We start from the raw sequence: 56,694 nt of genomic DNA on the forward strand, positions 1-56,694 counted from the left end.
GGGTGGTGCTACAATTGAACAAATTATTCGATAATTGCATTATAATTTATATGATACAACGGGAGTTAAAATGGCTGCTATTGATATATCCCCTACTGCCAGCAACATCCACTTCTCTGTTAGTGCAGCAGATAAAGTGGCAGAGCTAATAAAAGAAGAAGATAATTTAAACTTGAATCTCCGCGTCTCAATTACAGGTGGAGGCTGTTCTGGGTTCCAGTATGGATTTAGTTTTGATGAAGAAATCAACGAAGATGATACTGTAGTTGTTCAGCAATGTTCAGATGGTGTCTCCTCAGTAAAACTTCTAGTTGACTCAATGAGTTATCAATATTTGCATGATGCTGAAATTGATTATGTCCAAGGCATTCAAGGTGAGCAGTTTGTCATTCGTAATCCAAACGCAAAAACTACTTGCGGATGCGGTTCATCATTTAGTATTGATGATGAGGATGATTATTAATTAATAATACTCAGTATCATTTTGGCGTAACGAAGCAAAATATATTTTGCCTCGTTACCTGCGCTTGCAGAATCAGTAAGGTTTAACAACAACCTTAGTTCCTATTTTAATAAAATTTTTGCTTAGCCATTTAGCATCAGCTGGATGTACCCGAATACAGCCATGGCTCGCATTATAATTAGGGACTTCATAAGAACCGTGTACTGCATAATATTTAGTAAAGAACATACAATATGGCATTGGCGAGCCACCGCGTCCTACAGGATAACGACTCGAAACACATCCAGGTCCTCCCTTACTCCATACTGTAAAAACACCACTTGGTGTTTTACATCCCCTATGGATGTCCGGGCAATATTTTTTACCACCAGATCCTTTTCCTATACGCACAACTTTGCCATTTGAATCTATAGCCTTCCATGTCAAGGTATTGGGATTGAAAACAAAGGTGTTTGCTAAAGCAGCGGAAGAACAAAAAAGAAAAGCAAATAGAGGAATAAATAAAAAATAAACTAATGATAATAAAATAGAACTTTGTTTTTCCATAATATTTCCTAATGATTTATCCATCTTCACCTTAATTCTAGTTCATTATTTAATCAATACAAATTATTTTTAAGCAAAGTAGAATTATTTGTTCTACTATTTAATGGAGGGATATTAATAGGTATTCAATCATGAATAAAAATTTGCTTACAGGATTGTACATTTTGTTAGGTAGTACATTTATTTCTTTCACAATAAATGCTGAAGATACATCCAGTAGTACTAGTGCCGGAGATGTCTCTTCCAATAATAATACATCTAATAATCCAATTGATATATCAAAAGACAGTTGGTTAAAATCAGTTACCCCATTATTGCCTGATCTCATCTGCAAAGGATTTGAAAATGATCCTCAGCTAAAAAAGCGGCTTGATGAAATCAAAATGACTTATGAACAATGTGCTGCAAAGATTCCAGATAGCGTCAGTAAATGTCAGCAAGAACTTTATAGTACTATTCCTGATAAAATCAACAGTGATAATGCTGGGATTTGGGGAAAAGCGCTTGGAGAATGTATTGGTAAAGATTTTGCGATAAAATACCTAATTCCCAAAAGCCAATAGAAATTAAAATAAATAAAGAATGATGGATACCTGGTCCTAATTGGACCTAGTATCTGTCAGTTTATTATATTTATCAGTTTTGATCCCAATGATTAACTCCTGATTTCTTACTCAGAAACTCAACAAAAGCTTTATGAAGTTCAAGTTCCTCTGGTTCTGCAGGTAAAACAACAGGATTTTCTAATTGAAGTACAGCAATTTCTTGAGTTTTGACTTTGGCATGAATGGAAGATTCTTCAACTTCTGCAAATAAACTGGTTTGACCGCCAGTCATTGCCAGATAAACATATGCCAGGATCTCCGCATCCAGCAAAGCACCATGAAGTTCACGGTTAAAGTGATCTATGCCGAATCGTTTGCATAAAGCATCTAAACTATTTCGCTGTCCAGGATATTTTTCACGTGCCAAAACTAATGTATCAACAATATTACAATAATCCTCAAGTTTTTTGTTCCATTTAATCAGCTTTAGCTCTGAATTTAAAAATCCAACATCGAAAGGGGCATTATGAATTATTAATTCAGCCCCAACAATAAACTGCCAAAACTCTTCAGCTTTTTCTTCAAATAGTGGTTTGTCTTGCAAAAACTCATCACTTATTCCATGAACACGAAAAGCACCCTCATCAACCTGTCGCTGAGGATTGAGATAAACATGGAAATGTTTCCCAGTTAATTTTCTTTCAACTAACTCCACACAGCCTATCTCGATGACACGATGTCCGTGCTCTGGCCCTATACCAGTAGTTTCTGTATCTAAAATAATCTGACGCATCTTTTACTCGCTTAATTCTTCAATCGCCTGATTTGCCAAAGCATCTACCAAATCATTTTCTACATGACCAGAATGCCCTTTTACCCAATGCCATTTTATTTGGTGACGAGAAGCTAATATATCTAATATTTTCCAAAGATCTGCATTCTTGACAGGCTCCTTTTTGGAGTTTCGCCAACCCTTTATTTTCCAGTTAGGCAGCCACTCAGTCATTCCTTGTCTTAGATATTGCGAATCGGTATACAGATCAACTGAACAGGGGCGCTTTAAGGCTTCCAAGCCTTTAATTGCGGCCATAAGCTCCATGCGATTATTTGTAGTATGCGCTTCCCCACCATATAAGGTTTTTTCTTGTCCTTTATAACGAAGCAAAACACCCCAACCACCCGGCCCTGGGTTTCCTTTACATGCTCCATCGGTATAAATTTCAATAGTCACTTTTATTCCTAATCTTTATTCCATAAATGGAAAAATGGAGTAACAAATTTATCATTTAGGATTTGCTGCTTGATTATAGCAATGTCAGGCGCGAAATATCGATCGGTATCATAAGCGGCTACATGGGAACGAATCTGCTGATAAATTTCTTCTAATAATACTGATGATTTTAATGGTTTATGAAATTCAAATCCCTGTGCCGCCGCTAATAATTCAATAGCTAAAATCGTTGCAGTATTATCATTCATTTCATGTAAACGACGTGCAGCACTGGTTGCCATGGATACATGATCTTCTTGATTTGCGGAAGTTGGAAGACTATCTACTGAGTGTGGGTGAGCTAGTGCTTTATTTTCACTTGCACAGGCAGCTGCCGTAACATGGGCAATCATAAATCCCGAATTTAAACCACTTTCTTTAGTTAAAAATGCAGGTAATCTGCTGAAATTTTTATCAATTAGTAATGCAATACGTCGTTCAGCACTCGCTCCTATCTCAGCTATAGCCAAAGCAAGATTATCAGCCGCCATAGCAACTATTTCCCCGTGGAAATTACCTCCTGAAATTATTTGCTCTTGCTCGCTAAACACAAGCGGATTATCAGAAATCGCATTAACTTCAACCTCTAACGTCTCTCTTACAAATCGTATTTGATGCATTATTGCTCCCATAATTTGGGGTTGGCATCTTAACGAATAAGGATCTTGAACACGAGAGCAATGGCGATGGGCCTCGCGAATCTCGCTTCCAGCTAATAACTCCCTATAATATGCTGCAACATTTCTCTGTGCCTCATGTCCTCGTACTTTTTGAATGCGATCGTCAAATGGCACATCACTACCATTAGCCGCATCAACGGATAAAGCCCCAGCAATAAGTGCCGTTTCAAATAACTTTTCTGTCGTAAATAAAGCATTTAAAGCAATTGCAGTAGAGGTTTGCAGTCCATTAAGCAAAGCAAGACCCTCTTTAGCCTCTAATTCAATTGGTTTTAAACCCGCAATGTTTAATCCTTCAAGTGCGCTGATGACTATTCCTTGATATCGCACATCCCCCACACCCAGTAAAGGTAAAGATAAATGGGCTAAAGGAGCCAAATCGCCAGAAGCACCTACTGATCCTTTTGCTGGAATGCAAGGATATACTTTATGATTAAATAAAGAGATTAATGCTTCAATCAGCTCTAGACGAACTCCGGAATATCCTTGAGCTAGATTATTTATTTTAAGCAATAATATTAAAGCAACAATTTCATCTGATAATAGTTTCCCTGTGCCACAAGCATGAGAAAGTACGATATTTCGTTGCAATTGTTTCAGATTTTCTTCTGAAATTGTCTGATTTGCTAAAGACCCAAAACCAGTATTGATGCCATATACCGTTTTTTTGTCGAGAATTACTTTTTTAACTGTTTGATGTGATGCATGAATCCGCTCAAATGCCTCTTTAGCAAGAACACAAGTTAATTGTTTTGCTAAAATCTCTTTGATTGAATGCAAGTTCAATTCACCTGGTTGAAGAATAAAAGACTCTTGCATTAATTTACCTCCTTAAAAATAGGTTGGGTTTTTGCCCCATCCAGAGTACACAACTCAAACTAAGATCTTTTATTGGGACAAAACCCAACTACGAATCTATTCTAGGATTCCATAGGTAACCAAAGTGAGTTTTCCTTAGCGCATTTTTTTGCAAGCTCATACCCGGCATCTGCATGCCGCATCACTCCGGTTGCAGGATCATTATGAAGTACTCTTGCAAGGCGTTGTGCGGCTTTTTCAGTGCCATCAGCAACAATCACAACACCTGCATGTTGTGAAAATCCCATACCTACTCCACCACCATGATGGATGCTAACCCAGGTAGCACCACTTGCACAATTTAATAACGCATTAAGTAATGGCCAGTCAGAAACGGCATCACTTCCATCCATCATACCCTCAGTTTCGCGATTAGGGCTTGCTACTGAACCTGAGTCCAAATGATCCCGCCCGATTACAATAGGAGCTTTGACGTCACCATTGCGAACCATTTCATTAAAAGCTAAAGCTAAACGGGCTCGGTCTTTTAATCCAACCCAGCATATCCGTGCAGGTAAACCCTGAAATGCAATTTTCTTCTTCGCCATATCCAGCCAATTATGCAGATGTTTATTGTCTGGAATTAATTTTTTAACCATTTCATCGGTGGCATAAATATCTTCAGGATCTCCTGATAAAGCAACCCACCTAAACGGTCCAATACCTTCACAAAATAAAGGTCGAATGTACGCAGGAACAAAACCTTCAAATTTAAAGGCGTCTTTTTCTCCTGCTTCAAAAGCCATTTGCCTTATATTATTGCCATAATCAAAAACAGGAATTCCTCTTTTTTGAAATTCAAGCATTGCATGAACCTGTAGGGCCATGGATTTTTTCGCTGCAGCAACAACCTCTTCAGGTGCAGTCTTACGCATTTTTGTTGCTTGCTCTAATGTCCATCCCGCAGGAAGATATCCGTTTAAAGGATCATGAGCGCTGGTTTGGTCGGTGACTAAGGCGGGAGAAGCTCCTCGTTGAATCAACTGTGGAAAAATTTCAGCAGCATTTCCTAAAACAGCAACTGATAGAGGACTTTTCTTTTGACAGGATTCATTTATCCAGGCTAAAGCTTCATCTAAATCTGTTGTATAACAATCCAAGTATTTTGTATTAATGCGTTTTTCTATTCGTGACATATCACATTCAACGGCTAAAACACTCGCGCCTGCCATCGTACCCGCTAAAGTTTGCGCTCCTCCCATTCCTCCTAAGCCACCAGTTAATATCCAACGTCCTTCCAAACTCCCCTCGTAGTGTTTTTGAGCTGCAGACACAAAAGTTTCATAAGTCCCTTGAACAATACCTTGTGAACCTATATAAATCCAGCTTCCGGCAGTCATCTGGCCATACATCATCAAACCTTTTTTATCTAATTCATTAAAATGTTCCCAAGTAGCCCAGCGCGGAACCAGATTAGAATTAGCAATAAGGACACGAGGAGCATCCTCATGAGTGGTAAAAACACCAACAGGTTTTCCTGATTGAATTAATAGCGTCTGCTGATCATTTAATGTTTTTAGTACTTCTACAATTTTATTAAAGCATTCCCAATTGCGGGCAGCCTTCCCCAAACCACCATAAACGATTAGAGAATCTGGATCTTCTGCTACATTTGGATCAAGATTATTGCACAACATACGAAGTGCTGCTTCAGTAAGCCAACTTTTAGCTTGTTTTTCGCTGCCTTGACTTGCTCTAATTACACGCTTTGTCTTAAATTCTTCCATTAAAAATTCTCCATAGCGAACTAAAAATAGAAGCATCATACACCAGAGCTTTTTCAGAGCATAGATATCAATTTTGATAACTGGATGTAAGCGATATATCCTTTTGACTCTTTTATGAATATTCTATAATAATCGTGCAACCTGATCTCAGTAACGACAATTTTAACTCAACATGTCCTATAAGAAAACAGATTGTCTATGCTAGACTACATTACTATGTTATAATTGGTCCATGTTTACTTATCGATTTAAATAAAGTGCATACCAACTCTGAAAAACACCCAAAGTCACTCCGTATTTTTTTCGCAACTGAAATGTGGGAACGATATGGTTTTTATGTAGTGCAATCACTTTTAGCACTTTATTTAGCCTTACATTTCAAATGGCCAGACAAACAAGTGTATGCTTTGGTTGGGTCATTCACTGCATTGACTTATCTTTCACCGGTAGTAGGCGGGTGGATTGCGGATAAATTAATAGGTCAAAAACGCGCTGTTTTACTCGGTGCAGTTGTGCTCTTTGCAAGCTACTGTGTTCTATCACTAGTAGATAGCACAACTGTACTTACAGCAGCTCTTGCTGCAATTGCCGTAGGAACAGGGCTTTTAAAGCCCAATATTTCATCTCTTTTAGGAAATGAATATCTTATGGGTTCTGCACGTCGTGAAAGTGGCTTTACAATTTTTTATATGGGAATTACTACAGGTATCATTTTAGGAACCACGCTACCTAGTATTTTAAATGAGCACCTGGGTTGGATTGCCTCATTCACAAGCGCTGCAATCGGCATGATCGTCGCTTTTGGCGTTTTTTTATATGGCATCAAAAAATACAATATCAAAGACTATAATCCTTTTGTTTTTCAATATAAAAAGATTTTTGTGGCCATGTTCCTAATGATATTTTTATGGTCCTTATCGTTCTATATTTTAAACTCCCCTCAATTAGCGAATCTTATATTTGGACTTGTTGTATTGTTTTCAGCTGGATACATTTTATATTCTGTCAGTAGAGAAAATGCCAATCAATCGCGAAAAACTCTAGTAATTGGCTTGTTATGTATCATTTCAGTAGTATTTTGGTCTTTTTACTTTCAAATGTTTATGTCACTGACCCTGTTTATTTCACGCGTTGTTGAACCAACTTTTTGCGGCATTCAATTTCCAGCACCTTATTATGTAACTATTCAAAGCGTGGGCATGTTACTTATCGGTTACTTTCTAGCAAAGAAAAACCCCAAACTTAACATCGTTGAGCGCGGATTAAGTATTGGGAAAAAATTTCTACTCGCAATATTTATTACAACTGCAGCATATGCTGTTATTGCTTTTGTCAGTAATTTTACTGATAAAGGCACCCTGCTCTCGCCCCTTTTAATCATTCCAGCTTATTTAATGTTTTCATTAGCTGAGCTGCTTTTATCTCCAGTTGGATTATCTGCAATTACACTTCTTGCAGATAAAAACAAAGTAAGCACCTTAATGGGTATCTTTTTTGTTTCTCTTGGAATTGGGGGATTTTTATCAGGCAAACTGGCTTCACTAACAGCGATTCCTTCAGGCGAAACCAATATTGCTGTATTGAAAACGCTTTATGCCGCGGCATTTACTCAACAATTAGGAATACTATTTATTGCAGCTCTATGCTGTCTGATTTTATTTGCTGTGATTAAATTTTTATTAACTCATGTTCGTTTAAATGATTATCCAGACTCAGTCTTGGAGCCCATGTTCTCTATGCAAACCGATAAAAATATATCTTATTGATTTTTTGATATATTTTTTATCAAACCAGTATTTTGCCATTAAATGAATTGAGTGTATTCATTATAGCTCTTTTTATATAGGCAAAATACTGTTATTATTCAGCGCCTTTTATAATTGTTAGCTTATTTATGTCAGATAAAAACCCAATGTTAACGAAACTCTTACAGCTGCTTGATGATAATCAGGCAATCGACGTTAAAGTAATTGATGTTAAAAAACAAACAACAATTACAGACTATATGATTATTGCTTCAGGACGCTCCTCTAGACATGTTAAAGCAATTGCACAAAAAGTCATGGAAGATATGAAAGCTGCGGGTTCGCCAGCGATCAATTGCACTGGTCTAGAAACCGGTGATTGGGTGCTTATTGATTTTAATGACTTTATCATTCATGTTATGCAACCTGAATATAGACAATACTATAATCTAGAAGGTCTGTGGGAAGAACATCCCGAAAATTAAATATTTTACTCAATCGTTATGTTAAAAATCACCATCATTACTTTAGGCAATAAAATGCCAGACTGGGTTACCCAAGGCTCAAATGAATATGCCAAACGATTAAATGATGGTGTTCAACTTAAAATAATAGAAATACCTTTAATTCGACGCAGTAAATCATCGGACCTATCTCGGATATTAGAAAAAGAATCTGCGCTTATTAAAGAGGCCCTACCCAATAATGCACGAATTATCGCCCTCGAAATTGAAGGTAAGGCATTTAGCAGTGAAGAGTTAGCAATTAAGATATCTCAATTGCAACAGACAAGTAGCCATCTCTGCTTTATAATCGGTGGTCCTGAAGGACTCACTCAAGAAATACTTAAATTATGTGATGAACGTTGGTCTTTATCAAAACTTACTCTTCCCCATCCCTTAGTTCGTATTATTTTACTAGAAACCTTATATAGAGCTTGGTCTATTATTAATAATCATCCTTATCATAAGTAGCATTTATCACATTATAGTAGCTGTAACCTAAATATAGGTCCGAGGGGTCAAAACCCACGTTACACTGCATTTCATCCAGTCTGCAAGCACCAGAAATCTATAGTAAACCATTCCATTTTAAGTTACTATTCACGTCTTTAAGTCCAGCTTAACTGACTGTGCGTCAATGAGTCGAAATCAATCGTTCAAAAATTATAGGATAGAATCCCAGCATCAACTTTTTAGAATTAATTTGCTGGTTGCTTTTCTTATTATTTTATCTTTAATCCTTGTTCTAAGACTGGCATTTTTGCAAATTTCCGAATTCAAAAAATATCAAACCTTGTCGCTAAAAAATCAAATGAGTATTATTCCCATCGCGCCGCCACGAGGAGTAATCCTTGATAGGAATGGAGTCTTGCTTGCTGAAAACATTCCCGTTTATGTTCTGGAGATAATTCCCGAACATGTTAAAAACATGGATCAAACATTAGCTGAATTACAAAAATTGATTCCTTCAATTACAGAAGACGACATACAAAATTTCAAACGAATCCGAAAGCAAAACCGTTCTTTTGTCCCCATACCTGTTAAATTAAAATTAACGCAAGAAGAAGTAGCAATTTTTGCTATCAATCAATATCATTTTCCTGGCGTTAGCATTAAAGCGCGATTGATGCGCCACTACCCCTTAGGCGAAGTTACGGCCCATGTTTTGGGTTATGTTGGCAGAATCAATGTTGAAGAATTAAGATCCGTTGATCCAGCTAATTATCGTGCTACAAACTTTATTGGTAAAGCAGGTGTGGAAAAATATTATGAAGATGTGCTCCATGGTAAGGTTGGATACCAAATGGTTGAAACTGACGTAAGTGGGCGTACATTAAGAGTTGTTAACAAAATTAATCCTCATTCAGGCTCAAAACTCTACTTGAGTATTGATGTCCGACTTCAACAAGCGGCTTACGAAGCACTCAAAGATAAAAGAGGTGCTGTTGTTATGATTAATTCTAAAAATGGCGAAGTTCTAGCCATGGTGAGCTCGCCCAGTTTTGACCCTAATATTTTTGTTGGTGGCGTAAGTTCTAAAGAATACAAAAAACTATCAAATACATTACAAAGACCTTTATTTAATAGAGCTGTACGGGGAGTTTATCCACCCGCATCAACTATTAAACCATTTGTCGGTTTGGCAGGCCTGGATAAAGGGTTTATTACTACAGCGACAACAATTTATGATCCTGGTAAATATAAACTCCCTACTGCAAGTCATATTTATAGGGACTGGAAAAAAACAGGACATGGAATGATTAATTTTAAAAGAGCGATCACCGTTTCTTGCGACACCTATTTTTATCAGCTAGGCAATAAGATGGGCATTTCTAATATTGAAGATATGCTCGTAAAATTTGGTCTGGGTCATTTAAGTCATATTGATCTTTATGAAGAAGCCTCAGGTATCGTTCCAAGCCTACGATGGAAAAAGCAAACCAAAGGAGTCCCCTGGTATCCCGGAGATACCTTAATTACATCGATTGGCCAGGGCTTTATGCTCGCAACACCTCTACAAATGGCAAATGCCACCGCTTCGTTGAGTCAACATGGGCAACGATTCAGACCTCATTTATTAACAAAAACTGTAAATAGTGACAGTGGTGAGACAGAGCGATATAAACCTATCGAAGAATATCCAATTTACCTTAAAGATGAAGCAAATTGGGATATCGTTGCTGATGCAATGCACAACGTTTTAATCAGCAATGAAGGTACAGGTTATCGATTTGGACGCAACCCACCTTACCCTGTCGCTGGAAAAACCGGAACAGCCCAGGTATTTAGCGGCAGACAATATGAAAAAGCAAAATATGAGGATATTCCAGAAGCATTACGCGACAATTCATTGTTTATTGCATTTACTCCAGTTGAAAAACCTGAAATTGCACTTGCAGTGGTTGTAGAGAATGATGTTGCTGCTTCAATGGTTGCACGCAAAGTACTTGATGCTTACTATCAACTTTATCCGATGAAAACTTATGAACAGACGACACACTAAACCCGTTTATCGCTTCACTGCAAAATCACTCCATTTGGATTTTCCTTTATTAGGGCTATTGCTTTTATTAATCAGCTTTGGTCTTTTAATTTTGTATAGTGCATCTAATGCCAATTCAGGAATGATTTTACGACAATCAATGAGACTTGTTTTTGCATCACTCATTATGGTTGTGCTTGGTTTTATCCCCCCTCATAAGTATAAGATATGGACTCCATGGATCTATAGTATCGGATTAACCTTATTAATTGCCGTAATGCTTATGGGAAAAATAGGGAAAGGAGCTCAGCGTTGGCTTGAATTGGGTTTATTTCGCTTTCAACCTTCTGAAATAATGAAACTAGCTGTCCCTATGATGGCTGCATGGTACTTTGATCGACAAACACGACCCAGTAGTTTTAAATCTCTTGCTATCGCTGGACTTATTATCTGTGTCCCTGCACTTCTTATTGCAAAACAACCCGATTTAGGTACTGCGATTATGGTTGCAGCTGCAGGGCTTTGTGTTGTGTTTTTAGCTGGAATTCGGTTTAAAGTTATTTTGTTACTGATACTCCTGGTAGGTTCTGCTATTCCAGTAGCCTGGCATGTAATGCATGATTATCAAAAGCAACGAGTTTATACACTTCTTGATCCGGAACAAGATCCACTTGGAGCAGGCTATCACATTATTCAGTCCAAAATTGCTATTGGCTCAGGTGGCCTTGCTGGTAAAGGTTGGTTACAAGGAAGCCAGTCTCATCTTAATTTCTTACCCGAACATGCTACAGATTTCATCTTTGCAGTAACAAGTGAAGAATTCGGCTTTGCAGGAGGATTTGCAATTATTACACTCATTGTTTTAATTTCACTGAGAAGCCTGAATATCGCATCGAATGCACAAACGACATATACCCGCCTCTTAGCCGCAAGTCTTGCAATGTCTTTCTTTATGTCTGGATTTGTTAATATTGGTATGGTTATGGGGATTATTCCTGTTGTGGGCATTCCCTTGCCTCTAGTCAGCTATGGGGGTACGGCAATGGTTACCTTTTTAGCAAGCTTTGGGATATTAATGTCGATCAGCTCACATAAAATTTTATTCAACAGTTTAAGATAACTGTCAAAAGGACGTGCAGCCTAAGTGCATCGAATAAGCGCTCACTATTATAGGTCATTGCTAACGTAGTGAGGGATCTCCTGCCTATATGCCCTTTTTATATATAACGCTAAAAATCAGAAGATCTTTCGTCATAACCCCCTAAGGGTGACGTGAAATTCCGCTGCACTACCCTCAAGCAATACAAATTAAAGCAATGCGGCTACTTGTGCGTAACTTCGACGATGAATCATGCAAGGGCCAAGTCGATTTAATGCTTCCCGATGAGCAACTGTTCCATATCCTTTATGCTCTGAAAATCCATATCCAGGATAAATCGCATCAAGCGCTACCATTTCTGCATCTCGGAGCACCTTGGCAAGAATTGAAGCGGCACTAATTTCGGGGATCAAATCGTCTCCTTGCACAATTGCCTTACAAGGAATACTTAACTTGGGTATATGTATACCGTCAACCAGTACTTGATCTGGTTTGATTGGTAACGCTTCTACTGCTCTTTGCATTGCCAGCAAAGTTGCATGATGAATATTCAATGTATCGATTTCATCTACCTCTGCCCTGCCATAAGCATAAGCAAGGGCCTGTTCCTTTATTTTCACAGATAATAACTCGCGCTTTTTTGCGCTTAATTTTTTTGAATCTGCAAGCCCCTCTATCGGCTCTTTTAAAATAACTGCTGCTGTTACAACTGCACCAGCTAAAGGACCACGCCCTACTTCATCAACTCCAGCTATAAGCATAATATTCTTATTCCCTGTATCAAAATCAGTGTATTCATAGACATTAATGTTGGCCAATAATACTCTTTTAAAATTGATTTATCATCCAGGAAATGCGATCATTCGCACAAATAATTAACATATCTGAATTATAAATGAATAAGACTCGTTGTGCTGTGATTGGTGTAGGGTATCTAGGTAGGTTTCATGCACAAAAATATCAACTTCTTCCAAATGCAGAATTAATTGGGGTTTGTGATCTGAATCCAAAAGCGGTAGAAACTGTATCACAAGAACTGAATGTTGCTGGTTATAATGATTATTACGACTTATTTGACAAAGTTGATGCGGTAAGTATTGCGTCAACAACGAACAAGCATTTTGAAATCGCCAAAGCTTTTTTGGAACATGGCATACATGTTTTAATAGAAAAACCAATTACTGAAACTGTTGCTCAAGCAAATGAGTTAATTCAACTTGCTAAAAAACACCAGGTAAAACTTCAAGTTGGGCATCTTGAGCGTTTTAATTCTGCACGATTGGCTTTAGATGAATATTTAGAAACACCTTTATTTATCGAATCAGAACGATTAGCTCCGTTTAAACCTCGCGGAGCGGATGTTAATGTAATTCTTGATCTGATGATTCATGACATTGATATAATTCAAAATATAGTTAAGAGTCCTATAGTATCAATCTTGGCTCAAGGCACACCCATACTAACAACAGCAATTGATATAGCTAATGCCCGTATTACGTTTGCCAATCAGTGCGTAGCTAATCTTACCGCCAGTCGTGTAAGTTTTAAAACGGAACGGAAGACAAGAATATTCCAAAAAAACTCCTATCTCTCAATTGATTATCAAAGCAAAAAACTAGCAGTATTCAAAAAAGGTACAGGCGAAATGTTCCCTGGAATCCCTGATATTGTTCGCGAAGAAACAGAGTACGAGCAAGGAGATGCATTATTTGAAGAAATAAAATCATTCATCAAATGCATCCAAGAAGATAGTACGCCATTTGTGACTGGTGAAGATGGTCTACAAGCACTGAAGGTTGCAGAAACAATTACTTCGCTTATACACAATAACTTAATTGAACGTCATGCAAAAATTTAAGCGCATTGTTATTATTGCTGGTGAAGAATCTGGAGATGTTCACGCATCAGTTTTAATTCGCCAATTAAAAGCCACCTACCCCAATCTTGAAATTAGTGGAATTGGCGGTAGACACATGCAAGAAGCTGGAGCACATTTGATTTCAGATTTGGCTCATCTTGGTGTGACAGGACTTACAGCCGTTATCCGTAACCTTCATGTAATTCGCAAGGCATTTCTGGCAATTAAAAAACATTTAAATCAGCAAAAGCCGGATCTACTGATTCTAGTAGATTATCCAGGCTTTAATTTGAGACTGGCAAAATATGCAAAGCTTAAATTAGGTATTAAGATTCTCTATTACATCAGTCCTCAAATTTGGGCATGGAAAGCCAATCGTATTCACCTTATAAAGAAATGCATTGATCGAATGGCGGTTATTTTGCCTTTTGAAAAAATTTTATATGAAAAGGCTCAAGTTCCAGTAAATTTTGTCGGCCATCCTCTAGTAGAAAAAATAGCATCTGTTGATGAAAGTAAATCTCAGCGTACCGCATTAGGACTTCCTCAAGAGGCAAACATTTTTGCTCTTCTTCCGGGTAGTCGAGCTAATGAAATTAAGTATCATATGCCAGTTCTACGTGATACAGCCCTAATTTTGCAGCAGCGATATCCAAATTTACATTTTGTAATTCCTATTGCTGATACAATTAACCCAGAAAAAATCAAACACTATTTTTCTAATGTGAATTTACCTATTAGCTTTGTACAAGGTAAAGCACTAAACTGCATGGCTGCTGCAGATTTCATTATTGTTGCTTCAGGTACTGCATCCCTTGAGTGTGCTTTATTAGAAAAACCTATGTGTATTATTTATAAGTCTTCGTTCCTTTCCTATGTATTAGCCATGAGATTTATAAAAGTTAAATTTTTTGGTTTGTGCAATCTTTTAGCGAACAGAATGATCGTCCCTGAATTTTTACAATATGATTGCAACGCTCATGAACTAACTCGTTATGTTGATTATTTTTATAATGATCCAAGTCAACCGGAAAAAATGGTTGCCAATTTAAATAAAGTAAAAACCTCATTGTCTTCAGAAAAATCCGATCGCACATTATTTAATCTTGTGGTGAATGAATTGCTCGAAAAAAATGCATAGTTTTCTCTTAAAAATATAGAATATCAATTATGCTTCATGTACAATTAATTTTGCTTTCATTTTAAATGTTAGCAATTGGAATGTGTGATTTAATTAATAATAAGGAAGTTAAGATGACTGTCATTGAAACACCTGAAGCTACTTTAAGCATAACTAAACAAGACCAAGGTCTCCAAGATCTAGTCTACAATTTAGTCTCTCGTTTTCTCACTGAAAACAAAAGCAAAAACATTGACGATCTTTACGATATGATATTATCTGAAGTTGAGCCTCCACTACTGCAAGCAGTAATGGAAAAACGTCGTGGCAATCAACTGCAAGCTGCTAAGATGCTAGGCATAAGCCGCGGCACAATCAGAAAGAAACTCCAAAGATATTTTGGAACTAAATACTTCCGTTTAACTGACGAATAATAAATTTTAAATCAGAATTTACTTGTGTCTCTCAAAAAGGGCTCGTTTTTCGAGCCTTTTTTTTGCAATAAGCATTTCATCGTTTTAAGGATTATATGTAATGAAAAAAATAATGTATCTACCCCCCTTACTAAGCCTTCTAATTGCCTCCTGTGTGACTGACAAGCCCGATGTGATTGCAGATGATGCAGGTAATTTACATTACACTACCCCCTATCAAGATGATACAAGAGGACGCAATATTTTTCCCATGAAGAAAGACGTCCATGGTAAGAAACTCTTTATTTTTGACCCTAAAGCCTATGCATGGGCGGCATATGATGCACAGGGAAACAGAGTCATGACCGGTAGCGCTTCTGGTGGAATGGATTATTGTGATGATATTCATGAATCATGTCGCACAGTAACAGGAACCTATCATGTGTTCAATAAAAAAGGCGCTGACTGCAAATCCAATGAATACCCTATTGCCCGTGACGGTCATGTAGTTGGTGGAGCTAAAATGCCTTATTGCATGCATTTCCATGATGGCTATGCGATTCACGCAGCTTATGAAGTACCAAAATCCAATAGCAGTCATGGCTGTATCCGTGTCCTTCCTGGTGCGGCTAAATGGCTAAACGAGAATTTTATCGATGTAGGAACCACTGTATTAGTACTGCCGTACGCATAAAAAAATATCGGCGTTCAATAATCCTGGAAAATATTAAAGTCATTTTCCAGGATTTCTTTATCTTATTAAAAAATAACACTTATTGACACTTTAATGCACTTGTATAAAATGTGAAAAAAATATTTACAAGGAACCTTTAAGTATGTCTCTATCAAAATTAAATATTAATCTTTTAGTTGAAAAAATAACAGATCAATACATTAACCTCCATAGCTCGAACTATTCTGCCCTGCGCAACCCATGTATTCTCCCATCACCAGTCTCGGCTGTTACTCAAGAAGTTAACAAAGAGCTAACTGGTATTCTTAAGATTGATCAACAAGAATCAGCATCTCAATTAATATCAGATGCAAGTAAAAATCAACTACAATGCGATTTAGAAGAGAAAGAACGTGATCATCTCGAAGAGCAACAAGATTTACTTAAATCATCTCTATTAAAAAGTCATTTGCAACACATTAATGAGCAAAAAATCATAGCGGAACTAGAGATAAAAAAAGCTCAAGAGCATATTCAAAGACTTCAACTTCATTTAAAACGGATTAAAGAACAAAATATTATAAATAATCAAAAGAAAGAGGAAGTAACGCAGCATCATTCCCATCCATCAACTGAGGCATCGCCCCATAACCATACTCATCCAGAAGCAATAGAGCAGCATGTTAGAACCGAACATTCGCATCCAGAAGCAACAAAGCAAGACACAGCAACTACCCATGTTCACTCAGAAACTGCCCCTGATTCACAAACAACTCATAGTCATCCAAATACAACACAGCATGGACATCAAACAGCGGATCTTGAGTCTCAAAAAATAGAGCTTATTCAAAAAATACATTCACTCGAAATTAATTTATTAAGAGTCCAACAATTAAATCTTGAAACACGGCTTGAACAGTTCAAAAAAATAAGCCAAGAGCAAGTTGAGCTGACCAAGAGAACGGATCAAAGACGTGAGCGTGCTCACGCACGAGCTGCAAGAGAAAAAGCTCGTTCGACTGATGATCCAAATTTATTGCAACTTTCGCAACAAAACCGTAATGCACTGAAAGAAGCGATAAGAGAAGAACATAAAAGATTAAATCAAACAAAAGAAGAATTGATACAGAAAGCTAATGAGATAAGCTATCAAATTTACCTCAACCGGCTTGAGAATCTTTTATCCTCCGTAATAAAGGTAAGTTACCCAGAGCATCAGGCGCTAAAACAAATAATTCAACTCATGCAAGCCTATCTTGTAACAACAGCAGAGGAGAACAATAAAAAAGCCATCCTGGATAAAGAGTATCGTGCTAAGACCCGATTAATGCAACAAATGCGCGATAGTGAAAAAAGGATCGAACAATGCAAAACATCTAATCCGCAGTTGACATCCGCAAATTTAAATTTAGCAGAACAAAATAAACAATTAGAAATCACCATCGAAAACGCTCGCAACCATAGAAAGAATCTTTCTATAGCAGGATTACTTTTTCTTCTTTTTACAGGAGGGGCAACCGGAACTGGGATAGCTATTGAAGGTGGATTAGTCGCTCTAACCTCTTTAATTTTTGCTCCTGCTGCAGTACTTGCTTTTGTTACACTCAGTCTTTTCATTGCAGCATTAGTCTATGCAATCAAAACAAATATCGATGAAAATCAATTAAGCAAAAACAAATTAACCATGGAAGATAATCATGCAAAGATTGAGCAACAAAATAAGGACATAATTTCTTTAGAAAACACGATAATTCCCGATCTAAAAAGTGAAATCGACGCAACAGAACAAGAAATTAGTAAAGTAGCTAAAGACTATATGAACCTGCATCAACAAGCTGAATTACAATTGGGCCAGGCAAGAAAAGTAATGGTTATATATCCAAGCAGTCAGCTATTCACCAATGATCCCCTGCCTGAAGTTACTAATATTGAAGCATATCCATTTTTAATACAACCAACAGCTCCATTCATGGAGGAGCCAATTGGGCAAGCCAGTACTTATAATTGACCATAACCGAAGTGAAGTATCGGTATACTTTTATTAGGTTAATGACACATACTTTAGCCTATATCCCACGAAAAAACCGCGGGATATAGGCTAAAACTATTTTACGCCACAGATGAAACCAATAATCGATTCACACGATTTACAAAATCTGCAGGATTATCTAATTGACCACCCTCAGCTAAAACAGCTTGTTCAAACAACATGGTGACCCATAATTCAAATAAATCATCATCTTGAACATCATGTAAACGCTTAATAATTTGATGATCGGGGTTTATCTCAAAAACGGGTTTGCTCATAGGAACCTGTTGGCCAGCAGCCTGCAAAATACGTTGCATTTCTAATCCCATATCTTGCTCATCAGCAACAACACACGCTGGAGAATCAGTAAGCCTATTTGTCACCAGAACATCCTTAACTCGGGTATCTAAAACCTTCTTAATATGGTTTAACAAAGGTTCCAATGTCTTTTCCTGTTCTTTGATTTGTTCAGGTGACTCATCCCCTAACTCTACTTTACCCTTGGAAATAGAATGCAGTTTTTTCCCAGCATATTCACTCAGATAACCAACTAACCACTCATCGATTTTGTCGCTAAGGAGCAATACTTCAATTCCTTTTTTCTTAAAGATTTCCAAATGAGGACTATTTTTAGCCGCGTTATAACTGGAGGCGGTGATATAATAAATTTTATCCTGCCCTTCTTTCATACGACTCAGGTACTCATCCAATGTTGCTTCTTGCTTCTCAGAAGTTGCAGTTGTTGCAAAACGCAGCAATTTAGCAATTGTCTCTTTATTGGTAAAATCTTCAATCGGCCCTTCTTTTAAGACCAAACCAAATTCATTCCAAAATTTTTGATAGGTTTCTTTATCCTGGGTACTCATTTTTTCAAGCATGGATAAAACACGCTTTGTACATGCAGAACGAATGCTCTCTACTTGTTTGTTATCTTGTAAAATTTCTCGTGACACATTGAGTGGTAAATCACTTGCATCAACAATACCTTTTACAAAACGTAAGTAGCGTGGTAAAAATTGGGTGGCATCATCCATAATAAAAACGCGTTTAACATAAAGCTTTAAGCCATGTTTCGTTTCATGCTGCCATAAATCAAATGGTGCATGCGATGGAATATAGAGCAAAGAAATGTAATCATTCTTTCCTTCAACGTGGTTATGCGACCAAGTCAATGGATCCTGGAAATCATGAGAAATATGTTTATAGAGTTGTTTGTACTCTTCGTCAGTAATATCTGATTTTTGCATTGTCCATAAAGCAGTTGCCTTATTTACTGTTTCATATTCTTTTGACTCTTTATCATCCTCAGATATTTTTTTCATAGCGATGGGCCAACAAATGTGATCTGAGTATTTGCTAATAATGCTGCGTATACGCCAATTACTCAGGAACTCATCATTATCATCTTTAATATGTAAGGTGATTTCAGTACCTCGAGTTACTTTATTTTCAGAATCAATGGTAAACTCGCCTTCCCCCTTCGATTCCCAAATAATTCCCTCTTCAGGTTTCAAGCCCGCACGTCGGCTTTTAACGGTTACTTTATCAGCAACAATAAATGCCGAATAGAAACCCACACCAAACTGCCCAATTAACTGAGAGTCTTTTGCACTTTCTCCGGTTAAATGGCTCATGAATTCTTTAGTACCAGATTTCGCGATTGTACCTAGATTTTCAACAGCCTCATCCCAACTTAAGCCAATACCATTGTCTTTAATGGTTATAGTTTTTAGCTTTTCATTAACATCAACAGTAATTTTTAAATCAGAATCGCTTTCATACAGTGAGCCATTTGATAAAGCCAAAAATCTTAATTTATCTAATGCATCCGAAGCATTAGAAATTAACTCACGTAAAAATATCTCCTTGTTGCTATAAAGCGAATGTACTACCAAATGCAACATTTGCTTTACTTCTGTTTGAAAGCCCATGGTTTGTTGCTTACTCGACATTTACCTACTCTCCTATGACTAACACATTTTCTTATGATTTATTGTCATATAGGGTTTCAGTCGATAAATTTCAAGGGGAAACGAATGAAATTAATGTCACAAATTATTTATAATCAAATCCAGGCATGGTTAAGGTACCGCCGGAGTGAATAATTAATACATTACCTTTCAATTGTTGGGTTTTAATATAGTTCCTGGATGCGTAAAATAATTTGGCTGCATAGATGGGATCAGCCAAAATACCCTCCTCTCGCGCTAAACGTTTAACTTCATTTATAATGGTTTGATTCACAGAGCCAAAGGCTTTAGCAGTAGTAGGATAAAAGCAAAGAAAATTTTGAGGAATTAATTCAAGCCATAGTTTCAATTTTCCCCTAAATGTTGCCTCATTATCAGCTAATAGCAATACATGAATCTGTGCTGAATGATTTAATCGAGCCATCCCTTGGATGAGGGCCGCAGCAGAAAAACCTGTTCCTGCATCAATAAAAATATGTTGAAACGTCACCCCTAAAGTATGCTCATTTACACCAATATCATCAGCAAGAGTTGATGCGCCGCTCATTGCTTGTGGAACACTCGCACCTTCTTGCAATACAAATCCAGGTTCATTTAGAGTCTGTAAATAATCAGATGCCAATTCATTAACATTTGGCCAATCATCACGCTCAATCCAGACAATTTCCTGTTCCTCAAGGAATAAGCGGCTTAATTTATAATTTCCTCGTAATTCCAATTTCCACGGCTGAATCAAAAATGCAGTCACTTTCAGCTTGAATTCTCGGGCTAATTGTAACGCAGCAAGTAAATTATTAGATTGAGGTCCGGCAATAATAATTAAATGCTGAACCCCCTGATCAATTAAATAAGGAAAAAGGCTGGCATATTTACGTAATTTTGAACCACTAATTCCACAACCTAATTCATCATCTCTTTTAACATAGCAACTCACCTTGTCATCAGGAAATTGATTTAAACGATGTACTCGACTGGATAAATTCCACATAGATTAAACAAATTTTGAGACCTGGATGGAGCGCAGCAAAACCCGGGTTATATATAAAAATTTACGTTCCTGGGTTTCGTGGCGCTCCACCCAGGCTATAAATCATTTTGTCACATTAATGAGTATCTCTTACAAAATCGAGATGGCTAACAGTTGAAGTTGATTGATGAAACTTATAACCCAACTCATTAAATTGTTTAAGCTGCTCCAGATCATCAAATTGATTTTGCATGAGAAACTTAGCCATTGTTCCCCGTGCTTTTTTAGCATGAATACCAATCATTTTCAGCTGATCATTCTTTTTTTCATAAAAATTGATCGTAATAATCGGATAATTTAATCCCTTTGTATCTACAGCCTTAAAGTATTCATTAGACGCTAAATTAATCAATACTGGATTTTTTTGAGCTGCTAACTCTTGATTTAGTGCATCCGTTATTGTTTTTTGCCAAAAATCGTACAAACTCTTCCCAGCTGGATTCTGCAAATGAACCCCCATTTCAAGCCGGTAAGGTTGGATATTATCCAGAGGTTTTAATACGCCATAAAGCCCAGACAAGATGCGCAAATGATTTTGCGAATAGTCAATCGTCGTTTGTTCCCAGCTTGCAGCTTTTAAACCTTGGTACACATCTCCCTGAAAAAGAAGTAATGCAGGATATGCATGTGATGAGCCTGTATTGTCCAAACAAAAATCTTGATAACGTTTATAATTTAATTCGGCCAAATCCTTGGATAAATCCATCAAAGCAGCTATATCAGCTACTGATTTAGATTTCATCAGTTTAACTAGACTATTGGTTTTATCAACAAACATAGGATTGGATGTCGTTCCAGAATAAGGCTTGGAACTATTTAATAATTTTTTAGCTGGTGATAATAAAATTAGCATAATCAGTCCGTAGAAACTTAACGTGGTGCAGTACCAGGAACCATACCTACCCGTGGTCTAAAAACATAAATTGTTATAGGTTCACTCTTATCAATCACATTTCCCTCAGCATCCATTACTTGCACTGCCAAGGAATGAGAGCCCCGGTACATCCCTTTTATTTCAAAGGTTAGATTTGTTTGCGGTTCACCAAGAGCAACATCATCATAAAGCAGTTGTAACTTATCTCCAGGAAGCAAGTCAGGCTCAATTTGAGCAGTGACCATGACAAAACCTTGATTGTTACGAACCGTTGCACCACTTGCAGGTTCAGCAATTGCAATTTTGGTATAAGAATGCTTTAACTTCACTATATCAGGATGGTCAGTTTGTTCCGGTTCTTGCGTTGAAGCTTGAGAGGTTGAGGAGGCTGGTGATGAAAAACTTTGTGAATCAGGAATAGTCACAGTTTCAGCTCCCGGATGGGGAGTATCACTGAAATGAACATTGCCCTGACTGTCAGTCCATCTGAAAATTTGCGTAGCATAAGATACGCAAATTACCATCATCAATGACAGAGAAACAAAAAATTTACTCATCACCACTTATTCCTAGAGGCTGTAATATAATTCAAACTCATAAGGATGGGTCAGGCTTCTTATTTTACTTATTTCCTCTTCTTTCATGCTGATGTAGTTATTAATAAAATCTTGACTAAATACATCACCTTGTAATAAGAAATCATGATCCATTTGTAAATTTTCCATAGATTGTTCGAGAGAAGCACAAACTGTAGGTACATCAACAAGTTCTTCTGGCGGTAAATCATAAAGATCTTTATCCATAGCCTGACCTGGATGAATTTTTCTTTGGATACCATCCAACCCAGCCATCATCATAGCGGCAAATGCCAGATATGGATTTGCTGTAGGATCAGGGAAACGTACTTCGATACGACGCGCTTTAGGATTATTCACATGAGGAATACGAATCGCAGCAGAGCGGTTTCTTGCTGAATATGCCAATAGAACTGGAGCCTCGAAACCAGGAACCAGTCGTTTGTAACTATTGGTTGATGGGTTAGTAAATGCATTTAAAGCACGCGCGTGCTTGATTATTCCACCTATGTAATAAAGAGCAGTTTCTGAAAGACCACCATATTGATCGCCAGAAAACAGGTTCACACCATCTTTAACTAGTGATTGGTGACAATGCATACCACTTCCGTTATCACCCACTAATGGTTTTGGCATGAAAGTAGCTGTTTTTCCATAATTATGAGCTACGTTATGAACTACATATTTTAAAATCTGTAATTCATCTGCTTTCTTGGTTAATGTATTAAATCGAGTCGCAATTTCACATTGGTTTGCTGTAGCCACTTCATGATGATGTGCTTCGACAACGATTCCTAAAGATTCAAGAGTTAAGCTCATCGCAGAACGCATATCGTGGGAGGAGTCTACTGGTGGAACCGGGAAATAACCGCCTTTTATCGATGGACGATGTCCTATATTACCCCCTTCTAACTCTTTTCCTGAAAACCATTGTGCTTCTTCTGAGTCAATTTTATAAAAAGAGCCACCAATGGTTGTTTCCCATTGTACGCTGTCAAAAACGAAGAATTCGGGCTCAGGTCCAAAAAGGGCGGTGTCTGCAATACCAGTAGATTGCAAATAAGCTTCAGCACGTAAAGCCAATGATCTGGGACAACGTTCATATCCCATCATTGTTTTGGGATCAACTACATTGCATCGAATAAATAAAGTGTTGTCTTGGAAGAAAGGATCCGGTTTGATTGTTTGCAGATCAGGCATCAAAGCCAAGTCGGATTGGTGGATTTTTTGCCAACCTTTAAAGGAAGAGCCATCAATCATTTTTCCATTTTCAACAAAATCATTATCAACTGCTGAAACTGGCATTGTTATATGCTGCTCTTTACCACGAATGTCCGTAAATCGCAGGTCTATTAATTTGGCATCATGTTCCTTAATTGCCTCTAGTACCGTATTTTTGCTCATTATTGCTCTCCAGGATAGTCTGGTTGTATAGTGTACCTTAAGTGACTTATTAAACCCAATAGATTACACTCTATGTTTTAACATAAACCATAAAAAACTATGGGTGCTTACCAATATCAGGCGCTTCAAAAAAATGGCAACACAGCAAAAGGCGTCCTAGAAGCAGATTCTGAGCGTCATGCACGCCAACTATTGCGTGATCAAGGATTAATTCCAACTCAAATCCGTGTGTTGACTCAACAACGTTCAGGTAGTCAAACTAAAAGCAAAATTTCTGCCGCGGATCTCGCTCTGTTTACACGACAGTTGGCTACATTGCTTGCTGCCGGTATTCCAGTTGAAGAATCATTACGTGGAGTGAGTGAGCAAACAGAAAAAGATAAAGTCAGGGAACTGATTATAGGTGTGCGCGCAAAAGTGCTTGAAGGTTATGGGCTAGCACAGGCGATGGCCCAGTTTCCTCACGCCTTTCCTGAGTTATATCGTGCTACTGTGGGTTCTGGCGAACAAACGGGCCACCTAGATGTGGTTTTAGAAAAATTAGCGGACTATACTGAAAATCAACAGATAACAAAGCAGAAAGTTCAGCAAGCATTGATTTATCCGCTTATCATGATCATTGTTTCCATTGCGATTATTTCATTTTTGCTAAGTTTTGTAGTACCAAAAATCATTGAAGTGTTCACCAGCGGCGGACAAACCCTGCCTGAAATGACCCTATTGTTAATTAATATAAGTCACTTCATTAGAGATTATGGTCTTTATACTTTAATTGCTCTTATTCTTATGTTTATTGCCTTTAAAAAAAGTCTCGCTAATGAAAAAATCAAAACATCCTGGCATCGTCTATTGTTGAAGCTGCCTATAGTGTCGTATTTGGTAAAAACAGTTAATGTTTCGCGTTATATACATACTTTTGGTATACTTTTTGCTGCAGGAGTGAGTGTTCTAGAGACAATGCGTGTTGCAGCAAGTCTTGTAACCAATGTCGTTATGCGGCAGGCTTTTGACTCTGCTACTCTAAAAGTTAGAGAAGGATGTGGTATTAACGAAGCGTTAAAAGATACGGGTTATATTAGTCCGATGGCAATCCATTTAATTGCTAGCGGTGAAAAAAGTGGCCAATTGTCAAATATGATGGAACGCGCAGCTGTTCATCTTGATAATGAAGTCAAACGGTTAATTGATACCTCATTAACGTTATTGGAGCCGATGGTGATTCTTTTGATGGGTGCGATCGTTTTATTTATTGTTTTAGCCACTTTATTACCTATTTTTTCAATGGAGCAGTTAATTACTTAAATTTTAAAACTTGTAGTCTGGTGAAGTTCAGGTTGTGCACTTCACTCATCCAATCTATGTTTAAATCGGAGTAAAAATGAATAAACAAAAAGGATTCTCGTTAATTGAAATTATGGTAGTGGTTGTCATATTAGGCATTCTCGCCTCCATAGTAGTACCTAAAATTATGGGACGCCCTGATGAGGCACGAAGAGTTAAAGCCAAACAAGACGTGCTTGCCATACAAAATGCCCTGGATTTATATAAACTGGATAATGGTAATTATCCTACTACAGATCAAGGTTTGATGGCCCTTGTTGAAAAACCCACATCAAATCCAGTACCTAATAATTGGAAACAATACCTCAAATCACTCCCTAAAGATCCATGGGGTAGAGACTACCTTTATTTAAATCCAGGACAACATGGCGATATAGATGTATTTACCTACGGTGCTGAAGGACAACCTGGAGGTACAGGTATTAATGCCGAAATTGGTAACTGGGATGAACCCAAATAATAAACTTCTTTGGATATTCACTACAGAGAGTGAAGTGCGAGGAAAGACAGAGCATGGAACTGATGTATGCAGGCAAGGATATGGAACTGCATCAATGAAACTATCCCCGTCTGCAGTAGCAGTTTCCAAGAGGTCTAATCAAGGTTTTACTCTCATTGAGATCTTGATTGTTTTGGTAATTATAGGCATTACCTTCGGTTTTGCCTTAATTGCTTTTGGTGACTTTGGTGAGAGCCGACGTATCTTGTTTTCAGCGGAACAACTCATGAACACGCTTCGTTTGGCCCAGCACCAAGCTATTTTGGAAACCAGCACGCTTGGTCTGCGTATTAACAATACAGGCTATCAAGTACTTCAACTGAATAACAACACTCAATGGAAAGCTATTTCCGATAAAGGAGTGTTTAAAATGACTTACTTTCCCAAAGACACACATATTACCTTAAAAACAATTAACCCAACTCCAGTGGGAGCTCCTGCCATTATTATTTCTTCCTCTGGCGAGCTAACTCCTTTTACATTAAATTTTGGTAGCAAAAAGGACAATAATTTGGCGTTACTGATTGGCAAACGAAATGGAGAGTTAAAATTTAATGTGGTACACACTAAATGAGACCTTATCATAATAAATCAGGATTCACCCTAATTGAGGTATTATTAGCACTTTCCATAATTGCTATTGCCTTAACTGCTTTGCTTAAAGCGATATCACAAAATGTCGAAACGACACGCCGAGTAAAAGAAAAATCAGTAAGTCACTGGGTTGCTATGCAAGGCGTGGCAATGATTCAGCTTAATTTATTACAAATTAATCAAAGTCAGGAAACAACCCAAGATTCAATGATGTTGAATGAGCATTGGTACTGGAGAGCAAAAGTAAGTTCGACACCACAAAAAAATATTCAAAAAATAGTTATTTCAGTCAGCACGGATAAAGCAGGTCCATTTAGAGAGGAACTGCAAGCATTCAGGTATGTACCATGAAAAAAAACATAACTTCCAAAAAAGTAAACGGTTTTACTCTGATTGAAATCTTAATTGCACTTGCAGTATTTGCCATTCTAGCAACCATCACCTCTTCCGTATTGTATAACGCATTTACCACACGCTCCCGCGTTAATGAACAAAGTGAACGTCTCAATGAGTTACAACTTGCAATAAGTCTCATTCAACAAGATATCAGTCAAACTGTAGAGCGCCCTATTCGCAGTAACGAGATGCGATTATTACCTGCATTTATAGGACAAACAAATTATCTTGAATTCACACGTGATGGTAATGTAAATCCTGGCAGCATTGAAAAGCGCAGCACCCTAAAACGAGTTGCGTATCTTTGCCAGCATGGAACGCTGATCCGTAGAACTTGGAATAGTCTCGACATAATTGATCAAAAAATCTATGAAGATAAGCCCTTGCTAAATCAGCTTAATAACTGTCATTTTGGTTATTTAAATCAAAACTTACAGATACTTCCTGAATGGAGAGAACAAGCAGTAGGCTTAAATCAACGTAAAGAGCCTTTTCCTAAAGCAGTACAAATTAATATGACTCTTCGGAATCAGGGCGAAATAAATTTACTTTTTATTCTACCGGGTGCACTTTATGTTTCAAGTTAAAACCATAAAAGGAAGTGCCTTACTCACCGCGCTTTTTATTATGACACTGGTCGCGATTGTCGCCACAGCCATGAGCACCAAAGTTCAATTAGATATTTATCGTACACGACTTATGATCACTCACGATAAAGTCTATCTCGCCTCACAAACAGTTGCTTTTTGGGCATTGGGTGAATTAAGTAATAAAAAAAATGAATTTACCAAAGCTAATGTCCAAGGAGTGGTAAGTTTATTCCCACATGATATGGAACATATCGACAGCGCAGTTACCTTAAAAGGTGCTCTTTATGATTTGCAATCTCGATATAATATTAATAATTTGGAACACAAAAAATCAATGATAGGATTCATAAATCTCATAAGTACAGCCGTGCCACAATATGCAGAAGCAGAAAAAGTCAAATTAACACTAGCAATTATTGATTGGCTTTCCTCCTATGATTTGGCGCGCGGTAATGACAATTACTTATCATATTATATGAGCCAAAAACCACCCTATTATCCTAGCCACCAATTTATGAGCAGCAAATCAGAACTACGTCTGGTAAAGGATGTGAACGCATCTCTTTATTTGGTCCTGGAACCTTTAATTACTGCATTACCTGAATTTACACCCATTAATATTAATACAGCACCGATAAAAGTACTCAAATCGCTAAGCGGCACAACCAATGAAACACAACTTAATGAATTAATTAAAGCGAGAAAAGAAAATGGAATTAAAGAATTAAGCAAAATCTCTGAAATACTCAAAAAACTTAATATAGCAAACGATCAAATAACCCTGGAGAGTAATTATTTTCTCAGTATCGCTTCGGCAACGAGTGATAACCTCAATTTAACTGTATATACCTTATTTAAACGAAATCGTGATAAAAAAGGAAAAATTTCTGTCAATATCCTCAGAGAAAGCGTTAATGTTTTCTAATCTCAAATACTACTGAGTTAATCTTCATCTTTAGTCGGTTGAATGGTGTTCTGATGGAGTATTTCGTCAGCTAACTCGTTACCGGCCTTAATATCTGATTCAGATAGCTTATTTTTTAGCAGCTTAAGTTCTCTAATCGCTTCTTCATTTTTATTTTTTGCAGCAATCTTAAACATGGCATATGCCTTAATCCAATCTTTATCTACACCCAATCCAGCAAGATACATATAACCTAATTTGGCTTGACCAATAGGGTTTCCTTGTGCTGCAGATTTAGTAAACCAATATACCGCCTGTTCGTAATCTCTAGGAATACCGGTGCCTGTAAGAAGTAACTGCCCGATTTCAGCTTGCGCCTCAGGCTGACCGCTTTGTGCAGCAGCCTGATACCAATAAGCTGCTTTTTCTGGATTTGCCTCAACGCCATAGCCTTTTAGGTAGTAATAAGCCAAATAAGTTTGTGCTTTAACATGGCCTTGATTCGCTGCTTGCGAAAACCAATAAAACGCTAATTTATCATCTTGGGCAATACCTTGTTGTTGTCCGGTATATAACAGACCTAAACTATATTGAGCCCTCACATCTCCCTGATCCGCTGCCTGTTGATACCAATAAAATGCCTGATTAACATCTTTTTTTGTTCCTTCCCCCATTATGTAATCATAGGCGAGATTTACTTGTGCCTTGCTGTATCCTTTTTTTGCAGATTTTTCAAACCATTCAAATGCAGTCTTTTTATTGGCTTGAACACCATCACCAGATACATACATTAAACCAACATTTCTTTGAGCAATTGCATTACCTTGCTTTGCTGATTTCATATACCACTTAAAGGCTTCAGGAAAATTTTGTTTTACCCCTTGTCCCAAATCATACATAAAGCCCAAACTAAGTTGTGCTAAGGGATTATTTTTATCCGCTGATTTTTGATACCAACTTATTGCTTGAGTGTAATCTTTAGCAACACCTTCACCGTATTGGTACATACGGCCAAGCAAATACATTGCCTCAACATTTCCATCCCGGGCAGATTGCATTAAATGAGGGTAAGCAGTGGTATAATCTCCGTTCTCATATGCAGCGAAACCAACAATTTCATCTGCAAAAGCAGTATTCATTACCAGCAATGCTGCTAAAATCACCCTACGCATGCTGACTCCAATTCAATCCTCTTATCTAAAGCGTAGAATAAAGAATCAACAAAGCAAGTCTGATGAGCGAATTAAACTCAGTATGTTCATTGAATATTATCTAAAAAATCAAACAATACTCAATATCCACTTGAATTTTATCCGTCTACTTTGGTTCATATCTTATTGGGGAGATTGGGATGCTGACACGATTTCCATATGGAGTCATCATTACTTTAGACGATGTAATTTAACCTTAAAAAATTAAATCCCTGCCATAACGCAGGGATTCTTATATTCTTTTTACTTCCCGGCCACCATCATTTTTTCAATGAGTACCGAACCACATCGTGTCGCAATATTTGGATTAATATCATTACCAACAGCAAGAATGGATTTAAATATATCCTTTAAATTTCCTGCAATCGTAATTTCATCAACAGGATATTGAATTACACCATTTTCAACCCAAAAGCCTCCGGCACCCCGCGAATAATCACCTGTTACAATATTTATTCCTTGCCCCATTAATTCAGTGACTAATAATCCTTTACCCATTATTTTCAATAAATCATCCAGATCACCTGCTGTCGGGTCAATTGTTAAATTATGGACTCCATCTGAATTTGCTGTTGTTTTTAAACCCATTCTACGCGCAGAATAGCTGCCCAATACATATTGCATCACACGACCTTTATCAACAATTATATTAGGGCGCGTTGGAACCCCTTCGCTGTCAAATGCTGAACTTCCTAAAGCACCTAGTAAATGAGGCTGTTCATAAATACGAATAAACTCTGGAAAAATTTGTTGTCCTATGGAATCCAACAAAAAGGTATTTTTTCTGTAAAGATTTGAACCGCTAATTGCATTAATAAAACTTGAAAATAAACCACTGGAAATTCGTGATGAAAAAATAACGGGGATTGCTTGTGTTTCAATCTGTTGTGCCCCCAAACGATTCACAGCGCGGTTAACAGCATTTTTAGCAATTACATGAAAATCAATCAAATCTTGAGGATTACGGACCGTTGTATAGTCGTAATCACGTTGCATTTCCTCTCCGTCCTTCGCAATTAAAGAGCAACTTAAACTATGGCGTGTACTGTGAATAAATCCAGATCCACCATATGTATTTGCAAAACCATGGTGCGATTCATAAGAGGATACATTCACTCCATCTGAATTCGCTATTCGCTTATCCAGTGATAAAGCATGACGCTCACATTTTAAAGCCATATCAATTGCTTGTTGTGGACTTATATCCCAAGGATGAAATAAATCAAGCTCGGGATGATTTTTAGTCATTAGCTCTTTATCCGCCAATCCAAAGCATGGATCTTCTGCGCTTACTCTTGCTATATCACAGGCCGCTTTAACCATCGCTTCCAACGCAGCAGGTGACGTATCTGTGCTACTTGCTCCACCCTTACGTTGACCAATATAAACAGTCAAACCAACGCCTTTATCCTCACTAAATGCTACGGTTTCAACCTCTCCCATGCGCACATCAACTGAGAATCCTTTATCATTATTCACTGCGACCATCGCATCGGTTGCACCTTCTTTTTTTGCGAGTTCAAGTACATCATTCATCAAACGAGTTAAATCTGTTGTTGACTTATGTACTTCACTATTGTTATGTTGCGTTCTAATTTGCATAAGAGATTCCGTGGTGTTGAATGATGTACATAAGGATACAATAACATGTCTTCACAAACCAATGTTTATCCTGCAAACAAATCATATTTGTTCCATTTATTATTTGTTCTTTGCTTCCTATTCGCCCCACTTTATTCCTATGCTGAGGGATATTGGCGGAAATTAAGCTCTGGTATTGAATATCAAGATCTTGCTGGAGGAATACTTTCGCCCTGGGCACATATTTATGCATTTCGTATCGATCTCAATAAAAATAAATTGGCATTAGTTAATGCAAAAAAATTATCCTTAAAAAATGCCTCTGCAGATCAATTTGCCGAACACAGCAAAGCCCTTTTAAGTATTAATGGAGGCTTTTTTGATCATCAATTTCATCCACTTGGACTCAGAATTAATAATAAAAAATTGATCAACCCTTTAAAACGAATTAGCTGGTGGGGAATTTTTTATATAAAAAATAATAAGGCCTATATTTCAAGTCTGAAACATTTTAACCATGATAGTGATATTGATTTTGCTATTCAAAGTGGCCCTCGATTATTAGTTAAACGGAAAATACCTTCTCTAAAACCAGGTATTGCCGATCGTTCTGCTCTGGGAATTACGGGTGATGGGAAAGTCATTATCCTTGTTTCAACTAATGCAGCAATGACTACCAGCAAGCTTGCTCAATTGCTCAGATCACCACCTTTGTCCTGCATCGATGCGATCAATTTGGATGGAGGAAGCTCGAGTCAATTGTATGCACACATTGGTTCGTTTCTATTAAATGTTCACGGATTTTCCAATGTCAGTGATGCTGTTATCGTAAAAAAAAGATAAAATGAGATACCGTGTAACCTAATAATCTGGGCGCAGTGTAGCACCCCGGATAATGGACTTCATAAAAAATAAAGATTCAGGGCTATCCCCCCATAACTACTAGCAATTTGTGCATAAACACACAACTTATCCACAAAATACTCCCATATTATTCTCTTGACCATCATCCAAAAACACATTATCTTGTTGTTAGTAGCCACACAAGACCCTATATATTGGGTTTTCTGCTATAATCTAATCAATAGTGAATAAATTTAACTCGACTATTCATAACAATAAAAACTGCGTGGAGGAAAAATGTCCGCAATTCTTGATCCGGTAAATGATGTACCGCAAACCAGTCAACTGGAATTGACCGCTAATGCCCCTGGTTTATTAAAAACTATTAAGCGCAATGGTAAAGTAGTAAATTATGATGATACGAAAATTAAAGTCGCAATTACTAAAGCATTCATTGCTGATGAAGGCGGTACAGCCTCTACCTCAGATCGTATTCATCAACAGATCGAAGATCTTACCCGTCAGATAACCCAGGTATTCAAACGTCGCTTACCCAGTGGTGGTGCAGTTCATATTGAAGACATTCAGGATCAAGTCGAATTAGCGCTCATGCGCAGTGGTCACTACAAAGTTGCTCGCGCTTATGTATTGTATCGAGAAGAACATCGTAAAGCCCGCGAAAACGAATTAAAACAACAGGCTATTGATAGCAAAGTCTTATTAATTACCATGCCCGATGGTGAGTTAAAGCCATTAGACACAGAGCGAATGAATACAATTGTTGCTGAAGCATGCCGTGATTTAGAACATGTCCAAGCAGAACCTGTTATTAAAGATGCGATGCGCAATCTTTACAATCAAGCAAAATTTGAAGACGTGCACAAAGCCCTGATCATGGCTGCTCGCACCCTGGTCGAAAAAGAGCCAAACTACACTTATGTTAGCGCTCGTTTGTTATTAGACAGTTTGCGTATGGAAGCCCTGAGTAAATTAGAAATTCACTCAGACGCTACTTTTGATGAAATGAGCAAACTTTATCCTGCTTACTTCAAAGAATATATCGCTCATGGCATCAAACAAGGAATTTTAGACGTAAAAATGGCCGATTTTGATTTGGAAAAACTCGGCAAGGCGCTATTACCCGAGCGTGACATGAAGTTTAGTTATTTAAGTTTGCAAACATTATATGATCGTTATTTCATTCATGATCACGGGGTACGGTATGAGCTTCCTCAAGCATTTTTCATGCGTGTTGCGATGGGGTTGGCGTTACGTGAACAAGATAAAAATGAAAAAGCCATAGAGTTTTATCAATTACTGTCTTCATTTGATTATATGTCATCAACACCTACCCTGTTTAATTCAGGTACCATTAGACCTCAATTATCCAGTTGCTATTTGACCACTGTTCCCGATCATTTAGATGGAATTTACAGTGCAATCAAAGATAATGCCCTGCTTTCAAAATATGCCGGAGGTTTGGGTAATGACTGGACTCCAGTTCGCGCGATGGGCTCACATATCAAAGGCACCAATGGAAAATCACAAGGTGTAGTTCCCTTCTTAAATGTTGCTGATGCTACCGCAGTCGCAGTAAACCAAGGCGGTAAACGCAAAGGTGCTGTTTGCGCTTATCTGGAATGTTGGCATAAAGACGTCGAAGAGTTTCTGGAGCTAAGAAAAAATACCGGGGACGATCGACGTCGTACACACGATATGAATACTGCATTATGGATACCCGATTTATTTATGATGCGTGTACGTGAAAATGGGGATTGGACTTTATTCTCTCCTGATGAAGTACCTAATTTGCATGATCAGTATGGTAAAGCGTTTGAAACACTCTATTGTGAGTATGAAGAAAAAGCGCGCCAAGGCCTCATCAAAAACACAAAAACACTATCTGCCGTCAAACTGTGGCGCAAGATGTTATCCATGCTGTTTGAAACCGGCCACCCATGGATGACCTTTAAAGATCCTTGTAACTTACGCTCGCCACAGCAACATGCTGGTGTAGTTCATAGTTCTAACCTGTGTACTGAAATTACACTCAACACTTCAGAAGAAGAAATTGCCGTATGTAATCTGGGTAGTATTAATCTTCCCGCTCACATCAAAAATGGCAAATTGGACGCTGAAAAATTAAAACGTACCATTAGAACTGCAATCCGTATGCTGGATAATGTGGTTGATATTAACTATTATTCTGTACCTCAAGCACGTAACTCCAACTTGAAACACAGACCTATTGGTTTAGGCTTAATGGGTTTCCAAGATGCATTATATGAATTAAAAATTGATTATGCTTCTCAAGAAGCGGTTGAGTTTGCTGATTCATCTATGGAGTTAATCAGCTACTATGCAATCGAAGCATCTTGTGATTTGGCTAAAGAACGGGGTAGTTATTCCAGTTATGAAGGTTCTTTATGGAGTAAAGGTATATTGCCAATTGATTCAATTAATCTATTGCAGCAAGCTCGCAATAAATACTTAGAACAGGATCGTTCACAACGTCTGGATTGGGAAAACTTACGCATTAAAGTTCGCACACAAGGAATGCGCAACTCCAATGTGATGGCGATCGCACCAACAGCAACTATTTCAAATATTTGTGGTGTTTCACAATCCATTGAGCCTACATACCAAAATTTATATGTAAAATCCAATTTGTCAGGTGAATTCACTGTGGTTAATCCCTATTTGATTGCTGATTTGAAAGCATTGAATCTTTGGGATGAAGTGATGGTCAATGATTTGAAATATTTTAATGGTAGCGTCCAACCAATCAGCCGTATTCCTGCTGAATTGAAAAAGCGTTATGCGACTTCTTTTGAAATTGACCCCATGTGGTTAGTTGATGCGGCTTCTCGTCGTCAAAAATGGATCGATCAAGCACAATCACTGAATATCTACATGGCTCAACCATCAGGTAAGAAATTGGATCAACTCTATATGCATGCATGGACACGCGGATTAAAAACCACATATTACTTACGCAGTTTAGGCGCATCCAATGCTGAGAAATCTACTGTAACTGATGGTGCACTCAATGCAGTTAAAATAATAGCTGAGGAACCTAAGGTATGTTCCATACTCGATCCAGACTGTGAAGCGTGCCAATAATCAGGAGAATTTAAATGTCAGAAAACATAATACAACACCAAGATATAATTCATACTGGTGCAACTGGATACGAACCACTCGAAATGGGGGCCGCGCGCATTCATGTTGATGATAAACGCATCATTAACTGCCGTGCAGACTTAAATCAGCTCGTTCCGTTTAAATATAAATGGGCATGGGACAAGTATTTAACCGCTTGTGCTAACCACTGGATGCCTAATGAAATCAATATGAGCGCTGACGTAGCGCTCTGGAAAGATCCTAACGGCCTTACAGAAGCGGAACGTTTGATAATCAAGCGTAACTTGGGATTTTTCTCAACAGCAGATTCGCTAGTTGCCAATAATCTGGTACTCGCTGTTTACAGACATATTACGAATCCTGAATGCAGACAATACTTGTTACGCCAGGCCTTCGAAGAAGCACTGCATACTCATGCGTATCAATACGTTATTGAGAGCTTAGGCCTTGATGAAGCGGAAGTTTTTAATATGTACCGTGAAATTCCATCTGTAGCGACTAAAGCAGCCTGGGCACTACCCTTTACTCAAAGCTTGGGTGATGAAACATTCCACACTGGTACTGTAGCAAATGATCAGCGTTTGTTACGCGACTTAATTGCCTTCTATGTAATCTTTGAAGGAATCTTTTTCTATGTTGGTTTCACACAAATTCTCTCCATGGGTCGTCGTAATAAAATGGTAGGAACTTCAGAGCAATTTCAATACATTCTACGTGATGAGTCCATGCACATGAATTTTGGTATTGATGTCATCAACCAAATTAAGATTGAGAACCCACACTTGTGGACACCTGAATTTAAAGAAGAAATGATTCAACTAATTCGCCAAGGTGTAGCATTGGAATATCAATATGCTAAGGACACTATGCCTCAAGGCATCCTGGGAATGAACGCCGAAATGTTTGAAGAGTACTTGCACTTCATTGCTAACCGTCGTTTAAACCAAATTGGCTTGCCAGAGCAATATCCTGGAGCTACAAACCCATTCCCATGGATGAGTGAAATGATGGACTTGAAAAAAGAGAAAAATTTCTTTGAAACTCGTGTCATTGAATATCAAGCGGGCGGCACACTAAGCTGGGATGATGAATAGCGGTAATTTAAAATTAGTTGGATAATCTCCTATACCTGTGTAAGGGTTTTAACCCTTACCAGGTAATAAATCATATAAATTCCATCAAACAAACTATCCTTGTTTTCTTTCATCCTTAAATAATTGTACAAAAAACTTATTCTGTTTTATAAGAAAATCTATAAGAAAAAAATAAAGATGACATTTTTCTTCCCTATAGTAGAATCTTAAATCAGTCGAAAATGCAATTTCGACAATTACTCAAAAAATACATTTCAATTCAAATTCATTTTAATTTGGTACAACACATGAGGTGACGAAATGGCCAAGAAGAATAAACAACAGGAAGATGATACTAATTATAGCTTTTTGCTCAAATGCATGGCGGCGTTCTCTGCTGCTGCAATAGCCACAGCAGGAGTTATTGCTGCAGTATCACTAAAATCAGCTGCAGTAGCAACAACTGCGCTAGCAGCGAAAACATTACTCGCATCAGCTTTTATTTTTACACCAGTATTACCCATTGCCCTTTTTGCAATTGGACTTATGCTCGTGGTACCTTTTTTATTTGGTTGTAACAATAATACTTATACTACAGTAAGAACGACTACTCCCGGATACAGGAGTTATGGAAGTTATAGTTTTTACACTCCTTCTTCTGTTTATAATGGCTTTCCTTATTCTGATTATGGTACAGGGACCGTTTATGCAAGTACCGCTCACTCACATGGACATCCTACTAGCGGAACAGTTCATGGACATAGCAGCAGTCATGTGCATGGACATGGTGACAGTCATGTGCACGGACATGGTGGTAGTCATGTACATGGCCACTTTTAATCAGCCTTTCCCTCATTTTTGAGGGAAAATTAAAACAGTTAATCTCATTGATTTTGTTCACTACTTATATGAAACCCAAGTGCAAAGATTGAGTTTTGCTCATTTTGAACTCCTGGGTTCCACTTTACTGCACTCAGGGTACAACACTCAGAACTTAGTTTACTGAGTCAATGATATTAATTTCTGTTTCGCTATTTCTCTTGCACGCTTCCCCGTTGAATAATCAGGCGTAGCATCATCTTCTATGTATTGAGCAAACGAAATAGTATGTGAATCCTTCTCTATCCAGCCAACAAACCATCCTAGTTGCTTGTCCTGATTACGTGAACCATCTTTCTTGAAGGGATTCCCTGCCCCAGTTTTACCATACAACTTCCAGCCTCCTGGCAAATTCTCAATAAATAGAAGGTCACGAGTCATTTGCATGGAAAAACGACTTACAGGCAACTTGTTTTGAGTTAAGGCAGATAAAAACTCAACTTGTTCCTGTGGTGAGATTTGCAATGAACTTGACAGCCAAGCGCGAACCAATCCATTATTCATACCCTTATCACCAGAAACATCCTGATTTCCATAATTAAGAACCTGCATATAATGTTTAAATTGCTCCATTCCTAATTTTTGCGTAATAAGCTGACTGTACCAAACGCAACTGTGCTGTATCCAAGTGGTTGGATTATGTGGCTGTTTCCAAACATCCAGCCAATCATTGTATCCTTGTTTGAAAGGCCATTCAGGATGAGTTTTATCGATTAATATGCCCTTATCAAACCCCATTAAACTGATTGCAATTTTAAAAGTTGAGCAAGGTGAATGGCGCTCCGTACATAGCCCTTCTTGTTTTAGCGTGACGTTGTTCTCTTTTGCTATAAAGCAGTTATTATTGGCAAAAACCACTGAATTAATTGCAAGAGAAGCAATAAAAAAAACAATACATTTTTTCATTTTATAAAACCATCCCATTAACTTGACTATCCCAAAGCATTTTGAAGTAACTCTCTTCATTATTTACCAATTCGGTAAAAGTACCTTCTTCGATAATAACTCCCCCTTCCATCACTACAATTCGATCCATATGGCGAATGGTAGAAAGACGATGGGCGATTGCTATGACTGTAGCATTATTTTGCTCCAGCATGGCATTAATCGATCGTTGAATTTCGTGTTCTGAAAGTGTATCTAGACTTGAGGTCGCCTCATCAAGAACTACAATGGATGCATTTTTTAAAAATGCTCGTGCAATCGCAATGCGTTGACGCTGGCCACCTGAAAGTTTTACCCCGCGCTCACCAACCAACGTATCATATTTCTCCGGTAGAGATTCGATAAAATCATCAATATTAGCCATTTCAGCTGCTCGTTTTATCTCTGCTTGCGTTGCATTCTCTTTTGCATAACCAATATTTTCACCAATAGAGCGGTGAAAAAGCATAATATCTTGGGGTATAAGAGCAATTTGTTGGCGCAAAGAATCTGAAGTAATCTCTGAAATCGGCTTATCATCAATCAAAATTTGTCCATCAGTAGGTCTGAAGTTTTTTAACAATAACGAAATTAATGTTGATTTACCTGCACCAGAGTGCCCTACCAAACCAATCTTCTCACCGGGTTTGATGAGTAAATTAAGATTTTTAAATACAAAAGAAGCTCCCTCGCGATATGCAAAAGAAAGTTGTTTAAACTCAATTTCCCCTTGATTTATCTGATATGCTTGTGCAGGAGGCACATCTACTTCATCATGAGGCATAGCTAAAATACCAAATGACGATTTGAAATCTCCTATTTCTTTTAAAAAGGTACAAAGACTACTCATCAGCGACCATAAATCGAACGAAATGGTAATGGCAGTGAGCATAACAAATAAAAAATCTCCTGTAGAAATCTCACCATGAATACGCAGATAAATCATAAAAATAAAAACCGCAATCAGCATGAACCAATACAGCACTGATCCGACTATATTGAATTTAAAATCATACTGATAAAGTTCAATTTGCCGAGGCACAAAATCAGCCGACATCAGCTCATTAACACGTCGATGTTCAGCTCGTCGTTTTGCGAAATAAAACAAAGAGAAAATATTGGTAATATTATCTGAGAAAGCACCTATAACCTGATGTTTGCTCTCAGCCATATTATTAGAAAGCTGATTCAGTTTAAGCGCCATAGGCAGCATAATTGCCATAACTAATACACACCAGGCCAGCATAAAACAAAACACACTAAAATTAACTACCAATAAAACAAAAACAGAAACAACAACTACACAAAAATGTTTTCCAACAACATGATGGAGATTAGCGAAAACACTATCATATCCATCCAAAAGGCCTTTTAACTTACTAATGACCGTACCACTGGGCGTATTTTGAAAATAATTATAGGAATGATGTTGGACATAATCATAAGCAGATGACAATAATCTTTGCCGAGCATAAGGCTCAGCTTTCCACTCCGCAAAATCACTAATTCGCCAAACTACATCCAGTACAATTTGCGCTGTAATAAATAGTACAATAGGAAACACCAATTGATGATATGAAGTAATCGTCTCGCTGGAAAACGCGTCCACCAGAAGCTTAAACGAATAGTTATTAGCAAAAATATAAATTGCAGTGAGCACCGGCGCCTGAAACATTAACACATACCACCAACGATAAGGCTTAATGACCTGCCATAAAAAATTCCAGGCTGAATGAAATGGATATTTTATATCTGAAGTGTCCATCATGCATGCTCAAAGTAAAAGGTCGACGAGTATATCACATTGAGCCTACAAAATGCTCATAATTAACTCATTCTTAATGATAAATTTCAAAATGAAAATTTAATTTTCCGCAGTGGAAGTTGAGATTTTTTAATGATAACGGTAGACTTATGACGTTAATTAAAGTCCCGGTGGCACAGCTGGATAGCGCAGCCCCCTCCTAAGGGGCAGGTCGGAGGTTCAAATCCTCTCCGGGACGCCAATGAAATCAAAGAGTTAATGATTTATAGTTTAAATAATTAAGATGTTATATTTTGCAGGTGCCTAGATGGGTACCTTAAAATTAAATATTACTTTCTGAAGCCCATATGATCATATTAAAAGTATTATCCAGCCCAGTAACTAGTAATCTTTTATCTGCAACAACAATTATTCTAGTAATTTATGGTTACACTCAATGGAAAAAAATTTACATAGCAGAAAGACAATCAAATAATTTTCTTAACATTGCTATGGATATTAATAGACTATACTTTTCTATCCTGGAACAGAGGCAGCCTGAATTCAGACCAAGCCATAATGATGATTTTATTAAGTATATTGATGATTATAAAATTCCCCCTCTTATGGAAATAGCGAAACAAGCGTATGTCATATCAAAAGAGATAAGTATTTTAGAAAAGACCCTAACCCTTCCCAAGAAAAATGATCAGAGCCTAACTTTATCAAGTTTATATTATCAGTATATTATCAAAGAGATAATAAAAAAAATCACTCTTAACATACATCTGTATTATGCTGATAAAAAGAGGAAACAAGAACAATTAGATCCAACACAAACCGAGCTATACAAATTTTTATATCCATCCTCATTTGCAGTTGATCCCAATCAATATGAGTTTGACGATAAAACAGGATTGAATATCATAAAAGACGATTTTTATGAGGTAATCATTACAGGATTTAATAGTGTATTATCAGCATTAGATAACCTATTGATTAAATAAATGATTCGTAATCAAAAGGTCGTGTGTTCGATTCACATCAGCGGCACAAAAAAAAGCTTAATAATCAATGAAATAATGAAATTTTTAAATATTATGTTTTTGTGCTACCTCGGTACTACCTTTTGAAAATTTTTAATAGTTCCTCTGAATTGGTATTGAGTCTAGATGTGACTTAAATAATGGGCATATGGCATTCATGCATATATAATGAGTGATTATGAATGCTCAAAGGAAATAAGTTGAGAACTGCCTTTATAGAAACCTCTGCAATTAACTGGTTTTATAAAAATCAATTTAATGCTGTCAGTGCTAATAAGCTACTTGCATCAAAAAACTTGATACCGGTCGTTGGTATGGATACCATTTATGAATTGGCACGTTGCTTTACAGTTGAATATGAGAAAGCTGTCAATCTTTTTAATTTTCTAAAACAACTAAAACCTGTATATAGCTGCCAAAGAAAAGTTTTATATGAACAAGAACTTAATAATCTAATGCAGGGTAGTAGTGTTGATCCTCTCTTGGGATATTATACCGAAGAAATATTAACTGATCGGATCAAACACTATTCAATGGGTATTTTTGATAAAACTCATGAGGAATTTATCATTGGAAGACAATTTTTTTGGGACGACTGCAGAGAAAAATTATGGAGTCCAGAAAATATTAAACGAAATAAAGGATTAACATTACAAGCTTATTTGACGCATTGCTTTAAGCAAATTGAAATAACTCCCTTGATATTACAAAAATGGATAGAAGAATTAACCGGAAAAATTTTGTCAAAAGACAATATTGCAACTCTTCTTAAAAAGCTGAATACACTTCCGGCATTGCGAACAGCATTATATTCCCAGTTTTATTTGAATTTTTTAATCATACGAAATCAAGCTACACCACGCGAAGATAGATTTACAGATAGCCTTCAAGTAATCGCTGCCTCGTATTTTTCTGTGATTATTAGCCACGATAATTATCTTCTCAATACTTTATTACCCTCTCTTAATCCCGATCAATTAGGGGAAAATATATCGAGTTTAGTCGATTCTGTTCATGGTGAACTGTGCGCAGTTGATTAAAAATATTGATATCTAAACCTTTGACTAGCTATTTAAGCAGCACTTTTTGTATTTTTTTCCACTGCCACAGGGACAAAGAGAGTTTCTTCCTGTTTTTTTCTTTTTAGTGGGGGTTGGCTTGGTTTCGCTATCAATTAATCCCTCTATATTACGATCATATTCCCAAGGAAATTCTATATAACTTGCGGTATTAATTAGATGATCGGAATTATTACATAGTATGCCTAATCCGATTGATTTATTGGCTTTATGACGGTATTTTTCAATAACGTTATTGCTTGGTTTTGGGTTTGAAGATCAATTAAAGATAAATTGTTTGATGCGATTAAAGATATAACGACTTTAGCAGGTGTTATGGGTATTACACACCTTCTTATTTTTCTTGGTCCACTTGATTTATAGTTTGATAGATTTTTAATAGCCTGATCAATGGCGTATAGTACACTGTTATCTAATTCTAGTAGAGAAAAAATAATCCATTTCGCAGAATCATCATTATACACACTGTATTCAGATATAATTTTTTTAATGGAGTCTGGAAGTTTTAACCTAAAATCAGGCGGGTTATCTAATAAACCTCGCTCATAAAGCATTAACTCATCAAATTTAGGAGAAGAGGAAGTGTAAATTATGTCGGGTACAGCTTCATGATTATCTGTAAAATTTGAATATTCTAATCTGGTATCTAGATACATCGAAAAAAGTGATAGTTCATCCCCATGCCAATCTTGTTCCAAGGATAAAATACAAAGTCTTCGTTCTATGTAATGTAAAAATGCTTCGGGAAATATATTTGTCTTTGTAATTAAATCCAAATCAGCTAAACATATAGAAAAAGGAAAATTATTATCTTGGAAAAGTCCTAGTTCTTGTAATCGCTTCATTTCACTACCAAGCCCAGCTAAATGAAATAATGATAATGAGATTGGATATATTTTTTGAATGGAGTTGCTAGCAAAACTTAATGTTCGGTCAGTTTCTGTTTCTTTAAACGTAACATGCTTGTTTGAGGCTATATATTTTATGGTTCTTATATTCTGAGTAAAGGCTTCAACTATATTACCAATAATATCAGCTGTTAAGGTTTTTTTATTTCCCCTCTGTGACTCAAATCTAAATTGTTTAGATTTTGCTTCAAGCAATATTAAAAAGGGGCCAAATTTAACTGCAATATCAAGTTCAGCGATACCTGTCTTCTTTTCTGGATCGGGGTAGGTTAAATTCTCGAAAATACAATCTTGAGGAAATATCCTTTTTAAAGCATTCGCACCTTCTTTTTCAAGCCATTCTGCCCTATGTTTTTGATATCTTGCATAAAATTTTTTATCAGTCTTAGCTAATAAATTAAATTTTTCCCAAGCTACATCCATAAGATTTGATAAATGTGAAAACAAGACTTTTCCGCAAGTCAAAATGTACATAGGGTGTTTTTGAATAACAATATCTCCATGACAATCGCTTTTAGAAACTCCGATTAATTTTTTTAAGGCATATACTTCATCTGAAGTTAATAAATAATCTTCGAGGGCTATAGGCAATATTTTTGGCATTGAAAAAATTAGCTCTTTCAAAAAGCTATATGCATAGTCTGCATCGTGGTTTTCAGATGGTCTAGAGTTATTCAGAGCGCTTTTAAATTGATTTAACCATTCACCATAATGCTTTTCAAGATCATAAATTATGGATGATATTGTTCCAACTAACTTAGTTGGACATAAACCTGATTTTTGTGAAAACCATTTATCAAAACGACCTTGAATCTCTAAAATCATTCGTTGTGTTTGTTCTGGGTAGGCATTGCCTCGAATAACCTCAGATGACATGCGTAAAATGTATTCAATAGATTCAATTTGATTATCATCCACGTGAGCCTCGCTCGGTGATATGGTATTAAATTGAACATATTCATCCAGTATGTCGTAACACTCAACAATCATTTGGGGAGTAGTAATTTTTTGAAATGAATCTCCAAAATTAGGTATAAGACTTTTGGCTAATGCTTCTAGCATAGCTGGATGCCTTCCGTATTTATCTCCAATTTGTAATTCTGGACTTAAAAAACATATGTAACCAATCATAACAGTAAGAAGTGTTTCAGCATCAGCTGAGCTAACTAAAGATTCAAGTTTTATCTTTGCTTTTTTTGCTTTTTCTTGCCAAAGTAATTCGATATTGTCCAATTTAATTCCATTTCATGCATTTATTAAATAATTATATATGAGTTTTTATGGACAAAAACTTTATAGACTAGGGTGCGCGTTGATACAATATATTATGCCCAAGAAATAATAACTGACTATATCAAGCAATATTCTGGTACATGCAAGTAATTTGATCTAAACAATAATTAATCAATTGATAAACTTATGGCATCAGGGAATAATGCACCAACCTTCTACTTTAAGGGTTTTTGCTATCCTAATCAGATTAAGGGTTGCTATATTGCGTTCACCACGCTCCACAGACCCCATATATCTGGATCCAGCCCAACTTCAGAAGCAAAAGACTCCTGAGAGTACCCCTTTTCTTTGCGGAGTTCCCTGATTCTTTCGCCTATTTTAATAAGTGCTGGATGTTTTTGCGCATACATTTAGAATATGCGCCCTATACTCATAAAACCACGGCTATGAGTATCATTTAGGGAGGCAATTCTCCAGCGAATATTGAGGACTATAAATGAAAAAATTTATCTTATTGTTTATTGTATTTTTAACAATTGAAACAACAAATGCAGCTGTTTTAAATTCCGGCCCATTCCCTTTTGACGGGGGTGAAAGCAAACCATACAGTTTTCTAAAGGTTATGATACCAAGAATTACTAAAGCAACATACGTGATTACTTGTGATATTATCAATCCTAATTATCAAAAAGAATATCCTGTTGTTCTTCAAATGAAACTTAATGTAGCCAATCAAAATCCATATAAAATATATTTAAATGGGGCACAATTGTCTTCTCCCTATTATCAAGGGGAATTAAACAGAAATATTAATCATCTTATGATATTTCCCGTTGAAATAAATGGGGGTGAAGCAGATTCCCATATTCAATTTCATAATTTAGATGATAGTGATACCGTCATAGTAAGCAATTGTGAAGCGCGATTTCTGACTTCGAGTTCATAAAGACTAAATTTATAAATTAAATTTGACCTGGCAGACATTTCTGATAAACTGGCAACTGTCAGATCAAGTTATAACTACTACAACTGACAAAGACCCGTATATCATCTCTTTAATTCAATCGATTTTCTAATTCATTTATACGCCGATTTAATTGATTAATTAACTTTCTTTGCTCTGCTTGAGCTGCTTTAGTCTCTCTCTCCCATAGTTTTTCTATGAGAAACACCGCCTCATCTTCTTGTCCATAGGCTAATAGTTGATCAATTTTCTTACGCATTTTCTTCTCCTGCATTAGTGGGGCGATTGATTTTCTCACCTTCTAATAATTTCGACATTCTTTCGTTCAAGTCGATAATTGCTATAGAGCTACTGTAATCTTTTAACATTCCTATTAAAATTTTTGCCTCACCAGAAGTGATCTCTTGATTTCCCAATGCCCTGAAAACCTCTGCACTCATAGGAAGTAATATGTTTGCATCTTTAACCTCATCTGGAAATTTCAGGCTTATAAAAGCATCATCTTTATTGCCATAAAGCCTTGGTATCAGTTTAGCAGCCAGCCATTTACGTGTGTCAATTCTAAGCCTAGAACGAGCGATAAACTCACCATTGCAAACACGCACACCTTGTTCGTTAATTATTTCATCTTGTGTTGAATCATCAGCTATATCTATAATTTCATCCACTAAGGTTTCAATTTGAGATATTTTGGCTTGCGCGTATTGGGTGTAAAATTCAGGATATTTATAACGCCATTTGTTAATGGTGGTTTTATCTGGCATATCATCATACATAGAACAAAGCTGTTTCAGCCCAACTTCATGAGTGGCTACCCGTTCGCAGATTAGGTTTACTAATTCTTGATTATAAATCGTTGGTCTTCCAACTTTCTTATTTAAATCCATAATTGCTACTCCTTTTAAGAAAATACTATTTGCTATTTAATACGGAAAACTCAACAAACTGCTTAGCTTTATGGCCAGGTTTACCGAGGTATTGAAATGATTGCCTATCAAACCATAATGCGGTTTTACCTTCCCATTCTCCATTGCGTTGTTTATCACAACGCAAAATACAATCGCACTCCTCCAGCTTTGCAGATTGTCTTGAATCGAGAGACATTCCATTTAATTGCATTTGTGCAATTTCTTCTTTGGCTTTGTTGCGCCACACTGTAAAACAATTGTCTGCTAAATCTGTAATAGCCCCGGTACCTTTACAATCTAATTTTGATGGCATTTGAGTTTCATCATTAGATTTACGGGGATGAACTACTATATGAACATGGCAATTATACTGGTTTTTGAAGTCACAAATTTTCTCGATAAATGCTTTTTGTGCTTTAAAATCCTCTTCATCTATTCCACATTTCATGAAGGAATCAATTACAAATACATCAATACCATAACGTTGGTGTGCATAAAGAAATACTTCAAGTAATCGATCTGACTTTGCTGTACCCACAAGGTCGAATAACCACAATTTATCTTCATACCATTCAAGAATTGCGCGAATATATTCTGGGGTTGGTTCAGCAAGACCTGCGGCTTGACGAGTTAATCTCTTTAACAATTTTTTAGGTTTTATTTCAAGGCTAGCAATACACACCCTCGCACCTTGTTGCATTGAAGACAAAATTATATGTCCTAACAATTGAGATTTTCCATGACCATTAATACCAGTCCAGATTGAAAGTTCATTAGGCCGAAAGATAATTTTATTTTGAATATATTGCCAGGGTGGGTTATAACCAAGCATTGTATGTGTATTGGGATAGAACTCCTCGATGACTTCTTCTGTATATAAACTTGCAGAGCGCAGCTCTTCGGGATCTAATGTGCGTGCTTCATCAAAACATTTTTTGATTTGCTCTTTTATTATTCTTTTTTGTAAACATTCATTAGCATCTTTGTATGGCAGTTTTACAATACGGCAACGATGGCGACCTAAACGCTCGATTAATTCGAGAGTTGCTGTTTGTCCTTCTCTATCATTATCCAAACAAAGGTTTATTTCATCAAAAATTGCCAGCCGATCAAATTCGTATTCAAGCCATTTTTGTTTATTACCACCTCCACCGCCGAAGGGAACTGAAAGAGCGGGAAAACCATATTGATATAAGCTCATTGCATCAATTTCGCCCTCACAAAGAGTGATTGTTCTGGAGTTATTAGGTATTAAATGCCAGCCAAACAAACACGGTTCACAATTTGGCTCAACGACAATTTGTTTTTTTCCATTAACTCGAATTAAACTAAGCTGTTTTACAAAAATAAGCTCATCTTCTCGCCAGTAAGGAAAAATAATATTATGACCTGCCTCCCCAACTTTATAAGCTTTTATGGTTTCAGAGGTTAATTTCCTTTCATTTATTAAATAATCCATTGTTGGTGAATTTTGTTTTACTGGGGAAGTATTTTTTAAAATCGGTTTAACAAATTTTAAGGTGCTATGAGCTTCAAATTTGGGTGTTGATATACCTAGATAGTGGCTTGCTTCTTTAAGGGCTTCAGAGATCTTTGAATTACGTTTAATCGCCCAAAGGTCAAGTAAATCACCTTTCTCACCCGTTGCAAAATCGCACCATACTCCGGCTTTATCACCCACTAGATGTACCTTTAGAGACTCACCAGACTCACCATTAATACTTCCTGTACACCATTCACTACCTTGTCGTTTTCCATTGGGTAATAAATATCGAGCTATCTCTTCAGCACGTTGCGCTAACATTACCGATATTTGTCTAAAATTATTCACGACCTACCCCCGACATTATATTTGTTGTATCGAATGATTTTTTTTGTTGAGAAAACTTCGCTGCATTTCTTAACCATGTATGAAAAGCCATTCCCCAATCAGAAAATTTACTTCCTTTAGCGATATGATGTTCCTTGAAGTGTTCAAATTCAGAGTCGATATCTAGACTTAATCCATTTGCTTTTTCTCGGTGTGATTCATTTATCGCGAACTTTTGAGGAAAAGTCTTTTTTATAGTTTTAACCCGTAATTTTTTGTTGGCTAATAATGTATATTGCTTGATGTTATTACTGATGTTATTAGGGGGGCTATTAGCACCAGGTGTCCCTGCTGATGCCACTAGGTGGATAGTGCTATTTGCTACTGGTGGCTGTGAGCACCCAGTGCTATCGGCACTAGGTATTGTTAATTGATAATGGTTACTAGACCCTGTCGTACGCAATATTTTTATTAGATATTTATTCTCTAAAGACTTCAGAGTACGTTTTACTGAATCGGTGGACATACCACAATCTATAGAAAGTGATTGATGAGACGGAAAACAGCTTGTTTTATTACCCATATAGCTAGCTAACATAACAAGCAATAACCTTTCATAAGCATTTAACATAAATGCATGAGAATGTTCCTGTCTTAAAAATCTATCGACTACAATTTGAGCTTGCATCATAACTCTGCTCTTAAACGTTGAACCCCGATAAAAAAATTCCGTTTAATTTCCTCACTAGACTTCTGACCGGAATAACAATCAGATATCATTTTGTCAGCGAGTAAAATCAACTGTGATAAAAAATAATCGCGATCCAAATGCGTTGTTTTCTTCATTATCAACCCCCTCTTACACCGTCGTTTATCAATTGACGTATTTCTTCAACTCGCCAAACAGTAATACGCGGACCTAACTTTGTAGGCTGAGGAAAACGGCCGTTTTTAACACCCTCCCACCATGAAGATTTACCAATAGGTATTATTGGAGGAACAGGTGGATTAGCTTTGGGATTACCCAGTATTTGCGATAAACGCAAATAGCCAGTTTGCGGTAGTTGATTCATTAAAAGTCACTCCTGTCTGTTGATGTTCTAAACAGTTTAAAAACTATTTTTTTGACTAAACAGACAGAAGGGTTAGGTAGGTTTCTCGAAAAACAGGGGGGTAAGTTAATAGAAGCCTAGTAAATATAAGAGCTATCTAAGGGGGTAGGTTTTTTAAATTTAATTTAAAATTTCTGCTCTTCCGCCCTTTTTACCTTTTTTAGTATTAATAACCGTTGCTATTCGCTCCTTAGATTCTTTTGAAAAGCATTTAGGATAAAGCTCTTCTATTAGCAACAAAGCTTGTTGTTTAAAAGAGAGACTTTCATTACGATTATTTATAACAGCTCTGTAAACATTGTTAGCTGCATCTAATTCTGGGGCATAATTCTCACATCCGTGATCCATTTGAAGGGGATTATTTTTTAGCTCCTCATGAGATAAATGTAGTTTGTCATTCATAACTCGTTGTAATTGTATTATTTGATCTTTTTTATCAAGTAGTTCAATTGATTGCGTGTATAGTGTTTGCCAATCGGCAATCTGAGCACCTATCTCTTGTACTGCTTCTTTTAATTTTAGAGGTATGTCAAATTGCATTCTTTCTGCCCATGCTAAAAATTTACCAGGTGTTATAGGATCAGGAAGTTGGCCAGCGCTATTATAATTTAATGCTAATTCTTTTATTTCTTCGAATTTTTTTACTAATGGCGATAAATGAGAATACATTTTTATGTTGTCCCATTTAATTTTTCCCGGATCTTTACCAAGAATTAAGGTAATCCCTTCTTCAATAGACCATAGTGCTTTTTTTCCAAAATAACTAAAATCAGCATTATAATATGGTTGATGAAAAAAAAGTTTTTTTTCATCATTTTCACGTTGCTCTCTTTGCTTTACAATTTCCTCATTGTAAAGTCTTTCAATCTCTTCTGCCCCAAGCTTTATCAAATCTGCTCGTATTTGCTCTTTAGGTATTGTTTCATAAGATACCTTCGTCTTATCCGATTTATCTAAAGTAGAGCAAATTGCCGCAGGCTGAATCTTTACTAAATAATCTATCTTTTTAATCAAAGCATCAACATCCATCACTTGAATTCCTTTCACTATTTAAATTTAATCAATGCTGCAGAACTAATTGGTTTTACATTATTCGGTTCTTGTGCAATCTGGTGCTTAACTAAATTTCCCCAGTTTGCCCATGCCTCCTTTTGTTCCTCTGCATAAACTGCTCGTTGATAAGTAGCAACCAACTTATTCAAAGGCTGATGATTTAACATTTTCTCAATTATATGTGGTTCTGTTTTTAAATGTTCTCCCCATGCCGTAGCAGCTGCTCTTCGAAGATCGTGGACACTAAAAGATGGTATGTCCGCTAAAGGAGCATTTGAAGCTAATTTCTTTTTTGTACCTTTAGACTTACCACGTAACCGTGCAATCGCACCTGTTAACGTATCTGTATGTATATGACCGCCCTCTTCATAACTCCCTGTATCAAAAACGAATAAAGAATGCCCTGAAATCGGCAATAACGATTGCAGAATTTCAACAGATAGAGAAGAAAGGTAAATTGTATGTGCTTGGCGATTTTTTGTTCTTTCTGATGATAGCACCCAAATTCCTTCGTTAAGATTTAATTCGTCCCAACGCATAGCGGCAACTTCACCTCGACGCGCACCTGTTAAAATGAGTAATTTAATAGCGCTAGTAAGAACAATAGACATAGATGAGATTTCCACATATGGCAATTGGGTTGAACTACTTGCTTGATCCAATGCTTGCCACAATCTACGTAGTTCATGTAATGACAATACCCTATCACGTGGTTTACTAGCCGTTGCAGCAAAGTCTTTAGGTTTAAGTAATCGTGCTGGATTTTGATCAATTAAATGACGTGTAAGGCCATAATCCATCATTAAATTAAGAGAGGATAATGCTTTCCTAGTTTCTTCTTTAATTCCTTTATGGGTCATGACATCCAGTGCCATAGATAAATGAGCGCGTGTTACATCTTTTGCTAATAAGCCAGCTAATGGTTTTTGCAGATGCAACCGCCATCGATCTTCATGACGTTTGAGCCAAGTATTCGTTACTCGTTGAGTGCTCTTTTCGAATTCAATCCAGCGCTCAAATAAAACCTGCATCGTGATTGCTTGCATATTTTCAGCAATCACAGCAGCCTTTGCCGTGCGTGGATCAATGCCGCTATTTACAAATGCTTGTAATTCTCTAATTTTATCACGTGCTTCTTTTAAACTAAGTTCTTTAGGAGTACCAATGGTCATACGCACTAAACGTTTATCGCCGGGTAAGCTATATGAGAAGAGCCAGCTTTTTGCCCCACTTGAGCGAACTCGCAAAAAAAGACCTTCACCGTCATGCAGCTTGTATTCTTTATCACGAGGAGCTGCTTTTTCTACAGCTTTAGCAGTTAGTTTTCCCATCTATTTTCCTATAATCAACTTGGCAACAGGTTGTTGCCGAATTCGGGAGTCAGTGAATCCCCAATCGGTCAATAATTGCCTTCGCTTAAATTGTGCAACGCCCTGTTGCACAATTAAACACTGAATTTGGGAGACATTATCTCGCGAATCTACGTAACATTATTCATTCCCTTTATTTTGAAGTTTCATTTGTTCTTCAAGAGCCTTAATTTCTTTATCGAAATCGGATTCAAAAAGCCTATCTTGTATGATGCGATATTTTTCAAACTCACTCTCCGCATGATCTTTAGCGATTTTTGCACTAATCTTGCCTGCATTTTGCAAAATTTCACGCTCATCAAATTCAAGAAACTTATCTAGTCGTGTAGACCAATCTTCCATTGTCATGGGAATTTTTCGTCTGGCACGGTCTTCTGCTAATTCTAAATAAGCATTGACTATACGACCGAGAGAATCTAATTCCTCAACTGTTAGGTAGTTTTTGGCAATTGGCACATCCGTTTTAAGGATTTTGCCATGTGGGCTATTTTCCCAATTTGTGAGTCCCATATGGGGTTTATTGCTATCTGCACGATTAAGTATAAGTTCTGATGCAGTGTAGCCATGAATTGCATAATGTAGTTTATTTTGTACTTTAGCGAAAAAATCCCGTGTTGTAGGTGCATTTTTATTGTAATCAACACTGGTTGCATAAATATCGGTGATTTTTTGATAGAAACGACGTTCACTGAGACGGATTTCTCGAATTTCTTCTAACAAGCGTTCAAAATAGTCTTCACCAAGGAAACTGCCATTCTCAAGCCGTTTTTTATCCAGAACAAAACCCTTGATAGAAAACTCACTCAAAATCTGTGTTGCCCACTGGCGAAATTGAGTGGCACGCTTAGAGTTAACACGATAGCCAACAGATATTATTGCATCAAGGTTGTAATATTGAGTATTGTAATTTTTACCATCGTTGGCAGTTGTTAGGAATTTCCTAATGACTGAACTTTGATCAAGCTCCTGTGATTCGAAAATGTTTTTAAGATGTTCATTAATGGTAGGTACAGTCACGTCAAATAACTCGGCAATTAGCTTTTGAGTTAGCCAAATGGTTCCCTCTTCATATCGCACCTCAATCCCATTTTCACCAGACTGATGTGTGAAAATAAGAAATTCAGCAGTACTATTACGAATAGTCAGTTTGTTTTCTGGAGGTTTGTCACTCATACTATGTCCTTTCTGTGAGGTTGGAAGTAATAACAGGTGCCTAAATGGGTGCCTAAAAATCATTGGATTTGAACGCATTCTAATGGACAAGATCGGACAAAGCAATAGGATTAATGTTATATTTTACAAGGAAACAAGAACTTTATCGGACAACATAAAATTTAATGCCTTGCGCCTCCTAAGGGGCAGGTCGGAGGTTCAAATCCTCTCCGGGACGCCAGTAAAAAAAAGAATTTTTATTCTAGGATGTGTTTACAATTCATTCCCACCGACTAATGCCCTAAAAAGATTCAGAGATTGATATTCTTTGGTGAACCCAATTTTCTTTTGAGTTGCAGTTCATACACAAATGAAATTTTCTTTTCTCTGTAAAAATCTTTTTGCGGAATGCTTGATATTTCTCTCCATTCCAAACTTTACGAAAACCATCTTTCATATTTCCGAGAGGAACTTTTGCATACGCATCGTAGCAACAGGGCACTACATCTCCATTCCAACATACAGTGGAACTTGAATAAAGTTTCCAACAGGAATTGTCTATAGTTCTCTTATAATCGGTAATACCATTACAAGAATCATAAATTGTATATTCTTTTGTCACTGTTTTGTATTTGTCAAGTAAAGCTTTTAGTAGTACTTGATCATATTGTCTAAAAATAAAATAGCGTAGAGTCACCTCGTTGGCTCCAATTTTTTTTGCTAGTTGTAGTAGTTCATCAACTTCATGTTCATTGGTTTTCATTAGAATAAATTGTAACTCAATAAATGGAGTCTTTGCGCCTAGTCTCTTTTTTGCTTCACTCAATTTTTGAATGCCATCACGTACCGTTTCAAAAAAATTCTTTCCGCGAAATTCTTTATAGGAGTGATTGGTTATACCATCCAATGAAATAGTAATTCTATCCAAACCCGTGCCTACAATTTTTTCACAGTTTGCTTCATTATTTAAAGTAGTTCCATTAGTATCCATTTGAATATAAATATTCTTGTTTTTCGCATAGTGTAACATTTCAATGTAGTGAGGATTTAAGGTAGGTTCCCCATAATTCCAGAAATAAAGCTGAAGAAGATAATCACCCACTTCATCCATTAAACTTTTAAAAAGCTCTAAGGACATATGTCCTCTTGGTCGATTTAAGGTGTTATTTCCAGTTGGGCAAGAGGGGCATGTTAAATTACAAATATTAGTTGGTTCAACATACATAGATAATGGCATATTAGGTATGTATGTTTTGTTTTTATTAAAGCTTCGATGAGTCTTTAATGAATTGATTGTTCGTTTAAAATTTTGAAAAATTAATTTTCTATTTATCAGATCCTCAAAAAGGGTGTTATACAACTGTTCGTCATATTTTCTCTTATAGGGTTTAGCTAATCGCAAACTCTTTCTGGGCTTCAATAATTCGTATAATAAGTTGTATATTAATTTATTCATATTGAAAAACTTTTCAATTCATATTTGTTAACTATAGTATATAAAACCAAAATTAAAGGTAAGTATTGAAGAGCTAAAACCTAATTTTCGGCATAATACCGCATGAATATCCGCGATAATCGATCAAATTATGCTATTTTATCCATTATGCATATTCAGCCAGGACTAATTCGCCGCACCATTATCTCAATAGCAGATAATTTTATGAATGCCTCGCTACTTTTTAGCAAAAACTCATAGTCTTTACTCAATCGTCGCTGATAATTCATCCAACGAAAAGTACGCTCGACTATCCAGCGAAATTTCACGATTTTAAAGATCTTCCGAGGGCGTTTAACCACAGTCCAAACAATATTAAAAAGAGAGAGAGCCCAGTCAATCAATTTGCTTCCAGTGTAGCCACCATCAGCCCAAATAATCTTTATGCTATTGAAAACAACTATGCGTTGAGTAATGACCAACCGCGCAACAGCTCTGTCTTGAATACCTGCAGAATGCACCATAACTGTAAGCAACAATCCAAGAACATCTACTACGATATGTCGCTTTCTTCCTTTAATTTTTTTTCCACCATAATAGCCTGTATTCAGTGCAGGTCCTGCTGTTTTTCCGTCTGACTATCGATTATGCCCGCGCTTGGCTTAGGATTTCGTCCTGAAACTACCCTTATATCTTCCCTTAGCCCGCGCATCATATCATCTAAAACACCATCATCTCGCCACTGGGAAAAATAATCATAGACCGTTGATTTAGGTGGGAAACATTTGGGTAAATAGTCCTATTGGCAACCGGCGCGCAGTGAATAAAATATGGCGCTCATAACCTCCCGCATACCGGTGGTCCTTGGACGGCCGCCTTCTTTTTCTGCAGGAATCAATGGCTTGATAATAGCCCATTGTTTGTCAGTCAAATCACTTTGATAACGCTTGCTCATCCAATTAAATCACCCTAATCTTCAAATCAGCAAAGCATAATTTAGCATCAATGATTTCGCCATAAAATGATTTTAATTTGAACATAAAATGGCTGCGCTGGAGATATTACCCTTTCCGGACAGCCTCTAAAAAGTTATTTAAACTCATGTAATTGGATTTCAAAACAACAAACATGGGTTAATTAAAACAGTTTTTTTTGAACTAAAGTATTCACATAAAGTTCTATCGCAGTAAATTACGTGAATTTTTTTTGTAGTCAAGGTATTGCCCTGGAAACGAGACTATCTAAAGATCATTGAAATTGCCCTGCCACGAACTACCCGGCTGCTTTAAAATCAATTGATTAACCGAGCAATATTAAATTTTTCGATAAGACATATCAAAAAAAATAATTGGACTTATATTGACCTAAATGGTAAAAACGAAAACTTATTTCGACTAAACATCGATTTTTTTTGATTTTTATTAATTCCCAGGATGTTTTATGCAAGATAAATCTGAACTGTGTAACAAACTTTATACCTTAGCTCAAATCAAGACATCTAATGTAAGTGCTGAATGTAAATCGGTGCTTTTCGAGATGCAAAGACTAGGACTTACCATCGATTCTACCCTTGAAAAAATTAAAATATTTTTAGGGGGTATTGTCTTATCAATGGCACAAGATCAGTGGAAATATGGGATAAAGCTCTCTGTTAATCCCGGTCAAATTGTTGAGAATGTCAAGCTCCCAAACCAGGCTAGTTGTGAAGAAATGATTAAACAGATAGGGGAGTATATTGGCAATAATCCCTATCTAATTTCTATAGATTTTTTTAAACAAAAAATTCAAGCTAGAAGCGGCAGGTCAGAGGTTTATTTTTTTCCAAATTTACAAAATAGCATGGATGAAATTAATGGGTTATTGGCTGAAATTAAATTAGCCCTAATTTCCGAAGAAGATAAAAGTAAAGCTCTATTGCTTATTTGTGTAAAAAATCAAATAGCTTTCTTTGCTAGCTCTAAAGATAATCAAGGACAGGTCGAGGATCAAACGGAAGAGAAATACCCGGAAATAAACTAGTAATCCTGATGCCGGGCAGTCTGTAGACAATTGGAGGCGTGAACATAAAATCAGGCCGTAAATCTAATTGTCCACAGATTTTAGTAGAGCGCAAATCAATTGCGCGTTTGTGATTGACTCGATTGGTGATGCTTTCCAACATCCCTCTAAATAATTTGAAAAGGAGTTTTAAATAATCATTCTTTTTATCTTAATGGTTATTGTGTTTTTGGCCATTATTAAAACCAACAGTAGAAACGAAAAAACTAATAAATTAAATTTCGAAATTCAATCAAACCACACAGAATATAATCCTGCGACAGAACTCCCAATGATGCCCCCCGGCCGGGATCCTGGTAAAAAAGGGTCATGTTTAACTTTTAATCTAAAAAATAGCGTTCGAATGAAATAGTTTATTAGCTTCTATCCAAAGTACAATAATCTAGCGTGAAATAGGTTTTATATAACCATTCGCACGCAGTATTGATGTAATAAAATCTAATTTATTATCCGTATAAGCTTCACGATCAAGATTATAAGATTGTGCTAATCTCAGTTTAAGTGACTCATAATCTAATCGCGTACTTTTATCACGACGAAGTATATCCCTAAACAATAAGCGATGTTCAAATGTATTACTATTGGACTCTACAATATGAACATGATGCGTCCTTCCTTCACCAAAAGGAGGCATTCCTTTAAAAAATCGTAAATGTGTTTTATCTGGATTTTCTTCCCAATAAATATATCCAAGTGATTCAAGAGGATAAACCCAACGATCAGCTTCTTTTATCGATTGAACGCCAATGAAAATATCAATAATTGGTTTGCTTGAAAGTCCAGGAACAGCCGTGCTTCCTATATGGTCTATAGAAACAAAAGACGCTTGATTAGCAATTGTTTTAATCGCCTTAATTTCTGCCTCTGCTAGCTTTGGCCAAGCAGGATTATAAGGTTGAATAATAATATTATCCTTAGCATTTAATTGCTTATCTCGAGCTGTACCTGTTTGATAGTCAATGATTTGTACAAAAGAACTTTT

At 36.8% G+C, this 56,694-nt stretch carries 58 protein-coding genes and 1 tRNA gene (1 of these 59 cut by a window edge); 29 read left to right on the top strand and 30 right to left on the bottom strand.

The window, feature by feature from the left end; all coding sequences use genetic code 11:
- A protein-coding gene (gene mnmA / locus DGG96_RS08750) for a tRNA 2-thiouridine(34) synthase MnmA (RefSeq protein ID WP_110142346.1) crosses the window boundary here: on the top strand, window positions 1–34 show its final stretch. Its footprint begins 1,052 nt before the window's first position; only the last 34 of its 1,086 coding nucleotides appear in the window; its start codon lies beyond the left edge, outside the window; its stop codon occupies window positions 32–34.
- Between the two features lie 36 nt (window positions 35–70).
- Entirely contained in the window at window positions 71–463 is a 393-nt protein-coding gene (gene erpA, locus DGG96_RS08755) for an iron-sulfur cluster insertion protein ErpA (protein WP_110142347.1), read from the top strand.
- 72 nt (window positions 464–535) lie between these two features.
- On the opposite strand, the gene DGG96_RS08760 is transcribed toward erpA, so the two are convergent.
- On the bottom strand, window positions 536–1,009 hold the full coding sequence (locus tag DGG96_RS08760) for a L,D-transpeptidase (RefSeq protein ID WP_110142401.1): 474 nt from the start codon (window positions 1,007–1,009) through the stop codon (window positions 536–538).
- A 131-nt stretch (window positions 1,010–1,140) separates the two neighbouring features.
- On the opposite strand from DGG96_RS08760, the gene DGG96_RS08765 reads away from it, so the two are divergent.
- The gene (locus DGG96_RS08765) at window positions 1,141–1,572 is read left to right on the top strand and encodes a hypothetical protein (RefSeq protein ID WP_110142348.1); all 432 of its coding nucleotides are present in this window, start codon (window positions 1,141–1,143) and stop codon (window positions 1,570–1,572) included.
- A gap of 73 nt (window positions 1,573–1,645) precedes the next feature.
- Here DGG96_RS08765 and dnaQ read toward each other — a convergent pair whose 3' ends face one another.
- The 4 genes from dnaQ to hutU all read right to left on the bottom strand — a co-directional run bounded on the left by dnaQ (window position 1,646) and on the right by hutU (window position 6,089).
- On the bottom strand, window positions 1,646–2,347 hold the full coding sequence (gene dnaQ, locus DGG96_RS08770; protein ID WP_110142349.1) for a DNA polymerase III subunit epsilon: 702 nt from the start codon (window positions 2,345–2,347) through the stop codon (window positions 1,646–1,648).
- A gap of 3 nt (window positions 2,348–2,350) precedes the next feature.
- On the bottom strand, window positions 2,351–2,785 hold the full coding sequence (gene rnhA, locus DGG96_RS08775; RefSeq protein ID WP_110142350.1) for a ribonuclease HI: 435 nt from the start codon (window positions 2,783–2,785) through the stop codon (window positions 2,351–2,353).
- An 8-nt stretch (window positions 2,786–2,793) separates the two neighbouring features.
- Window positions 2,794–4,323, bottom strand: a complete 1,530-nt coding sequence (gene hutH / locus DGG96_RS08780; protein WP_110142351.1) for a histidine ammonia-lyase — start codon at window positions 4,321–4,323, stop codon at window positions 2,794–2,796.
- Window positions 4,324–4,424: 101 nt separating this feature from the next.
- Window positions 4,425–6,089: a urocanate hydratase gene (gene hutU / locus DGG96_RS08785; RefSeq protein ID WP_110142352.1), complete on the bottom strand. Its 1,665-nt coding sequence runs from the start codon at window positions 6,087–6,089 to the stop codon at window positions 4,425–4,427.
- A gap of 257 nt (window positions 6,090–6,346) precedes the next feature.
- Here hutU and DGG96_RS08790 point away from each other — a divergent pair, with 257 nt between their 5' ends.
- The 5 genes from DGG96_RS08790 to rodA all read left to right on the top strand — a co-directional run bounded on the left by DGG96_RS08790 (window position 6,347) and on the right by rodA (window position 11,939).
- Complete coding sequence (locus DGG96_RS08790) at window positions 6,347–7,855, top strand: peptide MFS transporter (RefSeq protein ID WP_267900606.1); 1,509 nt, start codon at window positions 6,347–6,349, stop codon at window positions 7,853–7,855.
- 128 nt (window positions 7,856–7,983) lie between these two features.
- Window positions 7,984–8,319, top strand: a complete 336-nt coding sequence (gene rsfS, locus DGG96_RS08795; RefSeq protein ID WP_110142353.1) for a ribosome silencing factor — start codon at window positions 7,984–7,986, stop codon at window positions 8,317–8,319.
- A gap of 18 nt (window positions 8,320–8,337) precedes the next feature.
- Window positions 8,338–8,808, top strand: a complete 471-nt coding sequence (rlmH, locus tag DGG96_RS08800; RefSeq protein ID WP_110142354.1) for a 23S rRNA (pseudouridine(1915)-N(3))-methyltransferase RlmH — start codon at window positions 8,338–8,340, stop codon at window positions 8,806–8,808.
- 166 nt (window positions 8,809–8,974) lie between these two features.
- Window positions 8,975–10,840 (top strand): penicillin-binding protein 2, encoded by a 1,866-nt coding sequence (mrdA, locus tag DGG96_RS08805; RefSeq protein WP_110142355.1) that lies wholly within the window; start codon window positions 8,975–8,977, stop codon window positions 10,838–10,840.
- Window positions 10,821–11,939 (top strand): rod shape-determining protein RodA, encoded by a 1,119-nt coding sequence (gene rodA, locus DGG96_RS08810; RefSeq protein WP_110142356.1) that lies wholly within the window; start codon window positions 10,821–10,823, stop codon window positions 11,937–11,939. Before mrdA ends, rodA begins: the two co-directional genes overlap by 20 nt.
- Before the next feature lie 188 nt (window positions 11,940–12,127).
- Here rodA and rnhB read toward each other — a convergent pair whose 3' ends face one another.
- Entirely contained in the window at window positions 12,128–12,679 is a 552-nt protein-coding gene (rnhB, locus tag DGG96_RS08815) for a ribonuclease HII (RefSeq protein WP_110142403.1), read from the bottom strand.
- Window positions 12,680–12,813: 134 nt separating this feature from the next.
- Between rnhB and DGG96_RS08820 the strand changes: the two genes are divergently transcribed.
- The 5 genes from DGG96_RS08820 (at window position 12,814) to DGG96_RS08840 (ending at window position 17,990) form a co-directional block, all read left to right on the top strand.
- The gene (locus DGG96_RS08820) at window positions 12,814–13,776 is read left to right on the top strand and encodes a Gfo/Idh/MocA family protein (RefSeq protein ID WP_110142357.1); all 963 of its coding nucleotides are present in this window, start codon (window positions 12,814–12,816) and stop codon (window positions 13,774–13,776) included.
- Entirely contained in the window at window positions 13,763–14,917 is a 1,155-nt protein-coding gene (gene lpxB, locus DGG96_RS08825) for a lipid-A-disaccharide synthase (RefSeq protein WP_110142358.1), read from the top strand. The genes DGG96_RS08820 and lpxB overlap by 14 nt, the downstream gene beginning before the upstream one ends.
- A gap of 113 nt (window positions 14,918–15,030) precedes the next feature.
- Window positions 15,031–15,330: a helix-turn-helix domain-containing protein gene (locus tag DGG96_RS08830; RefSeq protein ID WP_058469069.1), complete on the top strand. Its 300-nt coding sequence runs from the start codon at window positions 15,031–15,033 to the stop codon at window positions 15,328–15,330.
- Between the two features lie 100 nt (window positions 15,331–15,430).
- A complete protein-coding gene (locus tag DGG96_RS08835) occupies window positions 15,431–16,003 on the top strand; it encodes a L,D-transpeptidase (protein WP_110142359.1) in 573 nt (190 codons plus the stop codon).
- A 142-nt stretch (window positions 16,004–16,145) separates the two neighbouring features.
- Window positions 16,146–17,990, top strand: coding sequence for a hypothetical protein (locus DGG96_RS08840; protein ID WP_110142360.1), 1,845 nt, complete (start codon window positions 16,146–16,148; stop codon window positions 17,988–17,990).
- Window positions 17,991–18,091: 101 nt separating this feature from the next.
- Here the strand turns inward: DGG96_RS08840 and htpG are convergent, their stop codons facing one another.
- The 5 genes from htpG to glnA all read right to left on the bottom strand — a co-directional run bounded on the left by htpG (window position 18,092) and on the right by glnA (window position 23,861).
- On the bottom strand, window positions 18,092–19,963 hold the full coding sequence (gene htpG / locus DGG96_RS08845) for a molecular chaperone HtpG (protein WP_110142361.1): 1,872 nt from the start codon (window positions 19,961–19,963) through the stop codon (window positions 18,092–18,094).
- 103 nt (window positions 19,964–20,066) lie between these two features.
- The gene (locus DGG96_RS08850) at window positions 20,067–20,969 is read right to left on the bottom strand and encodes a pyridoxal-phosphate dependent enzyme (protein WP_110142362.1); all 903 of its coding nucleotides are present in this window, start codon (window positions 20,967–20,969) and stop codon (window positions 20,067–20,069) included.
- A 115-nt stretch (window positions 20,970–21,084) separates the two neighbouring features.
- On the bottom strand, window positions 21,085–21,861 hold the full coding sequence (gene yaaA, locus DGG96_RS08855) for a peroxide stress protein YaaA (protein WP_110142363.1): 777 nt from the start codon (window positions 21,859–21,861) through the stop codon (window positions 21,085–21,087).
- A gap of 17 nt (window positions 21,862–21,878) precedes the next feature.
- Window positions 21,879–22,439 (bottom strand): DUF4124 domain-containing protein, encoded by a 561-nt coding sequence (locus tag DGG96_RS08860; RefSeq protein WP_110142364.1) that lies wholly within the window; start codon window positions 22,437–22,439, stop codon window positions 21,879–21,881.
- Window positions 22,440–22,451: 12 nt separating this feature from the next.
- Window positions 22,452–23,861, bottom strand: a complete 1,410-nt coding sequence (glnA, locus tag DGG96_RS08865) for a type I glutamate--ammonia ligase (RefSeq protein WP_110142365.1) — start codon at window positions 23,859–23,861, stop codon at window positions 22,452–22,454.
- A 99-nt stretch (window positions 23,862–23,960) separates the two neighbouring features.
- On the opposite strand from glnA, the gene lspF reads away from it, so the two are divergent.
- From lspF to gspK, 6 genes are all read left to right on the top strand, one after another.
- Window positions 23,961–25,163, top strand: a complete 1,203-nt coding sequence (gene lspF / locus DGG96_RS08870) for a GspF family T2SS innner membrane protein variant LspF (protein WP_110142366.1) — start codon at window positions 23,961–23,963, stop codon at window positions 25,161–25,163.
- Window positions 25,164–25,239: 76 nt separating this feature from the next.
- Window positions 25,240–25,662: a GspG family T2SS major pseudopilin variant LspG gene (gene lspG / locus DGG96_RS08875; RefSeq protein ID WP_110142367.1), complete on the top strand. Its 423-nt coding sequence runs from the start codon at window positions 25,240–25,242 to the stop codon at window positions 25,660–25,662.
- On the top strand, window positions 25,649–26,275 hold the full coding sequence (gene gspH / locus DGG96_RS08880; RefSeq protein ID WP_276309317.1) for a type II secretion system minor pseudopilin GspH: 627 nt from the start codon (window positions 25,649–25,651) through the stop codon (window positions 26,273–26,275). The genes lspG and gspH overlap by 14 nt, the downstream gene beginning before the upstream one ends.
- Window positions 26,272–26,646 carry a GspI family T2SS minor pseudopilin variant LspI gene (gene lspI / locus DGG96_RS08885; protein ID WP_110142368.1) on the top strand — a complete coding sequence of 125 codons (375 nt, stop codon included), beginning with the start codon at window positions 26,272–26,274 and terminating at the stop codon, window positions 26,644–26,646. The genes gspH and lspI overlap by 4 nt, the downstream gene beginning before the upstream one ends.
- Entirely contained in the window at window positions 26,643–27,278 is a 636-nt protein-coding gene (gene lspJ, locus DGG96_RS08890) for a GspJ family T2SS minor pseudopilin variant LspJ (protein ID WP_110142369.1), read from the top strand. Before lspI ends, lspJ begins: the two co-directional genes overlap by 4 nt.
- Complete coding sequence (gene gspK, locus DGG96_RS08895) at window positions 27,265–28,206, top strand: type II secretion system minor pseudopilin GspK (protein WP_110142370.1); 942 nt, start codon at window positions 27,265–27,267, stop codon at window positions 28,204–28,206. Before lspJ ends, gspK begins: the two co-directional genes overlap by 14 nt.
- 17 nt (window positions 28,207–28,223) lie before the next feature.
- On the opposite strand, the gene DGG96_RS08900 is transcribed toward gspK, so the two are convergent.
- Window positions 28,224–29,357, bottom strand: a complete 1,134-nt coding sequence (locus DGG96_RS08900) for a tetratricopeptide repeat protein (RefSeq protein ID WP_110142371.1) — start codon at window positions 29,355–29,357, stop codon at window positions 28,224–28,226.
- Here DGG96_RS08900 and DGG96_RS21040 point away from each other — a divergent pair.
- Entirely contained in the window at window positions 29,356–29,604 is a 249-nt protein-coding gene (locus DGG96_RS21040; protein WP_205872614.1) for a hypothetical protein, read from the top strand. The genes DGG96_RS08900 and DGG96_RS21040 overlap by 2 nt on opposite strands.
- A 35-nt stretch (window positions 29,605–29,639) precedes the next feature.
- Here the strand turns inward: DGG96_RS21040 and pmbA are convergent, their stop codons facing one another.
- Window positions 29,640–30,998 carry a metalloprotease PmbA gene (pmbA, locus tag DGG96_RS08905; protein ID WP_110142372.1) on the bottom strand — a complete coding sequence of 453 codons (1,359 nt, stop codon included), beginning with the start codon at window positions 30,996–30,998 and terminating at the stop codon, window positions 29,640–29,642.
- A 45-nt stretch (window positions 30,999–31,043) separates the two neighbouring features.
- Here pmbA and DGG96_RS08910 point away from each other — a divergent pair, with 45 nt between their 5' ends.
- The 4 genes from DGG96_RS08910 (at window position 31,044) to DGG96_RS08925 (ending at window position 36,877) form a co-directional block, all read left to right on the top strand.
- Window positions 31,044–31,820 (top strand): phosphodiester glycosidase family protein, encoded by a 777-nt coding sequence (locus tag DGG96_RS08910; protein ID WP_110142373.1) that lies wholly within the window; start codon window positions 31,044–31,046, stop codon window positions 31,818–31,820.
- A 297-nt stretch (window positions 31,821–32,117) separates the two neighbouring features.
- Window positions 32,118–34,943 carry a ribonucleoside-diphosphate reductase subunit alpha gene (locus DGG96_RS08915; protein WP_110142374.1) on the top strand — a complete coding sequence of 942 codons (2,826 nt, stop codon included), beginning with the start codon at window positions 32,118–32,120 and terminating at the stop codon, window positions 34,941–34,943.
- Between the two features lie 14 nt (window positions 34,944–34,957).
- Window positions 34,958–36,058, top strand: a complete 1,101-nt coding sequence (locus DGG96_RS08920) for a ribonucleotide-diphosphate reductase subunit beta (protein WP_110142375.1) — start codon at window positions 34,958–34,960, stop codon at window positions 36,056–36,058.
- A gap of 300 nt (window positions 36,059–36,358) precedes the next feature.
- Window positions 36,359–36,877 (top strand): hypothetical protein, encoded by a 519-nt coding sequence (locus DGG96_RS08925; RefSeq protein ID WP_110142376.1) that lies wholly within the window; start codon window positions 36,359–36,361, stop codon window positions 36,875–36,877.
- A 159-nt stretch (window positions 36,878–37,036) separates the two neighbouring features.
- Here DGG96_RS08925 and blaOXA read toward each other — a convergent pair whose 3' ends face one another.
- Window positions 37,037–37,822 carry a class D beta-lactamase gene (gene blaOXA / locus DGG96_RS08930; protein WP_110142405.1) on the bottom strand — a complete coding sequence of 262 codons (786 nt, stop codon included), beginning with the start codon at window positions 37,820–37,822 and terminating at the stop codon, window positions 37,037–37,039.
- Between the two features lies 1 nt (window position 37,823).
- Window positions 37,824–39,608 carry an ABC transporter ATP-binding protein gene (locus tag DGG96_RS08935; protein ID WP_233590567.1) on the bottom strand — a complete coding sequence of 595 codons (1,785 nt, stop codon included), beginning with the start codon at window positions 39,606–39,608 and terminating at the stop codon, window positions 37,824–37,826.
- 161 nt (window positions 39,609–39,769) lie between these two features.
- Here DGG96_RS08935 and DGG96_RS08940 point away from each other — a divergent pair.
- The 3 genes from DGG96_RS08940 (at window position 39,770) to DGG96_RS08950 (ending at window position 41,670) form a co-directional block, all read left to right on the top strand.
- Window positions 39,770–39,846, top strand: a tRNA-Arg gene (locus tag DGG96_RS08940).
- Between the two features lie 106 nt (window positions 39,847–39,952).
- Window positions 39,953–40,591: a hypothetical protein gene (locus DGG96_RS08945; RefSeq protein WP_110142377.1), complete on the top strand. Its 639-nt coding sequence runs from the start codon at window positions 39,953–39,955 to the stop codon at window positions 40,589–40,591.
- A 221-nt stretch (window positions 40,592–40,812) separates the two neighbouring features.
- Window positions 40,813–41,670: a hypothetical protein gene (locus tag DGG96_RS08950; RefSeq protein WP_110142378.1), complete on the top strand. Its 858-nt coding sequence runs from the start codon at window positions 40,813–40,815 to the stop codon at window positions 41,668–41,670.
- Between the two features lie 24 nt (window positions 41,671–41,694).
- On the opposite strand, the gene DGG96_RS21395 is transcribed toward DGG96_RS08950, so the two are convergent.
- Both DGG96_RS21395 and DGG96_RS08960 read right to left on the bottom strand, forming a co-directional pair.
- Window positions 41,695–41,937: an SEC-C metal-binding domain-containing protein gene (locus tag DGG96_RS21395; protein WP_110142407.1), complete on the bottom strand. Its 243-nt coding sequence runs from the start codon at window positions 41,935–41,937 to the stop codon at window positions 41,695–41,697.
- Window positions 41,895–43,850, bottom strand: coding sequence for a hypothetical protein (locus DGG96_RS08960; RefSeq protein WP_110142379.1), 1,956 nt, complete (start codon window positions 43,848–43,850; stop codon window positions 41,895–41,897). Before DGG96_RS08960 ends, DGG96_RS21395 begins: the two co-directional genes overlap by 43 nt.
- 496 nt (window positions 43,851–44,346) lie before the next feature.
- Between DGG96_RS08960 and DGG96_RS08970 the strand changes: the two genes are divergently transcribed.
- A complete protein-coding gene (locus DGG96_RS08970) occupies window positions 44,347–44,796 on the top strand; it encodes a hypothetical protein (protein ID WP_110142380.1) in 450 nt (149 codons plus the stop codon).
- A gap of 109 nt (window positions 44,797–44,905) precedes the next feature.
- Here the strand turns inward: DGG96_RS08970 and DGG96_RS20805 are convergent, their stop codons facing one another.
- The 12 genes from DGG96_RS20805 to DGG96_RS21400 all read right to left on the bottom strand — a co-directional run bounded on the left by DGG96_RS20805 (window position 44,906) and on the right by DGG96_RS21400 (window position 54,609).
- Window positions 44,906–45,073, bottom strand: coding sequence for a hypothetical protein (locus tag DGG96_RS20805; RefSeq protein WP_158618874.1), 168 nt, complete (start codon window positions 45,071–45,073; stop codon window positions 44,906–44,908).
- Window positions 45,066–45,701: a terminase small subunit-like protein gene (locus tag DGG96_RS08975; RefSeq protein WP_110142381.1), complete on the bottom strand. Its 636-nt coding sequence runs from the start codon at window positions 45,699–45,701 to the stop codon at window positions 45,066–45,068. The genes DGG96_RS20805 and DGG96_RS08975 overlap by 8 nt, the downstream gene beginning before the upstream one ends.
- A gap of 25 nt (window positions 45,702–45,726) precedes the next feature.
- On the bottom strand, window positions 45,727–47,553 hold the full coding sequence (locus tag DGG96_RS08980) for a toprim domain-containing protein (protein ID WP_110142382.1): 1,827 nt from the start codon (window positions 47,551–47,553) through the stop codon (window positions 45,727–45,729).
- Entirely contained in the window at window positions 47,546–48,223 is a 678-nt protein-coding gene (locus DGG96_RS08985; protein ID WP_110142383.1) for a helix-turn-helix domain-containing protein, read from the bottom strand. Before DGG96_RS08985 ends, DGG96_RS08980 begins: the two co-directional genes overlap by 8 nt.
- Window positions 48,220–48,378: a hypothetical protein gene (locus tag DGG96_RS20810; RefSeq protein ID WP_158618875.1), complete on the bottom strand. Its 159-nt coding sequence runs from the start codon at window positions 48,376–48,378 to the stop codon at window positions 48,220–48,222. The genes DGG96_RS08985 and DGG96_RS20810 overlap by 4 nt, the downstream gene beginning before the upstream one ends.
- 2 nt (window positions 48,379–48,380) lie before the next feature.
- Window positions 48,381–48,605: a helix-turn-helix transcriptional regulator gene (locus DGG96_RS08990; RefSeq protein ID WP_110142384.1), complete on the bottom strand. Its 225-nt coding sequence runs from the start codon at window positions 48,603–48,605 to the stop codon at window positions 48,381–48,383.
- A 159-nt stretch (window positions 48,606–48,764) separates the two neighbouring features.
- On the bottom strand, window positions 48,765–49,673 hold the full coding sequence (locus tag DGG96_RS08995) for a hypothetical protein (RefSeq protein WP_110142385.1): 909 nt from the start codon (window positions 49,671–49,673) through the stop codon (window positions 48,765–48,767).
- A 17-nt stretch (window positions 49,674–49,690) separates the two neighbouring features.
- Window positions 49,691–51,028 carry a tyrosine-type recombinase/integrase gene (locus DGG96_RS09000; protein WP_110142386.1) on the bottom strand — a complete coding sequence of 446 codons (1,338 nt, stop codon included), beginning with the start codon at window positions 51,026–51,028 and terminating at the stop codon, window positions 49,691–49,693.
- 159 nt (window positions 51,029–51,187) lie between these two features.
- Entirely contained in the window at window positions 51,188–52,240 is a 1,053-nt protein-coding gene (locus DGG96_RS09005; RefSeq protein WP_110142387.1) for a virulence RhuM family protein, read from the bottom strand.
- 280 nt (window positions 52,241–52,520) lie between these two features.
- Window positions 52,521–53,675, bottom strand: coding sequence for a radical SAM/SPASM domain-containing protein (locus DGG96_RS09010; RefSeq protein ID WP_110142388.1), 1,155 nt, complete (start codon window positions 53,673–53,675; stop codon window positions 52,521–52,523).
- Between the two features lie 155 nt (window positions 53,676–53,830).
- Window positions 53,831–54,265 carry a transposase gene (locus DGG96_RS09015; protein WP_110142389.1) on the bottom strand — a complete coding sequence of 145 codons (435 nt, stop codon included), beginning with the start codon at window positions 54,263–54,265 and terminating at the stop codon, window positions 53,831–53,833.
- Between the two features lie 188 nt (window positions 54,266–54,453).
- Window positions 54,454–54,609 carry a transposase gene (locus tag DGG96_RS21400; protein ID WP_110142391.1) on the bottom strand — a complete coding sequence of 52 codons (156 nt, stop codon included), beginning with the start codon at window positions 54,607–54,609 and terminating at the stop codon, window positions 54,454–54,456.
- Between the two features lie 485 nt (window positions 54,610–55,094).
- Between DGG96_RS21400 and DGG96_RS09030 the strand changes: the two genes are divergently transcribed.
- Complete coding sequence (locus tag DGG96_RS09030) at window positions 55,095–55,673, top strand: hypothetical protein (protein WP_110142392.1); 579 nt, start codon at window positions 55,095–55,097, stop codon at window positions 55,671–55,673.
- A gap of 421 nt (window positions 55,674–56,094) precedes the next feature.
- Here the strand turns inward: DGG96_RS09030 and DGG96_RS09040 are convergent.
- Window positions 56,095–56,694: GrpB family protein (locus tag DGG96_RS09040; RefSeq protein ID WP_165831596.1), on the bottom strand; the 600-nt coding region annotated here is incomplete at its 5' end.

It is taken from the genome of Legionella qingyii, assembly GCF_003184185.1.

Excerpts from the sequence above, each read along its gene's own strand:
- erpA (WP_110142347.1), top strand. The coding sequence starts at position 71 with ATGGCTGCTATTGATATATCCCCTACTGCCAGCAACATCCACTTCTCT.
- DGG96_RS08760 (WP_110142401.1), bottom strand. The coding sequence starts at position 1,009 with ATGGAAAAACAAAGTTCTATTTTATTATCATTAGTTTATTTTTTATTT.
- DGG96_RS08765 (WP_110142348.1), top strand. The coding sequence starts at position 1,141 with ATGAATAAAAATTTGCTTACAGGATTGTACATTTTGTTAGGTAGTACA.
- dnaQ (WP_110142349.1), bottom strand. The coding sequence starts at position 2,347 with ATGCGTCAGATTATTTTAGATACAGAAACTACTGGTATAGGGCCAGAG.
- hutH (WP_110142351.1), bottom strand. The coding sequence starts at position 4,323 with ATGCAAGAGTCTTTTATTCTTCAACCAGGTGAATTGAACTTGCATTCA.
- hutU (WP_110142352.1), bottom strand. The coding sequence starts at position 6,089 with ATGGAAGAATTTAAGACAAAGCGTGTAATTAGAGCAAGTCAAGGCAGC.
- rsfS (WP_110142353.1), top strand. The coding sequence starts at position 7,984 with ATGTCAGATAAAAACCCAATGTTAACGAAACTCTTACAGCTGCTTGAT.
- rlmH (WP_110142354.1), top strand. The coding sequence starts at position 8,338 with ATGTTAAAAATCACCATCATTACTTTAGGCAATAAAATGCCAGACTGG.
- mrdA (WP_110142355.1), top strand. The coding sequence starts at position 8,975 with ATGAGTCGAAATCAATCGTTCAAAAATTATAGGATAGAATCCCAGCAT.
- rodA (WP_110142356.1), top strand. The coding sequence starts at position 10,821 with ATGAACAGACGACACACTAAACCCGTTTATCGCTTCACTGCAAAATCA.
- rnhB (WP_110142403.1), bottom strand. The coding sequence starts at position 12,679 with ATGCTTATAGCTGGAGTTGATGAAGTAGGGCGTGGTCCTTTAGCTGGT.
- DGG96_RS08820 (WP_110142357.1), top strand. The coding sequence starts at position 12,814 with ATGAATAAGACTCGTTGTGCTGTGATTGGTGTAGGGTATCTAGGTAGG.
- lpxB (WP_110142358.1), top strand. The coding sequence starts at position 13,763 with ATGCAAAAATTTAAGCGCATTGTTATTATTGCTGGTGAAGAATCTGGA.
- DGG96_RS08830 (WP_058469069.1), top strand. The coding sequence starts at position 15,031 with ATGACTGTCATTGAAACACCTGAAGCTACTTTAAGCATAACTAAACAA.
- DGG96_RS08835 (WP_110142359.1), top strand. The coding sequence starts at position 15,431 with ATGAAAAAAATAATGTATCTACCCCCCTTACTAAGCCTTCTAATTGCC.
- DGG96_RS08840 (WP_110142360.1), top strand. The coding sequence starts at position 16,146 with ATGTCTCTATCAAAATTAAATATTAATCTTTTAGTTGAAAAAATAACA.
- htpG (WP_110142361.1), bottom strand. The coding sequence starts at position 19,963 with ATGTCGAGTAAGCAACAAACCATGGGCTTTCAAACAGAAGTAAAGCAA.
- DGG96_RS08850 (WP_110142362.1), bottom strand. The coding sequence starts at position 20,969 with ATGTGGAATTTATCCAGTCGAGTACATCGTTTAAATCAATTTCCTGAT.
- yaaA (WP_110142363.1), bottom strand. The coding sequence starts at position 21,861 with ATGCTAATTTTATTATCACCAGCTAAAAAATTATTAAATAGTTCCAAG.
- DGG96_RS08860 (WP_110142364.1), bottom strand. The coding sequence starts at position 22,439 with ATGAGTAAATTTTTTGTTTCTCTGTCATTGATGATGGTAATTTGCGTA.
- glnA (WP_110142365.1), bottom strand. The coding sequence starts at position 23,861 with ATGAGCAAAAATACGGTACTAGAGGCAATTAAGGAACATGATGCCAAA.
- lspF (WP_110142366.1), top strand. The coding sequence starts at position 23,961 with ATGGGTGCTTACCAATATCAGGCGCTTCAAAAAAATGGCAACACAGCA.
- lspG (WP_110142367.1), top strand. The coding sequence starts at position 25,240 with ATGAATAAACAAAAAGGATTCTCGTTAATTGAAATTATGGTAGTGGTT.
- gspH (WP_276309317.1), top strand. The coding sequence starts at position 25,649 with ATGAACCCAAATAATAAACTTCTTTGGATATTCACTACAGAGAGTGAA.
- lspI (WP_110142368.1), top strand. The coding sequence starts at position 26,272 with ATGAGACCTTATCATAATAAATCAGGATTCACCCTAATTGAGGTATTA.
- lspJ (WP_110142369.1), top strand. The coding sequence starts at position 26,643 with ATGAAAAAAAACATAACTTCCAAAAAAGTAAACGGTTTTACTCTGATT.
- gspK (WP_110142370.1), top strand. The coding sequence starts at position 27,265 with ATGTTTCAAGTTAAAACCATAAAAGGAAGTGCCTTACTCACCGCGCTT.
- DGG96_RS21040 (WP_205872614.1), top strand. The coding sequence starts at position 29,356 with ATGCTGACTCCAATTCAATCCTCTTATCTAAAGCGTAGAATAAAGAAT.
- DGG96_RS08900 (WP_110142371.1), bottom strand. The coding sequence starts at position 29,357 with ATGCGTAGGGTGATTTTAGCAGCATTGCTGGTAATGAATACTGCTTTT.
- pmbA (WP_110142372.1), bottom strand. The coding sequence starts at position 30,998 with ATGCAAATTAGAACGCAACATAACAATAGTGAAGTACATAAGTCAACA.
- DGG96_RS08910 (WP_110142373.1), top strand. The coding sequence starts at position 31,044 with ATGTCTTCACAAACCAATGTTTATCCTGCAAACAAATCATATTTGTTC.
- DGG96_RS08915 (WP_110142374.1), top strand. The coding sequence starts at position 32,118 with ATGTCCGCAATTCTTGATCCGGTAAATGATGTACCGCAAACCAGTCAA.
- DGG96_RS08920 (WP_110142375.1), top strand. The coding sequence starts at position 34,958 with ATGTCAGAAAACATAATACAACACCAAGATATAATTCATACTGGTGCA.
- DGG96_RS08925 (WP_110142376.1), top strand. The coding sequence starts at position 36,359 with ATGGCCAAGAAGAATAAACAACAGGAAGATGATACTAATTATAGCTTT.
- blaOXA (WP_110142405.1), bottom strand. The coding sequence starts at position 37,822 with ATGAAAAAATGTATTGTTTTTTTTATTGCTTCTCTTGCAATTAATTCA.
- DGG96_RS08935 (WP_233590567.1), bottom strand. The coding sequence starts at position 39,608 with ATGATGGACACTTCAGATATAAAATATCCATTTCATTCAGCCTGGAAT.
- DGG96_RS08945 (WP_110142377.1), top strand. The coding sequence starts at position 39,953 with ATGATCATATTAAAAGTATTATCCAGCCCAGTAACTAGTAATCTTTTA.
- DGG96_RS08950 (WP_110142378.1), top strand. The coding sequence starts at position 40,813 with ATGCTCAAAGGAAATAAGTTGAGAACTGCCTTTATAGAAACCTCTGCA.
- DGG96_RS08970 (WP_110142380.1), top strand. The coding sequence starts at position 44,347 with ATGAAAAAATTTATCTTATTGTTTATTGTATTTTTAACAATTGAAACA.
- DGG96_RS20805 (WP_158618874.1), bottom strand. The coding sequence starts at position 45,073 with ATGCGTAAGAAAATTGATCAACTATTAGCCTATGGACAAGAAGATGAG.
- DGG96_RS08975 (WP_110142381.1), bottom strand. The coding sequence starts at position 45,701 with ATGGATTTAAATAAGAAAGTTGGAAGACCAACGATTTATAATCAAGAA.
- DGG96_RS08985 (WP_110142383.1), bottom strand. The coding sequence starts at position 48,223 with ATGATGCAAGCTCAAATTGTAGTCGATAGATTTTTAAGACAGGAACAT.
- DGG96_RS20810 (WP_158618875.1), bottom strand. The coding sequence starts at position 48,378 with ATGAAGAAAACAACGCATTTGGATCGCGATTATTTTTTATCACAGTTG.
- DGG96_RS08990 (WP_110142384.1), bottom strand. The coding sequence starts at position 48,605 with ATGAATCAACTACCGCAAACTGGCTATTTGCGTTTATCGCAAATACTG.
- DGG96_RS08995 (WP_110142385.1), bottom strand. The coding sequence starts at position 49,673 with ATGGATGTTGATGCTTTGATTAAAAAGATAGATTATTTAGTAAAGATT.
- DGG96_RS09000 (WP_110142386.1), bottom strand. The coding sequence starts at position 51,028 with ATGGGAAAACTAACTGCTAAAGCTGTAGAAAAAGCAGCTCCTCGTGAT.
- DGG96_RS09005 (WP_110142387.1), bottom strand. The coding sequence starts at position 52,240 with ATGAGTGACAAACCTCCAGAAAACAAACTGACTATTCGTAATAGTACT.
- DGG96_RS09010 (WP_110142388.1), bottom strand. The coding sequence starts at position 53,675 with ATGAATAAATTAATATACAACTTATTATACGAATTATTGAAGCCCAGA.
- DGG96_RS21400 (WP_110142391.1), bottom strand. The coding sequence starts at position 54,609 with ATGAGCAAGCGTTATCAAAGTGATTTGACTGACAAACAATGGGCTATT.
- DGG96_RS09030 (WP_110142392.1), top strand. The coding sequence starts at position 55,095 with ATGCAAGATAAATCTGAACTGTGTAACAAACTTTATACCTTAGCTCAA.